Source organism: Streptomyces puniciscabiei, from assembly GCF_006715785.1.
Taxonomy (GTDB): domain Bacteria; phylum Actinomycetota; class Actinomycetes; order Streptomycetales; family Streptomycetaceae; genus Streptomyces; species Streptomyces puniciscabiei.
Window position 1 is genome coordinate 798,772 of record NZ_VFNX01000001.1, and the last position, 56,783, is coordinate 855,554.

General features: G+C 72.9%; 53 protein-coding genes and 3 pseudogenes (1 of these 56 running past the window's edge). 31 read left to right on the plus strand and 25 right to left on the minus strand.

The annotated features are described in order from the left end of the window. Positions 1-235: 235 nt before the first annotated feature. Positions 236-1,090, plus strand: a complete 855-nt coding sequence (locus FB563_RS03650; protein WP_079048982.1) for an alpha/beta fold hydrolase — start codon at positions 236-238, stop codon at positions 1,088-1,090. Further along, positions 1,087-2,349: a cytochrome P450 gene (locus FB563_RS03655; RefSeq protein ID WP_055708696.1), complete on the plus strand. Its 1,263-nt coding sequence runs from the start codon at positions 1,087-1,089 to the stop codon at positions 2,347-2,349. The genes FB563_RS03650 and FB563_RS03655 overlap by 4 nt, the downstream gene beginning before the upstream one ends. Here FB563_RS03655 and FB563_RS03660 read toward each other — a convergent pair. Together FB563_RS03660 and FB563_RS03665 are read right to left on the minus strand one after the other, a co-directional pair. Further along, positions 2,342-3,532: a damage-control phosphatase ARMT1 family protein gene (locus FB563_RS03660; RefSeq protein ID WP_055708701.1), complete on the minus strand. Its 1,191-nt coding sequence runs from the start codon at positions 3,530-3,532 to the stop codon at positions 2,342-2,344. The two genes, FB563_RS03655 and FB563_RS03660, sit on opposite strands and share 8 nt — an antisense overlap. Before the next feature lie 22 nt (positions 3,533-3,554). Continuing rightward, complete coding sequence (locus FB563_RS03665; protein WP_055708697.1) at positions 3,555-4,202, minus strand: ScbR family autoregulator-binding transcription factor; 648 nt, start codon at positions 4,200-4,202, stop codon at positions 3,555-3,557. A gap of 437 nt (positions 4,203-4,639) precedes the next feature. Here FB563_RS03665 and FB563_RS03670 point away from each other — a divergent pair, with 437 nt between their 5' ends. Continuing rightward, positions 4,640-5,494: a lytic polysaccharide monooxygenase auxiliary activity family 9 protein gene (locus FB563_RS03670; RefSeq protein ID WP_055708698.1), complete on the plus strand. Its 855-nt coding sequence runs from the start codon at positions 4,640-4,642 to the stop codon at positions 5,492-5,494. A gap of 30 nt (positions 5,495-5,524) precedes the next feature. Here FB563_RS03670 and FB563_RS03675 read toward each other — a convergent pair whose 3' ends face one another. Next, positions 5,525-6,178: a hypothetical protein gene (locus tag FB563_RS03675; RefSeq protein WP_055708699.1), complete on the minus strand. Its 654-nt coding sequence runs from the start codon at positions 6,176-6,178 to the stop codon at positions 5,525-5,527. Between the two features lie 656 nt (positions 6,179-6,834). Here FB563_RS03675 and FB563_RS03680 point away from each other — a divergent pair. Together FB563_RS03680 and FB563_RS03685 are read left to right on the plus strand one after the other, a co-directional pair. After that, on the plus strand, positions 6,835-7,551 hold the full coding sequence (locus tag FB563_RS03680) for a DUF6230 family protein (protein ID WP_055710173.1): 717 nt from the start codon (positions 6,835-6,837) through the stop codon (positions 7,549-7,551). Positions 7,552-7,556: 5 nt separating this feature from the next. Then, positions 7,557-8,027: a DUF6114 domain-containing protein gene (locus FB563_RS03685; RefSeq protein ID WP_234358072.1), complete on the plus strand. Its 471-nt coding sequence runs from the start codon at positions 7,557-7,559 to the stop codon at positions 8,025-8,027. Between the two features lie 316 nt (positions 8,028-8,343). Here the strand turns inward: FB563_RS03685 and FB563_RS03690 are convergent, their stop codons facing one another. Both FB563_RS03690 and FB563_RS03695 read right to left on the minus strand, forming a co-directional pair. Continuing rightward, positions 8,344-10,884: an HAD-IC family P-type ATPase gene (locus tag FB563_RS03690; protein ID WP_244328999.1), complete on the minus strand. Its 2,541-nt coding sequence runs from the start codon at positions 10,882-10,884 to the stop codon at positions 8,344-8,346. Between the two features lie 16 nt (positions 10,885-10,900). Further along, the gene (locus FB563_RS03695) at positions 10,901-11,269 is read right to left on the minus strand and encodes an ArsR/SmtB family transcription factor (protein ID WP_142218453.1); all 369 of its coding nucleotides are present in this window, start codon (positions 11,267-11,269) and stop codon (positions 10,901-10,903) included. Positions 11,270-11,445: 176 nt separating this feature from the next. Between FB563_RS03695 and FB563_RS03700 the strand changes: the two genes are divergently transcribed. Continuing rightward, positions 11,446-11,901 (plus strand): tellurite resistance TerB family protein, encoded by a 456-nt coding sequence (locus FB563_RS03700; RefSeq protein ID WP_142218454.1) that lies wholly within the window; start codon positions 11,446-11,448, stop codon positions 11,899-11,901. Positions 11,902-11,929: 28 nt separating this feature from the next. Further along, on the plus strand, positions 11,930-12,934 hold the full coding sequence (locus tag FB563_RS03705) for an Lrp/AsnC family transcriptional regulator (protein WP_142218455.1): 1,005 nt from the start codon (positions 11,930-11,932) through the stop codon (positions 12,932-12,934). Between the two features lie 236 nt (positions 12,935-13,170). Here FB563_RS03705 and FB563_RS03710 read toward each other — a convergent pair whose 3' ends face one another. The 8 genes and pseudogenes from FB563_RS03710 to FB563_RS03745 form a co-directional block, all read right to left on the minus strand. After that, entirely contained in the window at positions 13,171-14,565 is a 1,395-nt protein-coding gene (locus FB563_RS03710) for an MFS transporter (protein ID WP_142218456.1), read from the minus strand. A 193-nt stretch (positions 14,566-14,758) separates the two neighbouring features. Then, the gene (locus FB563_RS03715; protein WP_055707940.1) at positions 14,759-15,721 is read right to left on the minus strand and encodes an ABC transporter substrate-binding protein; all 963 of its coding nucleotides are present in this window, start codon (positions 15,719-15,721) and stop codon (positions 14,759-14,761) included. A gap of 129 nt (positions 15,722-15,850) precedes the next feature. After that, positions 15,851-16,519, minus strand: a complete 669-nt coding sequence (locus FB563_RS03720; RefSeq protein WP_055707939.1) for an ABC transporter permease — start codon at positions 16,517-16,519, stop codon at positions 15,851-15,853. Further along, positions 16,516-17,169 (minus strand): ABC transporter permease, encoded by a 654-nt coding sequence (locus FB563_RS03725; protein WP_055707938.1) that lies wholly within the window; start codon positions 17,167-17,169, stop codon positions 16,516-16,518. Before FB563_RS03725 ends, FB563_RS03720 begins: the two co-directional genes overlap by 4 nt. Positions 17,170-17,522: 353 nt before the next feature. After that, a pseudogene (locus FB563_RS03730) lies at positions 17,523-18,644 on the minus strand (ABC transporter ATP-binding protein); the annotation flags it as partial. A gap of 137 nt (positions 18,645-18,781) precedes the next feature. Next, on the minus strand, positions 18,782-19,504 hold the full coding sequence (locus tag FB563_RS03735) for an FAD:protein FMN transferase (protein ID WP_055707937.1): 723 nt from the start codon (positions 19,502-19,504) through the stop codon (positions 18,782-18,784). A gap of 1 nt (position 19,505) precedes the next feature. After that, complete coding sequence (locus FB563_RS03740; RefSeq protein WP_055707936.1) at positions 19,506-19,937, minus strand: FMN-binding protein; 432 nt, start codon at positions 19,935-19,937, stop codon at positions 19,506-19,508. Positions 19,938-19,953: 16 nt separating this feature from the next. Beyond that, the gene (locus FB563_RS03745) at positions 19,954-21,291 is read right to left on the minus strand and encodes a ferredoxin reductase family protein (RefSeq protein WP_055707935.1); all 1,338 of its coding nucleotides are present in this window, start codon (positions 21,289-21,291) and stop codon (positions 19,954-19,956) included. A gap of 174 nt (positions 21,292-21,465) precedes the next feature. On the opposite strand from FB563_RS03745, the pseudogene FB563_RS43870 reads away from it, so the two are divergent. Next, positions 21,466-21,604 (plus strand): annotated as a pseudogene (locus FB563_RS43870) (response regulator); the annotation flags it as partial. Between the two features lie 151 nt (positions 21,605-21,755). Here FB563_RS43870 and FB563_RS03755 read toward each other — a convergent pair. The 6 genes and pseudogenes from FB563_RS03755 to FB563_RS03780 form a co-directional block, all read right to left on the minus strand. Beyond that, positions 21,756-23,090 carry a PP2C family protein-serine/threonine phosphatase gene (locus FB563_RS03755; protein ID WP_234357857.1) on the minus strand — a complete coding sequence of 445 codons (1,335 nt, stop codon included), beginning with the start codon at positions 23,088-23,090 and terminating at the stop codon, positions 21,756-21,758. A 106-nt stretch (positions 23,091-23,196) separates the two neighbouring features. Next, positions 23,197-23,604, minus strand: a complete 408-nt coding sequence (gene msrB, locus FB563_RS03760) for a peptide-methionine (R)-S-oxide reductase MsrB (protein ID WP_055707934.1) — start codon at positions 23,602-23,604, stop codon at positions 23,197-23,199. 14 nt (positions 23,605-23,618) lie between these two features. Beyond that, positions 23,619-25,007 (minus strand): UDP-N-acetylmuramate--L-alanine ligase, encoded by a 1,389-nt coding sequence (gene murC, locus FB563_RS03765; protein ID WP_055707933.1) that lies wholly within the window; start codon positions 25,005-25,007, stop codon positions 23,619-23,621. 40 nt (positions 25,008-25,047) lie between these two features. After that, positions 25,048-25,314, minus strand: a pseudogene (locus tag FB563_RS03770) (helix-turn-helix domain-containing protein); the annotation flags it as partial. Positions 25,315-25,326: 12 nt separating this feature from the next. Next, entirely contained in the window at positions 25,327-25,800 is a 474-nt protein-coding gene (locus tag FB563_RS03775) for an indole-3-glycerol phosphate synthase (RefSeq protein ID WP_199832905.1), read from the minus strand. 130 nt (positions 25,801-25,930) lie between these two features. Beyond that, on the minus strand, positions 25,931-26,809 hold the full coding sequence (locus FB563_RS03780) for a pyrimidine reductase family protein (RefSeq protein WP_142218457.1): 879 nt from the start codon (positions 26,807-26,809) through the stop codon (positions 25,931-25,933). A 37-nt stretch (positions 26,810-26,846) separates the two neighbouring features. Here FB563_RS03780 and zapE point away from each other — a divergent pair, with 37 nt between their 5' ends. From zapE to FB563_RS03830, 10 genes are all read left to right on the plus strand, one after another. After that, positions 26,847-27,950: a cell division protein ZapE gene (gene zapE, locus FB563_RS03785; protein WP_142218458.1), complete on the plus strand. Its 1,104-nt coding sequence runs from the start codon at positions 26,847-26,849 to the stop codon at positions 27,948-27,950. 165 nt (positions 27,951-28,115) lie between these two features. Further along, positions 28,116-28,454: a hypothetical protein gene (locus tag FB563_RS03790; RefSeq protein WP_055710131.1), complete on the plus strand. Its 339-nt coding sequence runs from the start codon at positions 28,116-28,118 to the stop codon at positions 28,452-28,454. 80 nt (positions 28,455-28,534) lie between these two features. Further along, positions 28,535-29,113, plus strand: a complete 579-nt coding sequence (locus tag FB563_RS03795) for a carbonic anhydrase (protein WP_055710130.1) — start codon at positions 28,535-28,537, stop codon at positions 29,111-29,113. 8 nt (positions 29,114-29,121) lie between these two features. Continuing rightward, on the plus strand, positions 29,122-30,606 hold the full coding sequence (locus FB563_RS03800; RefSeq protein WP_055710129.1) for a SulP family inorganic anion transporter: 1,485 nt from the start codon (positions 29,122-29,124) through the stop codon (positions 30,604-30,606). 111 nt (positions 30,607-30,717) lie between these two features. After that, positions 30,718-31,569 (plus strand): slipin family protein, encoded by an 852-nt coding sequence (locus FB563_RS03805; protein ID WP_234358069.1) that lies wholly within the window; start codon positions 30,718-30,720, stop codon positions 31,567-31,569. Positions 31,570-31,579: 10 nt separating this feature from the next. Further along, positions 31,580-32,140, plus strand: a complete 561-nt coding sequence (locus tag FB563_RS03810) for a YbhB/YbcL family Raf kinase inhibitor-like protein (RefSeq protein WP_244329000.1) — start codon at positions 31,580-31,582, stop codon at positions 32,138-32,140. 70 nt (positions 32,141-32,210) lie between these two features. After that, the gene (locus FB563_RS03815; RefSeq protein WP_142218459.1) at positions 32,211-33,068 is read left to right on the plus strand and encodes a PPK2 family polyphosphate kinase; all 858 of its coding nucleotides are present in this window, start codon (positions 32,211-32,213) and stop codon (positions 33,066-33,068) included. Positions 33,069-33,176: 108 nt separating this feature from the next. Continuing rightward, on the plus strand, positions 33,177-33,455 hold the full coding sequence (locus FB563_RS03820) for a hypothetical protein (protein ID WP_142218460.1): 279 nt from the start codon (positions 33,177-33,179) through the stop codon (positions 33,453-33,455). A 233-nt stretch (positions 33,456-33,688) separates the two neighbouring features. Continuing rightward, complete coding sequence (locus FB563_RS03825) at positions 33,689-35,212, plus strand: FAD-dependent oxidoreductase (RefSeq protein WP_142218461.1); 1,524 nt, start codon at positions 33,689-33,691, stop codon at positions 35,210-35,212. A gap of 82 nt (positions 35,213-35,294) precedes the next feature. Then, a complete protein-coding gene (locus FB563_RS03830) occupies positions 35,295-36,152 on the plus strand; it encodes a polysaccharide deacetylase family protein (protein WP_142218462.1) in 858 nt (285 codons plus the stop codon). Between the two features lie 91 nt (positions 36,153-36,243). Here the strand turns inward: FB563_RS03830 and FB563_RS03835 are convergent, their stop codons facing one another. Both FB563_RS03835 and FB563_RS03840 read right to left on the minus strand, forming a co-directional pair. After that, the gene (locus FB563_RS03835; protein WP_055707004.1) at positions 36,244-36,915 is read right to left on the minus strand and encodes a hypothetical protein; all 672 of its coding nucleotides are present in this window, start codon (positions 36,913-36,915) and stop codon (positions 36,244-36,246) included. Continuing rightward, a complete protein-coding gene (locus tag FB563_RS03840; protein ID WP_055707005.1) occupies positions 36,912-37,790 on the minus strand; it encodes an ABC transporter ATP-binding protein in 879 nt (292 codons plus the stop codon). Before FB563_RS03840 ends, FB563_RS03835 begins: the two co-directional genes overlap by 4 nt. Before the next feature lie 53 nt (positions 37,791-37,843). Here FB563_RS03840 and FB563_RS03845 point away from each other — a divergent pair, with 53 nt between their 5' ends. The 5 genes from FB563_RS03845 (at position 37,844) to FB563_RS03865 (ending at position 43,736) form a co-directional block, all read left to right on the plus strand. Then, entirely contained in the window at positions 37,844-38,569 is a 726-nt protein-coding gene (locus FB563_RS03845; protein WP_411573192.1) for an aminoacyl-tRNA hydrolase, read from the plus strand. Between the two features lie 145 nt (positions 38,570-38,714). After that, positions 38,715-40,034 carry an MbnB/TglH/ChrH family RiPP precursor modification enzyme gene (locus FB563_RS03850; RefSeq protein WP_055707007.1) on the plus strand — a complete coding sequence of 440 codons (1,320 nt, stop codon included), beginning with the start codon at positions 38,715-38,717 and terminating at the stop codon, positions 40,032-40,034. 236 nt (positions 40,035-40,270) lie between these two features. After that, positions 40,271-41,044, plus strand: coding sequence for a DUF4142 domain-containing protein (locus FB563_RS03855; RefSeq protein WP_142218463.1), 774 nt, complete (start codon positions 40,271-40,273; stop codon positions 41,042-41,044). A gap of 106 nt (positions 41,045-41,150) precedes the next feature. Then, positions 41,151-41,930 (plus strand): TIGR04222 domain-containing membrane protein, encoded by a 780-nt coding sequence (locus FB563_RS03860; RefSeq protein ID WP_055709747.1) that lies wholly within the window; start codon positions 41,151-41,153, stop codon positions 41,928-41,930. 168 nt (positions 41,931-42,098) lie between these two features. Beyond that, a complete protein-coding gene (locus FB563_RS03865; RefSeq protein ID WP_142218464.1) occupies positions 42,099-43,736 on the plus strand; it encodes an alpha/beta hydrolase in 1,638 nt (545 codons plus the stop codon). A gap of 109 nt (positions 43,737-43,845) precedes the next feature. Here the strand turns inward: FB563_RS03865 and hemQ are convergent, their stop codons facing one another. Continuing rightward, positions 43,846-44,577 carry a hydrogen peroxide-dependent heme synthase gene (gene hemQ, locus FB563_RS03870; RefSeq protein WP_055709804.1) on the minus strand — a complete coding sequence of 244 codons (732 nt, stop codon included), beginning with the start codon at positions 44,575-44,577 and terminating at the stop codon, positions 43,846-43,848. A gap of 5 nt (positions 44,578-44,582) precedes the next feature. Further along, positions 44,583-46,037 (minus strand): protoporphyrinogen oxidase, encoded by a 1,455-nt coding sequence (hemG, locus tag FB563_RS03875; protein ID WP_055709805.1) that lies wholly within the window; start codon positions 46,035-46,037, stop codon positions 44,583-44,585. 179 nt (positions 46,038-46,216) lie between these two features. Between hemG and FB563_RS03880 the strand changes: the two genes are divergently transcribed. Both FB563_RS03880 and FB563_RS03885 read left to right on the plus strand, forming a co-directional pair. Then, positions 46,217-47,185, plus strand: a complete 969-nt coding sequence (locus FB563_RS03880; RefSeq protein ID WP_055709806.1) for a DUF4349 domain-containing protein — start codon at positions 46,217-46,219, stop codon at positions 47,183-47,185. 33 nt (positions 47,186-47,218) lie between these two features. Continuing rightward, positions 47,219-48,607, plus strand: coding sequence for an FAD-dependent oxidoreductase (locus FB563_RS03885; RefSeq protein WP_199833009.1), 1,389 nt, complete (start codon positions 47,219-47,221; stop codon positions 48,605-48,607). Here the strand turns inward: FB563_RS03885 and FB563_RS03890 are convergent. Continuing rightward, positions 48,604-48,873, minus strand: a complete 270-nt coding sequence (locus FB563_RS03890) for a hypothetical protein (protein ID WP_079049084.1) — start codon at positions 48,871-48,873, stop codon at positions 48,604-48,606. The genes FB563_RS03885 and FB563_RS03890 overlap by 4 nt on opposite strands. Before the next feature lie 91 nt (positions 48,874-48,964). Between FB563_RS03890 and FB563_RS03895 the strand changes: the two genes are divergently transcribed. Next, positions 48,965-49,789: a rhomboid family intramembrane serine protease gene (locus FB563_RS03895; protein WP_055709809.1), complete on the plus strand. Its 825-nt coding sequence runs from the start codon at positions 48,965-48,967 to the stop codon at positions 49,787-49,789. A 1-nt stretch (position 49,790) separates the two neighbouring features. On the opposite strand, the gene hemE is transcribed toward FB563_RS03895, so the two are convergent. Beyond that, entirely contained in the window at positions 49,791-50,831 is a 1,041-nt protein-coding gene (gene hemE / locus FB563_RS03900) for a uroporphyrinogen decarboxylase (protein WP_411573226.1), read from the minus strand. 208 nt (positions 50,832-51,039) lie between these two features. On the opposite strand from hemE, the gene FB563_RS03905 reads away from it, so the two are divergent. The 5 genes from FB563_RS03905 to FB563_RS03925 all read left to right on the plus strand — a co-directional run. Then, positions 51,040-51,717, plus strand: coding sequence for a DUF3000 domain-containing protein (locus FB563_RS03905; RefSeq protein ID WP_079049085.1), 678 nt, complete (start codon positions 51,040-51,042; stop codon positions 51,715-51,717). Between the two features lie 280 nt (positions 51,718-51,997). After that, the gene (locus FB563_RS03910; RefSeq protein WP_055709811.1) at positions 51,998-52,654 is read left to right on the plus strand and encodes a response regulator transcription factor; all 657 of its coding nucleotides are present in this window, start codon (positions 51,998-52,000) and stop codon (positions 52,652-52,654) included. A gap of 129 nt (positions 52,655-52,783) precedes the next feature. Next, positions 52,784-54,073, plus strand: a complete 1,290-nt coding sequence (locus tag FB563_RS03915) for a ribonuclease D (protein ID WP_079048781.1) — start codon at positions 52,784-52,786, stop codon at positions 54,071-54,073. A gap of 212 nt (positions 54,074-54,285) precedes the next feature. Further along, positions 54,286-55,503, plus strand: coding sequence for a thiolase family protein (locus FB563_RS03920; protein WP_055706319.1), 1,218 nt, complete (start codon positions 54,286-54,288; stop codon positions 55,501-55,503). Further along, positions 55,500-56,783: the 5' portion of a 3-hydroxyacyl-CoA dehydrogenase NAD-binding domain-containing protein gene (locus tag FB563_RS03925; RefSeq protein ID WP_055706320.1), read on the plus strand. Its footprint extends 846 nt past the window's final position; only the first 1,284 of its 2,130 coding nucleotides appear in the window; the start codon lies at positions 55,500-55,502; its stop codon lies beyond the right edge, outside the window. The genes FB563_RS03920 and FB563_RS03925 overlap by 4 nt, the downstream gene beginning before the upstream one ends.

Sequence of the window (56,783 nt, forward strand, 5' to 3'; positions counted from 1 at the left end):
CCTGTCGTAACGGGCGGTCACCTGCCGGCCGTGGACGGCGGGGTGACCGCGGAGCTCCAGGTCCTGCTCGCCGCGGTGGCCCGCGCCACCGGGCGGATCGGGCTGGTCGCCGGCATCCCGGGGGCGGCGCTGTATGACCCGGTCGTCCCCGGCCGCCGGGCAACACCGCCGGCCCCACCCCTATGCCCCGGTCCGCGCCCTTGCCGTGCCCCGGCGGGCGGGTCACGGTAGGCGCATGACCTCCTTTGTGCTGCCCCATGAGGTGCACGGCGACGGCGCCCACAAGGTGTTCGCCGTGCACGGCTGGTTCGCCGACCGGTCCGCCTACGCCGCCGTCCTGCCGGATCTCGACCGCACCTCCTTCAGTTACGCGCTGGTCGACCTGCGCGGCTACGGCGAGGCCCGGGACGCGGTGGGCGCGTACACGACGGCCGAGGCGGCCGGGGACCTGGTGGAGCTGGCCGACCGGCTGGGCTGGGACCGGTTCTCGGTGCTCGGGCACTCCATGGGCGGCGCGGTGGCTCAACGCCTGGCGGCGCTCGTCCCGCACCGGCTGCGCCGGATGGTCGGTGTCTCCCCGGTGCCGGCCTCGGGAGTGCCGCTGGCCGGCGAGCAGGCCGCGCTGTTCACGGACGCCGCGCACAGGCCGGAGAACCGGCGCGCGATCATCGACCTCACCACCGGGGGCAGGCGTCCCGCCGCCTGGCTGGACCGGATGGTCGCCCGTTCGCTGGAGCGCAGCGACGCGAAGGCGTTCCGGGCCTGGCTGGACTCGTGGGCGGGCGAGGACTTCCACGCCGGTGTCGTGGGCAGCCAGGTGCCCGCCCTGGCCGTGGCCGGTGAGCTGGACCCGGCCCTGTCGCCCGAGGTCATGCGGCAGACCTGGATGTGCTGGTATCCGCGTGCCGAGCTCGTGGCACTGCCGTTCGCCGGCCACTACGCCATGGACGAGTCTCCGCTGGACCTGATCCGCGCGGTCGAGGACTTCCTGCGCGCGGACGCCGAAGACTCCGCGGGCGCCGAAGACTCCGTTGACGCCGATGACTCAGCGGCTGCCGTGGTCCCGGTCGGCGAGAGCGAGCCGGCGTGAGCGTGCGTGAGGCCTCGCCGGTGCCCGACGTGTTCGACCCGCGCCGGTACGCCGTCGGTGTGCCGTACGACGACTACCGCCTGCTGCGCGACCATCACCCGGTCGCCTGGCAGGAGGAGCCGGAGGTGCTCGGCTGGCCGGCCGGGCCGGGCTTCTGGGCGGTGACCCGGCACGAGGACGTCGTCCGGGTGCTGAAGGACGCCATGACGTACTCCTCTCACCTCGGCGCGACCCAGATCCGTGACCCGGACCCGGCGGACCTGCCGTTCATCCGCCGCATGATGCTCAACCAGGACCCGCCGCTGCACGGGCGCTTGCGGCGGCTGGTGAGCCGGGCGTTCACGCCGGGCCGGGTCGACCGGTTCGCGGCCGTCGCCCGGGAGCGGGCACGCACCCTGCTCGCCGGGGCCCTTCAGCAGGCCCGGGAAGGGGACGGCACCGTCGATCTGGTGGCCACTGTCACCGACGAGTACGCCCTGCTGAACCTGGCGGATCTGCTGGGCGTGCCGGAGAGCGACCGGCGGCTGCTGCTGCACTGGACGCAGCGGGTCATCGGCTACCAGGACCCGGACGAGGCCGGTCCTGAGGTGCTGGACGCGACGGGAAAGCCGGTCAATCCGCGGTCACCGGCGATGCTGAAGGACATGTTCGCGTACGCCGGACAGCTGGCCGAGCACAAGCGACGGCATCCTGCCGACGACATCCTGACGACGCTCGCCCACGAGGCGGAACTCGCCGACGGTGAGCTGGAGATGTTCTTCTTCCTGCTGACGGTCGCGGGCAATGACACGGTGCGCAGTGCGGCTCCGGGTGGGCTGCTGGCGCTGTCGGAACACCCGGCGGCGTACGACTCGCTGCGCGCCGGGAAGACGGAACTGTCCACGGCCGTCGAGGAGTTGCTGCGCTGGCATCCTCCCGTGCTGACCTTCCGGCGGACCGCGGTGCGGGACACCGAGCTGGCGGGGCAGCGGATCCGGGCCGGTGACAAGGTCGTGGTCTTCCACGCCTCGGCCAACCGGGACGAGCGGGTCTTCGCCGATCCGTCCCGGCTCGACCTCGCCCGCTCCCCCAACCCGCACGTGTCCTTCGGCGACGGCCCGCACGTATGCCTGGGCGCCCACTTCGCACGGTTGCAGCTACGGCTGTTCCACGAGGAGGTGCTGCGGGCGCTCCCCGCTCCGCGGCCGGCGGCACCGGCCGGGCGGCTTGTGTCGAACTTCATCAACGGCATCAAGTCCCTGCAGATCAAGGTCACTTGACCTCGACCCCGGAGACCTGGATCAGCGCGTGCGTGCCGCTGGTGCGCCAGCTCCCGTGCTCGGCCGCCTCCAGCGCGGCCTCGGCCGGCGCGGACAGGCCGGTGATCACGTCCGACTTCAGGGTGCGCAGCGCGGCGACCGGGCCGGGGAACCAGTCGGTCGTCTCCTGGAAGGGCGTGGTCGGCGGCCAGAGCCGGTCGCCCACCAGACGGCGGTAGTTGAGGTCGCCCTTGAAGACGGTGAGGTCGGCCGCGGCGAACTCGGCGCGCAGGTCGTCCGGCATCTCCGCGTACGGCAGCGGGGCGCAGGAGAAGGGATGGGCGCGCACGGTGAGGCGGCCGTCGGCCATGGCCGACCAGAGCACGCGCGCGTACTCGGCGGCCGCTCCGGACGCGGCCCGCAGCCGGTGGAGCGCGTCGACGACGTCGGCGGTGGTGGCGTCGGAGACGTAGTACGGGTACGGCTTGACGTGCAGCACCGCCCGGGCGGCCCGGCCCTCGGTGAGGAGATGGGCGAGCAGCAGCAGGTCCGGGACGAGTTCGCGGCCGGCGTTGTCGGCGACCAGGACGAGTGTGGCCGCGCTGCCGGGCGGCAGCAGGGACCACAGGGCCGCGCTGTCGTCGGCGACCAGCGCGGGGGCCGGGTCCCGGGCCTCGGCGCCCTCGGCGGAGAGCCGGAAGCCGAGGTCGGCGCGGTTGCCCCACAGCGAGCCGTGCAACAGGGCTCGCGCCCGCTCCTCCTCCGGCAGGCCGGGCAGCGCGTCCAGCGCGGCCAGTTCCCCGTCGGTCTCCGGCGCCTCGAGTTCGGCGCGCTTGAACGGGCGGAAGGGGTCGATGCCCTGCCAGGGCCCGGGTCCGAACCAGCCGACGGCCTCCAGCAGCCGGCGGTAGAAGTAGCTCTCGGCCCACAGCCACGGCACGTCGTACCAGGAGAGCCCGGCACAGCCGGGCAGACCCCACGCCTGCCACCGGTCCCGGTCCGGGGCAGCGGCGGGCAGCGGCTCGACCGTGCCCTCGGTGCAGCTCTTCAGCAGCTCGTCGAGTGCCCGGTGCTGCCCGGGTCCGTACGGGAAGGCGTCCCGCACCCGGCCGATGATGGCGGGATGCCGCTCGGCCAGCACGCTGTGCGGGAACGAGCCGGGTTCGTTGCCGAGGATCACGGGTGCGAACGGGGTGGGGGGCATGTCCGTCACCGTATCGCGTGCCTCAGGCGGTTCGGATCTCCCGCTCCAGCTGCGTGGCGAGCGTGACGTAGCGGGGGCGGCGGTGCACCGGGACCAGGCCCCGGATCAGCAGGTGCCACATCTCGGCGACCCGGCGCGGCAGCCGTCCCGCCGGTTCGAGCGAGCGGCCGGCGACCCGCGTGCCGACGAAGAAGGCGACCAGGGAGTGTGCGACGACGCCGACGTCGAGCTCGCCGTGCACATCGGACTCCCTGACGGCTCCGGTGAACTTACGGGTGGCGAACTCCAGCCACTCGGTGAAGGGATGCCTGAGGGGCGGCCGTACGGCGACGTCGGCGGTGGCGAGGCGGAGCGCGGCGCGCGGCACCGGGTCCTCCACGGCGAGCCGCGCGACCCCGAACGTGGTGCGCATCAGGGCCTCCAGCGAGGAGCAGCCGCGGCTCTCGACCTCGGCGACGACCGCTTTCGCGGCCTTGGCGTTGAGTTCGAGGATGGCGTGGGCGAGGTCCTCCTTGGCGGCGAAGTGGAAGTACAGCGCCCCCTTGGTGACCTTCGCGTGCGTGACGATGTCGCTCAGACTCGTGGACTCGTAGCCTTGCCGGTCGAACAGATCGGCGGCGGCCGTGATGATCGTTGCCCGGGTCTGTTCGGCACGTAACTGCCTCGCCATCCTGGGACCCCTCCTCGCGACTCATATCAACGAACGGGACATGCGGTTTGTTTTTGACCCCCCGCACACGATAACTCACCGAGTGGCAGCGGCGGTTCGGGCGCGGGTCGGCGGGCCCACACGTGTCACCGGTGGATCCGGCGCCGAACAGGCCCCCGGCGGTTCGTGAACGGCGAGATGAGAACGGTTTCCCCCTTCCTTTCCCGGCTGTCGTCGGCAGCCGCGGGGCGGCGGGCCCCCAACCCATGATCGCCACCATACGAGGACGGCCGCCGGCTCCTCAACGGGGCCCCGAATCAGGCGCGAAACGTCCGAACCGGTCGGTGCTTTCACGCCCCCTGACCATCGATCCGCCGGTCCGGGTGAACACACGCAACGCCTCGGCCGTACTGGACCGCGCAGACCCCGTTCCCGCGCCCGTCGAGGAGACATCCCGGATGACCCGGATGACCGCCCGCCCGAGCGTCACGGCGGCCGCCGCCGCGGCCCCGCTCCTGCTCCTGTCGTGGGCGGCGGGGTCTGCCCAGGCACACGGCGCCCCCACGGATCCGGTCAGCCGGGTCTACGCCTGCTCTCCCCGGGGCGGCGACGCCGCGCGTTCGGCGGCCTGCCGTGCGGCGGTCGCGGCGAACGGCACCCCCTTCACCGCGTGGGACAACCTGCGCGTGGCAGGGGTGAACGGCCGTGACCGGCAGGTGATTCCGGACGGCAGACTGTGCAGCGGAGACCTTCCGGCATACCGGGGCCTGGACCTGGCGCGGCGGGACTGGCCGGCGACCCGCCTGACGCCCGGGGCCGCACTGACGATGACGTACGCCTCGACGATCGCGCACGCGGGCACGTTCCGGCTGTACCTGACCAAGCCCGGCTACGACCCGGCGAGACCGCTCAGGTGGTCGGATCTGCCGGAGCGGCCCTTCGCCCAGGTCACCGATCCACCGCTGCGGGACGGGGCGTATCACATCGCCGTGAGACTCCCGCGGGACCGGACGGGGCGTCAGGTTCTTTACACCGTCTGGCAGAACAGCAGCACGCCGGACACCTATTACTCGTGTTCCGACGTGGTCTTTCCGGAGAAGGACGAGAAAAAGGCGGGAGCGGAGGCGGGATCAGGGGCGGGATCAGGGCAGGCGAAGGCCGCGCAGGCGACGTCTCCGGACCCGGCTCCCGCCGCGGGCGGGCAGGTCACCCGGGGCACGGGCCCCTCCGCGCCCATGCTGGCGGGCGGCGCCGCCGCGGTGCTGGTGCTCACCGGGGGCGCCGCCCTCGCAGTGCGTCTGCGACGACGCTGAAGTCTGCGGTTCTGCGGGACAGTCGGCCCCTCAGTTCACGTAGACCGGGGTACCGCCGTCCGTCACGGGCGCGTACTTGGCGGTGAAGTAGCCGTTGGCGAAGCACAGCGACGAACCGGAGGTCTTGGTGAACTGCTGGTTGGTGAAGCTGATGCTGTTGTCGGCGTTGTCGGCCTTCCCGGTCAGCGAGGCCGCCTGGTAGACGCAGGTGATGGAGCCCAGCAGGGTGCGCAGCTTGACCGTGGTCTGGATGGTGGAGCCGCTCGCCGGCGAGACGGTGAGGGTGCCGTCGGAGCCGACCGTCGCCGTGTAGGGCAGGTTGTCGACGGTGATGCTGCTGACACCGAGCACGCCGGTCACGTTGCTGGTGCAGGAGCTGGGGTCGAAGGTGTGCCCGGTGACGGACTCGGTGGCCGTACCGGGGGCGGACGGGTTGCCGGTGACCGTGGCGGTGAACTGGGAGGACGTGCACCTGACGCCGCTGGTGCCGGTCGCGCTGGAGTAGAGCGTGGCGGAGGTGCCGGAGGCCAGCGGCGCGGTGACGGTGTCGCCGGCCGCGACGGCGGTGCCGCCCGCGCTGCCGGTGGTGAGGACGGCGCTGCCGTCGGCGGAGGCGGGGGCGGCGACCGCGAGGGTGAGTGCGGTGGCGGTGCCGGCGAGGGCGAGAAGGGATCGGGTACGCATGCGGGTGCCTCTTTCCTGGGTGGGGTCCGGATGAGGTGGGTGGGGGGTGGCGGATGGGGGGTCGATGGTGCGGGACGGCATGGGATGCCGTAGGGGCGTGGTGCGGTGAGGTGCGCGGTGCCGCCGGCGCAGGACCGTGCGCCTTCTCCGTACGCGACGGTCCGGCGACGGCGGCCGTGCGGGCACCGGCCGAAGGCCCGGGGGTAGACCTTCGGCCGGGCCGGCAGAGGACGGCCGGGCACGACCGGGGGGACGGGGGCCGTGCCGGGCCGCACCGATGTGAACGGTTTCTGTCGTCCGAGGTGAGCGGTCGGCGTGAGAGGCCGGGAAACGCATCCGGTGCCGCTCGGCGGATCCGGCGCCACGGATCCGTGAAAGCAGGGGAAGTTGTAGACCTGATCAACCGTCAACGTCAAGTCCTACAAGGGCAGTTGCAACCGGCGATCGCAGCTCGCGCACATCCGGCACGCTTTTTTCACATCCGCCTTGACCCTCCGAAGTAACCGGCGGTAACTTCCTCGAAGGCTACTGCCGCGTAACGAGAAAGCCCTTGCTCCGCCGGGGTGCGGGGAGGCGTACGCGACAGTCGCTGTCCGCGCCAGGACACCGCGCCACTGAAGCCCGACCCGCATTGATGCATGCCCATGGGAGCAGACATGGCCTCGTCCCCGGACGTCCCGTCCGTCGGCAACACCCCCGAGAACCCGGGAAACGGTTCGCCCTCCGAAACTCCTGAAACGCCCGAAACACCGCAGGCGGCCGTCACCGCCGCGGGCGGCGAGAGACGGGGCCGGGTCCGGGCCCGGCGGGCCGCGGTGATGGCGGTACCCGCCACCCTCCTCGCAGCCGGTCTCGCGGTGCTCACCGCCCAGGGAGCGCTGGGCGTGCAGTTCGCGATCTCCGGCATGCCGTTCACGGTCACCGCGACGGAACTGAACGGAACCGGTTTCGAGCAGTTCGGCGGCCTCGACAACATGGCGGACGGCAGCCCGAACGCCGGTGACACCGGGGGGCAGGAGCTCGTGGTGACCTCCGCCATCAAGAACGCCACGCTCACCAAGCTGTGCCAGAGCGTCGACCTCGGCGGCACCAACCTGCTCATCACGGCGGGCGGCGGCGCGGACAAGGTGCAGGCAACGGACCTGACCACCGACTCCACCGAGCTGTCCGGCGACGCCGCGTTCAACAACATCGAGATCGGCAACGACGCCAGCACGCTGACCAAGGCGGGCGTGAAGGGCCCGATCGGTGTGTTCAGCCAGCAGGCCGACACCGTGCGCATCGCCAACCTACGGCAGACCAACTACGCGACGACAGCTGGTGTGTTCAAGCTGCCGGGCCTCAAGCTCCGTTTCAGCGGCTCGGGTTGCTGATCGCGGTGGCCGACCGTCCACGCCCGGGAGCGCGGGCCGCCTTCCGTGGCTGGCGGGCCCGCCGGCCGTTCTGGGGCGGGCTGCTGCTCGCGCTGGCCGGCGGCGAGATCCTGCTCACCGAGAAGGCCTCGCTGAAGGTCGTGATGCACATCGGCATGCAGGGGGCGGCCGGCTACCTGCTGCCGACCCTGATGGCACTGCTGGGCCTGCTGATCCTGTTCAACCCGGCGCAGCGGCTCTTCTACTCCATCACCGGCGTCCTGCTCTCCCTGGGCACCTGGGTCACGTCCAACCTGGGCGGCTTCTTCATCGGCCTCCTGCTGGGCGTCACCGGCAGCTGCCTCGCCTTCGGCTGGCTCCCCGACCAGGAGCCGCGCCTCAGCCGCCGTAAACGCCGTAGGCAGGCGAAGGCGGCGGCACGGGCACGGGCCGAGGGCATCAAGAGTCCGCAGGGGACGAAGGGCCTGGCCGCCTGACGGCACCGGAGGGCGGGCGCGGGTGTCGGCCCGCCGCGTGCGGATCCAGGCAAACCGACGGCCGTCTCCGCCGGTTGCCCGATCAGGCACCGACCACGCGAGCCGCTCCCCCGCTGGGCCCGCGCTCACGGGTGGCTCGGCGGACGCCGCGCGCCCGGTGCTCAACCCCCGCTCACCAGCGGGGCCCGGTGGACACCGCACGATCCCGTCACCCGGCCCCCGCTCCGGGCTCCCCCGGACGCCGCGCCGTCTGCGGGGCCGTACGCTCACCCGCCGACGCGCCGGCCTCGCTCACGGGGCACGACCTGCGACGGCTTCACGACACGGACCCCTCCGGCCGCCGCCGCGCGGGGTGCTTCGTGGTCATGGTGAGGGCCATGGCGTACAGGCCGAGGACGGCGGCCAGCAGCAGGTGGTACGGGGCGGGCAGGGCGGTCATGCCGAGCGCGGCGCCCAGCGGGCTGGGCGGTAGGGCGATCCCCACGGCGGCGAGGAAGGCGGCGGCCCAGCCGACCGGTCCCGACCATCCGCCCCGCGCAAGGCGCCGCCCGTCGCGCAGGAGCAGCATGACCAGCGCCTGGGTGAGCAGGTTCTCGGTGAACCAGGCGGAGTGGAAGACGGCCTCGTCGTGCAGCGCGTCGGGGCCGTTCAGGGCGAGCGTGAGGACGCCGAAGGTGGCGAGGTCGGCGAAGGCGTTGAGGACGCCGAAGCCGGTGATGAACCGCAGGAAGGCGGCCGGCCGCAGCACGGTCGGCCGACGCAGCTCGCTCGGGGCCGGGCGGTCGTGGGCGAAGGCGAGCTGGGCGGCGTCGAAGCACAGGTTCTGCGCGAGCACCTGCACGGGGAGCATCGGCAGGAAGGGCAGCAGCAGTCCGGCCGCGAGCATGGCGAGGACGTTGCCCAGGTTGGAGGAGAGGGTCACCCGCAGATAGGCGGCGATGTTGGCGCTGCTGCGGCGGCCGGCGGTGACGGCGTGTCCGATGGCGGTGAGGTCCTTCTCGCCCAGCACGACGTCCGCGCTCTCCCGCGCCACCGCCACGGCGCCGCGCGGCGCGATCCCGACGTCGGCGGCGAGCAGCGCGGCCACGTCGTTGACGCCGTCCCCGAGGAAGCCGACGGTGTGCCCGGCGGCCCGCAGCCCGGCGACGACACGGGCCTTGTCCTCGGGGGTGCACCGGGCGACGACCGTGGTGGTCCCGCCGGCCCGGCCCGGGCCGTCCCCCTCGCCGGTCCGGGCGGTGCGCACCTCCCCCGGCTCCAGCCCGGCCTCCCGGCAGACACGTGCCGCGGTCGCCGGGTGGTCGCCGGTGAGGATGTGGACGCCGACGCCGAGGGCGGCGAGGGTGCGCAGGGACTCGGCGGCGCCCGGGGCGAGTTCGTCGCGGAAGGTGACCAGGCCTCGGAAGGTGAGTCCGCGTTCGTCGGCGGGGGTGTACGGGCGGATGCGGGCGGGTCGTTCGGCGGTGGCGACGGCCAGCACCCGCTGCCCGGTCTCCGCCTCGCGTGCGGCGAGCGCGAGCAGCCGCTGCCGCTCGGCGTCCGGCAGCGCGCAGCGCGCCAGGACGTCCTCGGCGGCTCCCTTGGTGATCAGCAGGTGGTGGCCGAACCGGCCGGCGACGACGGCGGTCGCGAGCCGCCGGCCGGGCGCGACGGGCAGCGCGGCGAGCCCGTCGTACTCCTCACCCACTGCCCCGGCGACGTCGAGCAGCGCCTCGTCCAGGGCGTCGGGGGCGGGCAGTTCGGCGAGGTGCAGGGTCCACCAGGCGCCGGCGGCCGCCCAGCGCAGCACCTCCGGATCGTCCCGGCCGTCGGGCCCGAGGGAGCGGGCGGCGACCGGCCGGTCCTGGGTGAGGGTGCCGGTCTTGTCCACGCACAATACGTCGATCGCGCCGAGGTCGTGCAGCGCGGGCAGCCGCCGTACGACGACCCGGCGGGTGCGGGCCAGCAGCGCGGCACTCCGGGCGAGGCACGTGGTGACGATCACCGGGAGCATCTCGGGGGTGAGCCCGACGGCCACGGACACGACGAACGGCAGCGTCTGCAGGCCCCGGCCGCGCAGCGCCGCGCCCGCCATGAGCACGAGCGGCGGGGTGAGCAGCATGAACCGGACCAGCACCCGGGCGATGCCGTGCACGGACCGGTCGAAGGCGCTGGGCTCGCGCGGCTCCGGCGTACGCTGCGCGGCCGCGAACCGGGTGCGCGCCCCGGTGGCCACGACGACCGCGGTGGCGCTGCCCGCGACGACCGCGCTGCCCTGGAAGCACAGCATGGACTCGCCGAGCGGCTCCGGCGGTTCGGCGGCGGCCTTGGCCACGGGCGCGGACTCGCCGGTGAGCGCGGCCTCGGACACGGTGAGACCGCGGGCGCGCAGCAGCCGTACGTCGGCCGGGACGAGGTCGCCCGGGCCGAGCCGTACGACGTCACCGGGCACCAGGTCGGCCAACGGGACCTCGTGGGCGCGCGGGGCGGCGGCGTCGTCGGTGCGGCGCAGCACGGTGGCCGTACCGGCGACGAGTTCGCGCAAGGAGGCGAGCGAGCGGTCGGCGCGGCGCTCGCCGGCCGCGCGCAGCGCGCAGCTGACGGCCACCAGGGCGAGGATCACCGTGGCGGTGCCCCAGGAGGCGACGAACGCCGACACCAGGCCGAGGGTGAGGAGGACGGCGGTGAACGGGTCGCGCAGGCCGCGCAGACAGCGCCGGAGCGCGGAGGGGGTACGCGGGCGGGGCGGGGCGTTCTCGCCGTGGGTGGCGAGCCGGGCGGCGGCCTCGGCGTCGGTGAGTCCGCGCGGGCCGGTGTCGAGGCGGCGCAGCACCTGGAGCGACGTGCCGCTCGCGCTGCCGGTCCCGGGTCCGCCCACCGGACCCGTCGAGGCCTCAGAGGCCACGGAGGCGGCGGGCGGGGGCCGGGACGGCCGCGGCCCGTTCGGCGAGCCGGCCGACGAGGAGGCGTACGACGTCGACGACGGCGGCCTGTCCGGCGGCGTCCACGAAGTACACCTGACGGCGGCCCTCGCGACGGGAGCGGACCAGCCCGGCGAGCTTCAGCTTGGTCAGGTGCTGGCTGACGGCGGGCAGCGCGCCGCCGACCCGCTCGGCCAGCCCGGTGACATCGCTCTCCCCCTGGATCAGCGCCCAGACGATGTGCAGCCGGGCGGGCGAGGCGAGCAGCCCGAAGGCGGCGGCCGCCTCGGCGAGCACCTCGGCGGAGGGGTCCTGGTAGCCGGTGCCGGGCGCTGTCGCCACTGTCGCCTTCCCTCCGCGTCGTCCTGTGTGCCGTCTGTTCCGTCCGTGTGCGGCAATTCAGTCTAGGCGGCGGGAACTTCCCGGCGAGCCCCGGAGTTTCCACGGTGCTGCAGAAGTCTTCGCCGGTGTGCCGGGGAGCGCCCGGGCGTGGATCGCGAGTGATACGAGGAGTGCGCATGGCACTGTGGGACCGCGTCAAGGAATCGGCGACGCAGATGCAGACCCAGTTGGTGGCGAAGAAGAACGACCTGAAGAGCGGCGCGTTCCGCGATGCGAGCATGGCGATGTGCGCGCTCGTCGCGGCCGCGGACGGGAGCGTGGATCCGTCGGAGCGCCAGCGGGTGGCCCAGCTCATCGCCACGAACGAGGTGTTGCAGAACTTCCCGGCGGACGACCTCAGGCGCCGCTTCGAGGAGAACCTGAACAAGCTGACGACGGACTTCGCCTTCGGCAAGGTGAGCGTGCTGCAGGAGATCGCCAAGGCGAAGAAGAAGCCGGCCGAGGCGCGGGCCGTGATACAGATCGGCATCGTGATCGGCGGCGCGGACGGCGACTTCGACAAGACGGAGCAGGCCGTGGTGCGCGAGGCCTGCTACACGCTGGACCTGCCGCCGCACGAGTTCGACCTCTGAGCCCGTCGGGCCACGCGAGGACGGGGGCATGCTCGACGACCTCGACCGTGCTCTCATCCACGCCCTGCATCTGGACGGCCGGGCGCCGTTCAGCGGGATCGCGGAGGTCCTCGGTGTCTCGGCACAGACCGTGGCCCGCCGCTACCGCCGGCTGCGCCACGAGGCCGGGCTGCGCGTGGTGGGCCTCGCCGACCCGCACCGGGCGGGCCGCGCGCAGTGGCTGGTCCGGCTGACGGCGACGGCACGCTCGGCACAGGACATCGCCGGGGCGCTGGTACGGCGGCCGGACACGTCCTGGGTGAAGCTGACGTCGGGGGGCACCGAGATCACCGCGGTGATCCACGCCCCTGCAGAGGACGCCTCGCCCGGCCCCCTCCTGCTGCACGACGTCCCGCGCACCGGCGGCATCACGGCCGTCTCCGCGCACTGCCTGCTGCACACCTACCTGGGCGGTCCCGCCAACTGGCGACGCAGCGCCCAGGCCCTCGACGAGGAGCAGCAGGCCGCCCTGCGGTACCGGGAGAGCGCCGAGGGGGTTCGGGAACCGGGGCCCGAGGACGCGGAGTTGCTGGCCGCGCTGGAGCGGGACGGGCGCGCCGGGCAGGGCGAGCTGGCCCGGGCGACCGGCTGGTCGCCCACGACCGTGGCCCGGCGGCTGGCCGAACTGCGCGCGTCGGGCGCGCTGTTCTTCGACGTGGAGGTGGACGCCGCGCTCTTCGGCGTGCGTACCCGGGCCCTGCTGTGGCTGTCGGTGCGGCCGGCCGACCTGGAGCAGGTCGCGCTCGCCCTGGCCGGCCATGACGAGCTGGCGTTCGTGGCCGCGACCACCGGCCGCACGAATCTGGTCGCGCAGGCGCTGTGCCGCGATCCGGCCGACCTGCACCGGTATCTGACGCGGCGGCTGGGTGCGCTGCGGGAGATCGACGCGCTGGAGACGAGCCCGGTGCTGCGTACGTTCAAGGCGGCGAGTCCGGTGCTGACGGATCTGGAAAGGGTGCGGCGTCTCCACACGCCCACCCGGCGGGGCGGTTGAGACCGTGCGCGACTGGGCGTGCGGTGTGGCCGGTCGCGCCCACGCGGCGGAGCCGTATGTCGATCCAGCCCCGCGCCCCATCGGGGCGCTTCCCGCCGCAGTCTGCGGGCAGTCGTGCCGCTGGGGCGACGGGGCCCCCGGTCGAGCGAAGCCGAGAGTGGGGGAGGGTGGGCGCAGGCGGCACCCCGCGAGCGCGGCCAAGCCAGACCCACCCCGCCCAGCCCGGCACCAGGTGCCTAGGAAGCTCCCTCCGCCGCCCCCACCGACCCGCTCGCCACCCAGGCCACGCCCAGCAGCCCCACCGCCACCCAGCACGCCGCCTGGGGTGCACCCGAGCCCGTTCCCGCCAGGTAGGTGCTGCCGAGGACCGCCACTCCCAGGGTGGCCCCCAGCTGCTGTACCGCGTTGAGCAGTCCGGCCGCCGAGCCGATCTCCTGCGGACGCAGGGGGTGCAGGGCGAGGGTGAAGAAGGCGGGGGTGAACAGGCCTGCGCCGAGGCCGACGAGGGCGAGGGCCGGGAGCAGGGCGACCGGGTAGTGGCCCGGCGTGGTCGTGCGGTACGCGGCCACGGCGGCGAGCAGTCCGGTCAGCAGCAGCCCGAGCCCGTACGGCATGACCCGGCGTCCGTGCCGCCGTACCAGCCGTGAACCCGTCCACCAGGAGGCGAGGGCAAGACCGGCGGACCACGGCAGCAGGCTCAGTCCGGACGCCAGCACGCCGGTGCCCGTGTCGAGCTGGAGCTGAAGGACGACCACGACGGTGAGGCCGTTGGTCACCGCGAAGAAGGCCGTGGAGGTGACGAGGGCGGCCGGGAAGCCGCGGTGGGTGAACAGACCGGGCTCCAGCAGCGGACGGGCCGTGCGCCGCTGGTGCCGGGCGAAGCCGGCGAGCACGAGGAGTCCGGTGCCGAGCAACACCCAGTCGTATGCGCCCAGTTGGCTGAAGTCGCCGCCGATCAGCGGGTACACCAGGAGCCCGGTGCCGAGTGCGGCCAGGGCGGTGCCGGGCCAGTCGAGGGCCGGGCGGTGCGGGGCACGGTTCTCCGGCAGGTTCCGGGCGAGGGCCAGCACCAGCGCGGCCACCGGCACGTTCACCAGGAACGCGGACCGCCAGGACGAGCCGAACAGGTCGGCGTGGGTCAGTACACCGCCGAGGACGGGCCCGCAGACGGCGGCGAGGCCCATCACCGGTCCGATGCTGCCCAGCGCCTTCGCGGTCTCCTCCCCCGAGAACATCGCCTTGATCAGCCCGATGGTCTGCGGAATGATCAGCGCCGCCGCTGCGCCCTGCACCGCCCGGAAGGCGATGAGCAGCCCGGGCGACGGCGCCAGTGCGCAGGCCACGGACGCCGCCGTGAACAGCGTGACGCCGAGGACGAACATGCGGCGCCGGCCGGCGATGTCCCCGAGCCGTCCGCCGGTGATGAGCAGCACCGCGAACGGCAGGGTGTAGGCGGCGCCGAACCACTGGACGTCCGAGACCGGCCCGCCCAGGTCGGCGTGGACGGCGGGCGCGGCCACCTGTACGACGGTCGCGTCCAGCAGGTTCATCGCCTCACCGAGCAGCAGGGCGGCCAGGCCGGGCCACCGCCTGCGGTAGGGGGTGGCGACAGCCACGTGTGCTGTGGTCATGGGTCTTCCACTGTTCCTCTCGCGCTCACTGCGGGGGCCGGGACCGGCCCCGGGCCAGCGTGCGGGAGCGCGCGAGACGGGCTCCATCAGGAACGGTGTGGATGCGGATTTCTTCCATCGGCCACGCTGATCCTGCAGAAATACGACGCGGGTGCTCCCGGTCTCCCGGGGGCACCCGCGTCGGTGACGGCCGTCAGGCGAGGCCGGCGGTCTTCAGCCAGGCCCGGGCCACGTCCAGCGGGTCCTTGCCCTGGACCTGTACCTGGGTGTCCAGGTCCAGCAGGGTCGCGGTGTCGAGCTTGGCCGAGACCGCGTCGAGCGCGTCCACGCCCTTCTGGGACAGGGCGCCCTTGTGGACGAGCGGCTGGACGTTCTCGAAGCCGAAGAGGTTCTTCGGGTCCTGCAGGACGACGAACTTCTCCTTCGAGATGGTGGGGTCCGTGGTGAAGATGTCCGCGGCCTGCACGGCGTTCTTCTGCAGGGCGGCCTGGGTGAGCGGGCCGCCCGCGTCGAGCGCCTTGAACGACTTGAACTGAAGGCCGTAGACCGACTTCAGGCCCACCAGCCCCTGCTGCCGGGTCTGGAACTCCGGCGAGGCGCCGATGACCAGGTCCTTCGCGATGTCCTTCAGGTCGGCGACGGTCGACTTCTCGGTGAGGTGGTACTTCTTCGCAGTGGCCGCGTTGAGCGTCACCGAGTCCTTCGACTGCGCCGCCGCGGGCTTCAGCAGGGTCAGCTCGGAGCCCAGCTTGGCCTCGATGGCCGTCGTCGTGGCCTCGGCCGTCGTCGGCCTGGCCTTCGGGTCGAGGTAGGCCAGCAGCGCGCCGTTGTACTCGGGCAGCACCTTGATGGCGCCGTTCTTGATCAGCCCGTAGGTGGTCTCGCGGCTGCCGATGTTCGGCTTGTAACCGACCTTGATTCCCTTGGCCTTGAGGGCCTCGCCGTAGATGTCGGCGAGCAGGGTGCTCTCGGGGAAGTTGTTGGATCCGACGACCACGGTGTCGCCGCTCGCCTGGCTGTCCGTCAGCGGGTTGCCGCCGGACTTGCCGCCGTTGGAGGAACAGCCCGCCAGCAGGGCCGTCGCCGCCGCGAGGGCGACCACCGCCGCGCCTCGGTTCCTCCGGATGGACCTGCTGATGCGGTTGATGGAAGTCACCCGCCGATCCAATCCAGCCGGTTCTCGGTCAGTCAAGTGCCGCGAATCTCCGATTCGACTCGATCTGCGGGCACTTGTGAGCATCGAGCACCTGCCTTGTAACGGATTCTTGATGAACGGAAACAAACGTCAGCCGCTCCGTCGTACCCCCGGCGAGACCGTGATGCGGGAGGCCGCCCAGAACAACGCGAGGGTGACCAGGGCGAGCCCGGCGACCAGGGTGGCGCCGCCGACGACCTTCTCGTAGTCCCGCTGGTAGAGACCGTCGATGATGTAGCGGCCGAGTCCGCCGAGGCTGACGTACGCGGCGATGGTGGCGGTGGAGACGATCTGGATGGCCGCGGTGCGCAGACCGCTCAGGACGAGGGGCAGCGCGACCGGCAGCTCGACCTGGAACAGCACCCTGGCCTCGGGCATGCCCATGCCCCGGGCGGCGTCCACGGGCGAGGGGTCGACGGAGCGGATCGCCTCGTAGGTGGTGACCAGGATGGGCGGTACGGCGAGCACGACCAGCGGGATCATCACCGGCACCAGCCCGAATCCGATCCAGATGAACATCAGGACCAGCAGACCGAAGCTGGGCAGCGCCCGGCCCGCCGTGGCGATCAGGGCGAGGGCGTTGCCGCCGCGGCCGTAGTGGCCGGTGACCAGGCCGACGGGCAGTCCGATCAGGGCGGCGAGCAGCAGTGCTTCCAGGGAGTACTTGACGTGCTCGGCGAGCCGGGTGGGGATGCCGTCGTAGCCGTGCCAGTGGGCGCTGTCGCTGAAGAAGGCGTGCGCGAAGTTCAGGACGTTCACCGGGTGGCACCCTTCCTCGGCATCCAGGGGGTGAGCAGGCGGCGCAGCAGCACCAGCAGCGCGTCGGCGAGGATGCCCAGCAGCGCCGTCGTCAGGACCGAGTTCACGGCCAGGGCGGGCCGGTGGTAGGTGGTGGCGTCGTTGAGCATGTTGCCGAGCGCGCCCTGGTTACCGATGAGCATGCCGACGCTGACCAGGGAGAAGCTGGAGACGACCGCCACCCTCAGGCCCGCGATGATCGCGGGTGCGGCGATGGGCAACTGGACCTGGAGATAGCGGCGTACGGGGCCGAAGCCCATGGCCTGCGCGGCGGCCAGGGTCTCCTGCGGCACCGAGCGGACGCCGTCCACGATCCCCGGCACCAGCACCACCAGGCTGTAGACCGCGAGCGGGATCATCACCGTGGTCTCGCTCTGCCCGAAGTAGTCGATGAGTACGACGAAGAAGGCCAGCGACGGGATGGAGTAGAGCACGGTGGTGACGCCGAGGACGGGCGGGTAGACCCAGCGGAAGCGCACACAGAGCTGGGCCACGGGCAGCGCCACGAGCAGCGCGGCCAGCACCGGAAGCAGTCCCTCGCGCACATGCAGCCCGACGAGCCCGAGGTAGCTGTGCTGGAGGTCGCTCGGGAGGTCGAAGAAGCCGTTCATGGCGTGGCCTTGAGGTCGGCACCGCCGGTGGCCTGACCGTCGCCGGCATCGGCGCCGTCGGCCGGCCGGCCCTCTACAGGTCCGGGGCCGTCAGGTGCCTGGTCCCCCACACCGTCGGCACCATCCACGCACTGGCCCCTCGCACCGTCGGCACCATCCACGGACTGGTCATCTGCGGCATCGGCGCGGGCGTCTGGCCGGCCATCCCCGACATCGGCACCGCCAAGTGCCTGCCCATCCACACCCCCCGCACCATCCGCACCGTCCCCGCCCTGGTCATCCGCGGCGTCGGCGGCGTCGATGGCCTGGTGGTTGGCACCGTCCGCACCGTCCGCACGGTCCGCGGCCCGGTCCTGCTCGGTGGCAGACGCCGTCGCGGCCCGGCTGTGGGCGGTGCGGATGGCCTCGCCGATGACCTGCTGGGAGACGACGCCCACGGCGCGTCCCTCGTCGTCCACCGCGACGGCCCAGCCGGTCGGCGAGAGCACCGCCCCGTCGAGCGCGGTGCGCAGCGAGTCCTTGCCGGGCACGAAGGGCCGCCCGTGGTCGAGGAGCCGCTCCCGGTCGACGGCCCCGGCGGTGAGCCGGTCCGGCTCGCTCCAGCCGAGCGGCCTGCCGTCGGCATCGGTGACGAGGAGGTGGGGGGCGTCGGCGCGGGAGGCGATCTCGTCGGCGCCGGCGTCGATGCCCACGATCGGCGCGGTCTGCAGCTCCAGGCCGGCGGACGGGAAGAAGGACAGCCGGCGGATGCCGCGGTCGGCACCGAGGAAGTCCTCCACGAAGGCGTCGGCGGGCGCGCTGAGCAGTTCGGCGGGCGGAGCGAACTGGGCGAGCCGGCCGCCGGTGCGCAGGACGGCGACCATCGTGCCGAGCTTGATCGCCTCGTCGATGTCGTGCGTGACGAAGACGATGGTCTTGCCCAGCTCGTCCTGGATGCGCAGCAGTTCGTCCTGCAGCCCCTTGCGCACCACGGGGTCGACGGCGGAGAACGGCTCGTCCATCAGCAGCACCGGCGGGTCGGCGGCGAGCGCCCTGGCCACGCCGACGCGCTGCTGCTGGCCGCCGGAGAGCTGGTACGGGTACCGCTTGGCGAGCGCGGCGTCGAGCCCCACCCGCTCCATCAGCTCGGCGGCTCGCGCGCGGGCCTTCCGCTTGCTCCAGCCGAGCAGCCGGGGCACGGTGGCGATGTTGTCGAGAATGGTGCGGTGCTGGAAGAGCCCGGCGTTCTGGATGACGTAACCCATCGAGCGGCGCAGGGTGTTGACCGGCTGCCGGCGGATGTCGGTGCCGTCGAGGAGGATGCTGCCCTCGGTGGGCTCCACCATCCGGTTGATCATCCGCAGGGTCGTCGTCTTGCCGCAGCCGGAGGGCCCGACGAGGACGGTGATCGCGCGGTCCGGTATCTCGAGCGACAGCCGGTCGACCGCGACCGTGCCGTCCGGATACCGCTTCGTGACTGACTCTATGCGTATCAAAACGCCGAATGCCCTTCGGGTCTGGCGGACTTCCGCCTGCTTTCGGCCACGGTCGTCGCTGCGCAGCCCGTTGCGGGGAGAGTCTAGACCGCGAGTGTTTCAGCATCCTGTCGCGCGAGTGGCCCCCGTCACCGGCGTCAGGCCGCCACCGGCAGGCCCGGGGTGCGCAGCACGCTGCGCGCGGCATCGACCGCGAACACCTCGCAGCGGGGGCGGGCGGCGGCCCAGGCCGGCCCGTCGGCGCCCAGCGCGAAGGCGGCCGTGGCGGTCGCGTCCGCCTCGGTCAGGGTCGGGGCCACCACGGTGAGGCTGAGCAGCCCCGTCGCGGGGCGTCCCGTGCGGCCGTCGAGGATGTGGTCACCGCGCTCGTACCGCCCGGAGGTGGCCACGGCCGCGTCGGTGACCGCCAGCACGGCACAGAGCCGGTCGGCCTGTTCCGGGTGTCGTATCCCGACCCGCCACGGCCCGCCGGAGACCACCACGTCACCGCCGGCGTTGAGGCAGAACCGCCGTGCCCCGGCCGCCGCCAGCAGCCCGGCCGCCCGCTGCACGGACCAGCCCTTGACCACCGCGCAGGGATCGAAGGCCCGGCCGGGCAGCCGCACGTCGAAGGCACCGCCGGTCGCGGCCCGGTACCGCTCGCACAGGCGGAGGACCTCCCTGAGATCCGCGCTCGGCTCACCGTCCGCCGGCTCCCCGCGCCCGTAGCGGGACACCTCGCTGTCGGGCTTGAACGGACTGAAACGGGCGTCCACTTGGCGCAGCCAGGCGAAGACCTCGTCCGCCGCCGCGCCGAAGTCGCCCTCGTCGTCGATCCGCAGCGAGACGGGGAAGCCCATGACGTGCTCGACACGCCGCACGTCACGTCCCCTTGGCGTCGATCGCGGCCTGGAGGGACTCCTTGTACCCCTGGCTCGTGATCGTGGCCCCGGACACCGAGTCGATGTGGGCGCTCTGCGCCTTGAGCGTCTCCGCGACCAGCTCCGGCACCGCCCACCGGGTCTGCGGATGGTGGGGTGCCTGGAGCATCCGTACGGCGGCGATCCGGTCGCCCCGGAAGGTCACCTCCACCTGGAAGACACCCTTCGTGGTGCTCACCGCGGTGCCCTGCACGACCCGCGACGAGGACGCGGCGGAGGAGGACGCGGCGGGCGAGGAGGCCGCGGCGGACGGCATGGCGGTCGGGGTCGACGCCGGCTGGGCGGTGTCGACGGTCCCGGTCGAGGGATGGTATCGCCACACCGGTATCAGGCCGGCGACGGTCAGCACGAAGACGGGAATGGCTCGCTTCACGGTCGGTCGCCCTCTCTCAGCCCGCGAGGCTGAAGCGCTCGAAGTGGATCTGCCGTTTGGGCACGCCCAGGTCGGCCAGGCTGCGCAGCACGGCGGTCATCATCCCGGGCGGCCCGCACAGGAAGACGTCCCGCTCCGCGATGTCGGGCACGAGACGTGCCAGTTCGCGGGGGGCGAGCTTGTCGGGGAGGACCGGTCCGGTCACCAGGTGGAGCTCGGCGCCCTTGGTGAGGGCGAGCTCGCACAGCTCGTCGTACAGGACGGCGTCGCGGTCGGTGGTCACCCGGTAGATGACCACGGCGTGGCCCTGGAGCTCCTCCAGCAGCGCCCGGATGGGCGTGACACCGACGCCGCCGGCGATCAGCACGGACTCCGGGCGGGTGCGGTGGAGTGTGGTGAAGGCGCCGTAGGGGCCCTCGGCGAAGACGCGGGTGCCGGGCTTGAGGTGCCGCAGGGCGGCGCTGCCGTCGCCGGACGCCTTCGCGGTGAGGCGCAGGGTGCGGCCGTCGGGGGCGGCGGACAGGGAGAAGGGGTTGGCCTGCCACCAGCGGTCCCGGGTGAGGAACCGCCAGAGGAAGAACTGGCCGGCCCGCGCGGGCAGCCGGTCCAGGTGGCGGCCGGTGACGTAGACGGAGACGACGTCGTCGGACTCGGGGACGACCGCCGACACCCGCAGCCGATGCCGCAGGTTCCGCCACAGCGGCAGCACCAGCCGGCCCAGGACGACCGAGCCGAGGGCGACGCCCCACAGCGTGTACCAGTACGTCCGCGCGGCGGGCGAGGAGGTGAAGGTGGTACCGGCCGCGACCTGGTGGGTGAAGGCGAGGACCACGGCGGCGTAGGTGTACAGGTGGATGAAGTGCCAGGTCTCGTAGGCGAGTCGGCGGCGTGCCCAGCGGGCCGAGACGGCGCCGGCCACGACGATCAGCGCGAGCGCGACGACGGCGCGCAGCACGCCCTCGACGGTCTCGGCGAGGTTCACCAGCTGGCTCACCGGGTCCATCGAGGACGCCTGGGCGTAGCCGAAGGTGATGAAGACCGCATGCGTGAGCAGGGTCCACAGGATGCCGAAGCCGGTCCGGCGGTGCCACGAGGTCAGCCGGTCCATGCCGATCCGGCGGTCCAGCCAGGGCAGCCGGGCCACCAGCAGCAGTTGGAAGGCCATCAGGAGGGCGCCGTACAGGCCGGCGAGGCGGCCCAGCACGATCAGCGCGTTGGACGCGAATCCGGCCTGGACGAAGAACCGGGCCACCACGGCCGCGTTGACGGCCAGCAGCAGGTACAGGCCGGTACGGGCCACGGCGCGGGGCCGAATGGTCGTGGGGGGTGCGGGACGGGTCTGGAGGGTCGTCACGGACGCGGCTCCTTGATCGGGTCCTGGATGACGAGCTTCGCCCGGCAACGCTGTCGTTTTTCCTGTCGGACGACTTTCACTTGAGTATCGATGTGGCCCGTGGGGACCGGCAGCTCGGAGGGGTCCGGACGGGTGGCGCAGGATGGGCGGGTGCAGAAAGTACGACTGCTGGTGGTGGACGACGACCCGCCGATCGCCGACCTGGTGGCCACGGTCGCCCGCTACGAGGGCTGGGAGGCGGTCACCGCGTACTGGGGGGAGGAGGCGCCGGCCCGGGCCGCCGAGTTCGGGCCGGACATCGTCGTCCTGGAGGCGCACCGGGGGGGAGCCCGCGGCTGGAGCGGGAGTGCGGTGCGACGATATTTACGGTCGGGCTGCCAACCTGAAGGGGCGCGGGGAACTGCGCGAGCGACCACCACGGACGAGCACCCGGCAGACCACCCGCACCCCCTACGCCGAGCCCCCTATCGGCTGAGCGGCCGGCAGGCGAGCGCGGCGACGTCGTCCTCCGCATGCTCCGCGTCCAGCCGCCGCAGGATGATGTCCAGCACGTCGTCCAGCCCCTCCCCGCCGGGAAACCGCACCGCGGCCAGCCGCTCCAGAGACCGGTCGATGTCCTCGCCGCGCCGCTCCACCAGCCCGTCGGTGAACAGCACCAGCGTCTCCCCCGCGGCCAGCGGATACGTGGCCGACTCATAGCCGCCGAGTCCGGTGCCCAGCGGCGGCCCGACCGGCACCGGCACCATCGCGGCCTCGCCGCCGGAGGTGATGCGCACGGGCGGCAGATGCCCGGCGCTGGCCAGCGTGACCTGGTGGCGCCCCGGGTCGACGCGGGCGAGCAGGCAGGTGGCGGGCCTGAGGTCCGCCTCCCGGGAGGCGATGTCGTCCATCTGCCGCAGCACCCGGTGCGGGGGCAGGTCCGCGGAGGCGATGTAGCGCAGGGAGGAGCGGTAGACGTTCATGTCGACGGCGGCCTCCAGGCCGTGCCCCATGACGTCGCCGACGACCAGCAGGGTCCGCCCGAAGTGCAGCCGTACGGTCTCGCACCAGTCACCGCCGACCAGCACGCCGCCGCCGGCGGGCAGATAGCGGACGGCGATGTCGAGGTTGGGGTGCGGGCGACCGGGCTCGGAGAGCAGGGCGCGCTGCAGGTCCCCAGCGGTGCGGTTGACGCTCGCGTGAGCGCGGGCGTGCCGGATGTGGGAGGCGGCGCGCTCGGCGAGGAGGCTGAGCAGCTCGGCCTCCGCGCGGCTCAGGGGCTGCCCGGAGCGGGCCCACACCAGGACACCGTACGTCTCCTCGCCGCCGGTCAGCGGGGCGCACAGCGCGATCCGGGTCCGGGGGGCGCCCGGGTACTCCAGCCAGGGCTCCGGCTGTGCGCCGAGGGCCGGTGTCCCGGCCTCGCGGGCCACCGCGGTGGCCCACCGGGCGTCGGGCAGCGCGTCGGCGTCCCCGGTGATCGCCTCGTATCCGGAGACGGTCTGGCCGGTGCGGCGTATCACGGCGGCCGTGCCACCGGCCAGCCGTACGGCGAGCCGGGTCAGCTCCGCGCAGGTCGTGCCCTCGTCGAGGGTCGTCCCTATCCCGGCCAGCGCCTCCCGCAGCACGCTCAGCCCCGCGCCGCCGGCCGCCAGGGCATCGGCACCCGACACGCCGTCCGCCGCCTCCGCGGAGCCCGCGACGGCAGCGAAGTCCCCGGCCTCCGGGGGCGTCACCGCCTCGTGCCCGCCTTCGTCCGCACGGTGGCGGCCGCCGTCGGCGGGCACGGGCCTGCGACGGGACTGAATCCAGCGCGCCACACCCAACACCCTCACAGAGTCTCAAACCGGAGCAAGCGGGGCACCGGCCTCTTCCGTCCCAGCGCCCCCGACAGCCCCGGGCCGCTGTCGATCGTTCGAGGCGGGCTCAGTCCTCGGCGGGCGCCAGCCGCAGGGAGATGGAGTTGATGCAGTACCGCTGGTCGGTCGGGGTCGGGTACCCCTCCCCCTCGAAGACGTGCCCGAGATGGGAGCCGCAGCGGGCACAGCGCACCTCGGTGCGGACCATCCCGTGCGACCGGTCCTCGACCAGTTCGACGGCGTCGGTGTCCTTCGGGTCGTAGAAGGACGGCCAGCCGCAGTGCGACGCGAACTTGGTGTCCGAGGTGAACAGTTCGGCGCCGCAGGCGCGGCAGGAGTAGACGCCCTTGGTCTTGGTGTCGGTGTACTCACCGGTGAAGGCAGGCTCGGTGGCGGCCTGCCGCAGCACCGCGTACTCGGCCGGTGTCAGCTCCGCGCGCCACTGCTCGTCCGGCTTCTCGACGTCGTACGACATGAGCCTCAGCCCCTTTACTGCGACAGGCGGTCCAGGATGAGCGGGCCCAGGTCGGTCACGTCGCCCGCGCCCATGGTGAGAACGAGATCGCCGGGCTTCGCCATTCCCGCGATCACCTCGGGGATCCGGGCCTTGTCGTGCACGGCGGTGACGTCGGCACCGGCGGCGCGCGCGGCCTCGATGATCAGCTCGCTGGTCACGCCCGGGATCGGGTCCTCACGGGCCGGGTAGATGTCGAGGACGGCCGAGGCGTCGGCGAGCGCCAGCGACTGCCCCATCTCCTTGCCGAGCTCCTGGGTGCGGGAGAACAGGTGCGGCTGGAAGACGACGAGGATGCGGGAGTCACCGGCGGCGGCGCGCATGGCCTCCAGGTCGGCGGTCATCTCGGTGGGGTGGTGGGCGTAGGAGTCGATGACCTGCACCCCGGCGGCCTCGCCCTTGAGCTGCAGGCGCCGCTTGACGCCGGTGTAGGCGGCGAGCGCGGGCGCGAGCCCGTCGGCCGGGATGCCGAGGGCGGCCCCGGCGGTGAGCGCGGCGACGGCGTTGAGGGCGTAGTGGCGGCCGGGCACGGAGACCGTGAAGGTCAGCTCCTGCCCGTCGAGGACCACGGTGACCCGGCTCTTCAGCCCCTGGGGGACGATCGACAGCACGCGCACGTCGGCGTCCTCGGCCTCGCCGTACGTCACCGTCCGCACCGACCCCGCGAGCCGCCGGGTCAGCTCCCGCGCGCCCTCGTGGTCGGCGGAGATCACCAGGGTGCCGCCAGGGACGATCTTCCCGGCGAAGGTCTCGAAGGACTCGTAGATCTCGTCCATCGAGGCGTAGTTGGCGTGGTGGTCGAGTTCGACGTTGAGGACGATGGCGACCTCGGGCGCGTACGTGTGGAAGCTGCGGTCCGATTCGTCCGCCTCGGCGACGAAGACCTCGCCCTCGCCGTGCAGCGCGTTGGAGCCGGGCGCGTCCAGGTCGCCGCCGATGGCGTACGACGGGTTCAGACCCAGCTCGGTGAGGGAGACGGCCAGCATCGAGGTGGTCGTGGTCTTGCCGTGGGTACCGGCCACCGCGATCGGGCGCAGCCCCTCCATCAGCGCGGCGAGCGCGTCGGAGCGGTGCACCACCGGGATGCCCAGCTCGGCGGCGCGGGCCAGCTCGGGGTTGTCCTGGCGGATCGCCGAGGACACGACGACACAGCTCGCGTCGTCGGCGAGGTGCTCGGCGGCGTGCCCGATGTGCACGGTGGCACCGAGGGCCCGCAGCGCCTCGGCGGTCGCCGACTCCTTGGCGTCACTGCCGGCCACCTTCGCCCCGCGCTGTGCGAGGATCTTGGCGATTCCCGACATCCCGGCGCCGCCGATGCCGATGAAGTGCGGTCGGTCCATGGCGGCAGGAAGGCCGGGTGCCATGTGGTTCTCCCCAAGTTTCCGGTACGACGCTGAGCGGGCCCTAGCCTATGCGCTCGGGCGCCGGGGCCCGTGCAAGGGGCGGGCCGGCCCTGCGGTGGAGGGGGCGGCGCAGCGTCGTGGCCGTGCGCATGCCGGTGGCCGTGGCGTTGGCCTCCACGCGGGTGTCGGTGGTCCCCAGCAGTTCCTGGGCGCGGCGGACCCGCTGGTCGGCAGCCATCGCAGCGGGGCGGTGCCGGTCACGGGCCCTGCAGCGGCGGCTGAGGTTGCACGCGCTCCTGCTCGCCCGGCGGGCCGGCTCCTCGGCCGTGTGGGCGAAGCCCTATGCCTTGCTGTGCGAGAACAGCTTCAGCACCGGCACCCCCACCTTGTGCCGGGCCCGGGAGGCCCAGTCCCGGTGGAAGAACTCCTCCACGTAGTGGGGGTCGGTGAGCACGATCACCTCGTCCGCGTCCACCTCGGCGACCAGGGACTTCAGCGCTTCGAGGGGGTGGTCCTCCACCAGCTGCCCCGCGGCCTGGCTCCCGGAGGCCCGCAGCGCCTGCACCGACACGTCCAGGGCCTGCTGTCCGACGCTTCGGGCGTCCTCCCCCTCGGGCGTCTCGTGTTCGCGGACCGCCTCGTCGAGTTCGCCGAGCGCGATGTCGTCGATGGCCCGCAGCAGGCGGTCCGCCTGGTCGCCGCGCGGCTGGAGGAGCACGTGGAACGCGACCGGCTCGTCTCCGTGCAAGGTGGTGACGAACTCCACGTCGGCGGACGTCAGAGCCTTCTCGATCATCAGAACGCTGGTGAACACCGAACGCCTCTTCTCCTCCGTGGGCCGGACAAGGCCCCTGCGGAAACCATCCTGCCCGTGATCGCACGAGTTCTGCCGGTACCCAAGTCTGCCCTGCGGGAGCTAAACGGAACGGCACATTCCGCTGATTTCAGGACCGGCGGTAGCGGCCGAACAGGAATCCGGCGTCCTCCAGGAGGGACACGAGCTCGAACCGGTGCGGCACGGCGACCGGCGGTCCCCCGGCGATGCGCTGCGCGTCGCCCGCGGTGAGCATGGGCGACAGGGTCAGGCACAGCTCGTCCAGCACCTCGGCGGCGACCAGCTGGCCGAGCAGCCGGGGACCGCCCTCGGTGAGCAGCCGGGTGTGGCCGAGGCCGGCCAGGGCACGCACCGCCCGTGCGGGGTCGACACCGCCGCCCTCACCGGCGATCACCACCTTGGCGCCGGCCTTCTCGGCCGCGGCGACACGGTCGGGGGCGGCCGCGGATCCGGTGAGCACCAGGGTGGGCACCAGGGGCGAGGTGAACAGCGGGAGCGAGAAGTCCAGGTCCAGGCTCGCGCTGACGACCGCGATCGCCGGCGCCGGGCCCTGTCCGGCGGCCTCCCGCGCCTCGGCGAACTCCGCACGCGCGCGTGCGGGGCGGTACCCCTCCTGGCGCACCGTTTCCGCGCCCACCACGATCACGTCCGCGAGCGCCCGCAGCGTGCCGAAGATCCGCATGTCGGCGGCGCTGGAGATGGGCTGGGAGCGCCCCTCGTGCTGGGCGGCCCCGTCGAGCGTGGACACCATGTTGGCCCGCAGCCACGGCCGCGGGGCGCCGGGCGGCTCCGGGTAGGCGTAGGCGGCGGCCAGCTCATCGAGACTCCACTCACGGTCGACGTGGGCGTCGTGGTCGACATGGCCGCCGGTACCACCGGGCCCATGGGCCACCAAAGTCCCGGCAACCCCCCTCGCCCCCTCCCTCTCGGCCACCCCGCCGGAGGCCTGGGCTGCTGTTTCGTCGGTCACAGGGAACAGGCGTCGCATGTCGTGCAGTGTGACACGGCGCTTAGCATGGATAACCGTGTCGTCCTCCACCACCGCCCCCGGATCCAGCCCTCTGACCGAAGCGGGCCCGCTGTCCCTGTGCGCCCGCGAGCCGCACGTCCCCGCGGACCGGCTGGTCGCCGAGATGGTGCCGCCCCCACGCTTCGACTCGGTCCGCTTCTCGACGTACATACCGGACCCGAACCAGCCCAGCCAGACCGAGGCCGTGCGGGTGCTCGAGGGCTTCGCGGGCGGGCTCGGCGGGGCGCACGCCTCCGGCGCCGGCCGGCGCGGCTTCCTCGGCCTCGGCAGGGCCAGGGCGCCCAAGGTCCCGGCCGGCCCTCGCGGGGTCTACCTGGACGGCGGCTACGGCGTCGGCAAGACCCATCTGCTCGCCTCCCTGTGGCACGCCACCCCGGCCGAGCCCGCACTGAAGGCGTTCGGCACCTTCGTGGAGCTGACCAACCTGGTCGGCGCCCTCGGCTTCCAGCAGACCGTGCAGACCCTCTCCGGGCACCGCCTGCTGTGCATCGACGAGTTCGAGCTGGACGACCCGGGCGACACGGTCCTCGTGTCGACCCTGCTCGGCAAGCTGGTCGAGGCGGGCGTGGCGCTCGCCGCCACCTCCAACACGCTGCCGGGCAAGCTGGGCGAGGGCCGGTTCGCCGCCGCCGACTTCCTGCGCGAGATCCAGGGCCTGTCGGCCCACTTCCGCACCCTGCGCATCGACGGCGAGGACTACCGCCACCGCGGCCTGCCCGAGGCACCGCGGCCCTTCACCGACGAAGAGGTGACGAAGGCGGCCTACGCCACCGTGGGCGCCTCGCTGGACGACTTCCCGCATCTGCTGGCGCACCTGGCCAAGGTGCACCCGAGCCGCTACGGCGCGCTGACCGACGGGGTGAAGGCGGTGTGCCTCACCGATGTGGCACCGGTGCCGGACCAGTCGACGGCGCTGCGGCTCGTGGTGCTCGCGGACCGCCTCTACGACCGCGAGGTCCCGGTGCTGGCCTCGGGGCTGCCGTTCGACAGGCTGTTCAGCGAGGAGATGCTGAACGGCGGCTACCGCAAGAAGTACTTCCGCGCGATATCCCGGCTCACCGCGCTCGCGCGCGACGCGAAGGGGCTCGTCGGCTCGTAGTCAGGGGCCGGATCCAGCCACGCGAACGGCACTTTTCACGCTCTCTTGCGCTCTTAACGCGCAGTTAACCCTGCAAAGGACTTTGCAGGGTTAATCTGTTTCTTGACCATCCATTGACCAGTGTTTGGTGCACGCGAGAGACGTGAAACGAGGGAGGGAGGGTGCATGTTCCGAGGTACGACGGCCCGGACCGTGCTCGCCTCCCTCGCCGTCGTCCTGCTCGCCCTGCTCTTCTCCGCATCCCCGGAAACCTTCACACCTGCGCACACGCTCAGTGAAGCAACGGCCAAGGCCGAGACCGGAACCACGCCGTCCGAACAGCCGGTGGGCGACCAGGCGGACGTGTTCCGCGGCTGCGCCTCCCGCCGCGCGCGGCAGCACCCCCTCATACCCGGCCGGGCAGCCGGCGCCGGCCCCTCACCCATGCCCGGCACCGCGCACGTCCCGGCCACCGGAGCCTCCAGAGCCCACACCCCGGCAGCGCTTCAGGTCTTCCGCTGCTGACAGGCGCTCAACTCCCCCCCCCACAACTGTTGTTCAAGTCCGACGCGCCCGTGCAGGCGCGCCAGGAGGAACCCACACATATGCAGCCCCTCATCGACAACGCCCGTACCTTCGGACAGCGCCCTGAGGAGTTCGCCGAGCTCGCCGAAGGCCAGTCCCCGCAGGTGCTGTTCATCACCTGCTCCGATTCCCGGGTCGTCCCGGCCCTGATCACGGGCGCGCGCCCCGGCCAGCTCTTCGAGCTGCGCACCGCGGGCAACATCGTCCCGCCCCACACCTCGCAGCACCCCACCAGCGAGGCCGCCACCATCGAGTACGCCGTGGAGGTGCTCGGCGTCCGCGACATCGTGGTCTGCGGCCACTCGCACTGCGGTGCCGTCGGCGCGCTGGTGCGCGGCGACGACCTGACCGCCGTACCCGCCGTGCGCGACTGGCTCGCCCACGCCACCCCGCGTCCGGCCGGCCAGGCCGAGGACCCGGAGGTCGCCGAGGGCGTGCAGGCCCATGTGCTGACCCAGCTGCTGCGGCTGCGCTCGTACCCGTGTGTCGAACGCAGACTGACGGAGGGTCAACTCGCCCTGCACGCCTGGTACTACGAGGTGCACACCGGCGCCGTACGGGTGCACCGCCCGCAGACCGACACCTTCGAGTCCCTGTGAGCGCGCCGATGACCAGCAAGAACCTCATATCCCGGTTCCCTTGTCTGCGGCAGGACTTCGCCGCTTCCCTCGTCGTCTTCCTGGTCGCGCTGCCGCTGTGCGTGGGCGTGGCCGTCGCCTCCGGGGTTCCGGCCGAACTCGGCCTGGTCACCGGCATCGTGGGCGGGCTCGTCACCGGGCTGATGCGCGGCAGCAGCCTGCAGGTGTCGGGTCCGGCGGCCGGACTGACCGTGCTCGTCTTCGAGGCGGTCAAGGAGTTCGGGCTGCCGGCACTCGGCGTGATCGTGCTCGCCACCGGGCTCCTCCAGGTGGCGATGGGCCTGCTGAAGCTGGGCCGCTACTTCCGCGCCATCTCGGTCTCGGTCGTCGAGGGCATGCTGGCCGGAATCGGACTGGTGCTCATCGCCGGGCAGTTGTACCCGGCGCTGGCCGCCAAGGCCCCCGACTCCGGCCTCGGCAAGATCGCCGGGCTGCCGGGGGCGTTCCTGGACGCCCTCGGCGACGGCAGGGCGGTGGCCTCGCTCGCCGTGTGCGCGGGCACGATCGCGGTGCTGCTGCTGTGGAGGCACGTCCCGGCGAAGGTCCGCACGCTGCCCGGCCCGCTGGCCGCGGTCGGCCTCGCCACGGTGGCCGCGTTCGCGCTGGACCTGCCGGTGGCCACGGTGGAGGTGCACGGTCTGCTGGGCTCGGTCCAGCCGCCGCCGCTGAGCGCGTTCGGCGAGCTGGCGGGCGTGGGGCTGCTCGGCACGATCGTGGCCTTCACGCTGATCGCCTCCGCCGAGTCGCTGTTCAGCGCGGCCGCCGTGGACCGACTGCACTCCGGGCCGCGCACCGCGTACGACAAGGAGCTGCTCGCGCAGGGTGCCGGCAACACGGTGTGCGGGCTGCTGGGCGCGCTGCCGATGACCGCGGTGATCGTGCGCAGCGCGGCCAACGTCCAGGCGGGCGCCCGCACCAAGGCCTCCCGCGTGCTGCACGGCGTGTGGCTGCTGCTGTTCGCCGCGCTGCTGCCGGGCGTGCTCGCCCACATCCCGGTCCCGGCGCTCGCCGGCATCCTGATCCACTCCGGTGCCAAGCTGGTCCCGGTCCGTGCGCTGGCCGTGCTGTGGCGCGAGCACCGGGGCGAGGCGCTGATCCTGGCCGTGACGGCGGTGTCGATCGTGGCGGTCAGCATGTTCGAGGGCGTGCTGATCGGCCTGGCGCTGGCGGTGGTCAAAACGGCCTGGCAGGCCTCGCACATCAAGCTGGAGGTCATCGACAAGGGCGCGGGCCCGGTCGACGCCCACCTGACGGGCAACGCGACCTTCCTGCGGCTGCCGAAGATCCTGGACAGCCTGGAGTCGCTGCCCCAGGACCGCCCGGTCCGCCTGGACCTGTCCGGCCTGCACCACCTGGACCACGCCTGCCGTACGGCGTTGGAGAACTGGGCCGAGCGGCACAGCGCGGTGGGGACGGAGCCGGTGAGGCTGATGGCTCCCGCGCCGGCGGGCTGAGGCAGCTCCGGTCGGCCGAGTCGGGAGGTACCCCCTCCGACTCGGTCGGCCCCGAAGTGGCATATCGTTACAGCAGCGGACAAAAACGGGCCTCTTGGTGAGGAGGTCACCATGGTCCAGGAACTGCTGGGAGCGATCGCCGCGGCGGGCTGCGCCGGTCTGGTGTACCTGGCGATGGCGGCCCGCGTGGTCAAGCAGTACGAACGGGGCGTGCTGTTCCGCCTCGGGCGCGTCGCGGGTGACGTACGGCCGCCGGGCCTGACGCTGATCATCCCCTTCGTGGACCGGCTGCAGAAGGTCAACATGCAGATCGTGACGCTGCCGGTACCCGCCCAGGAGGGCATCACCCGGGACAACGTCACCGTCCGCGTGGACGCGGTCGTCTACTTCCGGGTGGTCGACGCGGAGAGCGCGCTGGTGCGGGTGGAGGACTACAAGTTCGCGGTCTCGCAGATGGCCCAGACCTCCCTCCGGTCGATCATCGGCAAGAGCGACCTGGACGATCTTCTCTCCAACCGCGAGAAGCTCAACCAGGGCCTGGAACTGATGATCGACAGCCCCGCCGTCGGCTGGGGCGTCCAGGTCGACCGCGTCGAGATCAAGGACGTCTCGCTGCCGGACACGATGAAGCGGTCCATGGCCCGCCAGGCCGAGGCGGACCGGGAACGCCGGGCCCGGATCATCAACGCGGACGCCGAGTACCAGGCCTCCAAGAAGCTGGCCGAGGCCGCCCAGCAGATGGCCGACACCCCCGCCGCCCTCCAGCTGCGGCTGCTGCAGACCGTGATGGCGGTGTCCGCCGAGAAGAACTCCACACTGGTCCTGCCCATCCCGGTGGAGCTGCTGCACTTCCTGGAGCGGGGCAACCGGCAGGCCGCGCCGGACGGCGACGGGGAGCTCCGCCTGGAGAGCGGCGACCGGCAGACCGCGCCGAACGACGACAAGGAGCTCCGGTCCGGATAGCGTGCCGGGCATGCGCAGGAGCTGGGTGATCGCCGTGGCCGCGATGGCCGTGACGGCGGGCTGCGGGGGCGGCGGGCCGGCTGCCGCCCCCTCCCCGACGGCCCCCTCCCCGACCGCCGTCCACCGGCTGACCGTCAGCAGTACGGCCTTCCCCGACGGCGGCACCATCCCCCGCCGGAACACCTGCGACGGCGCCGACGTCTCGCCTCCGCTCACTCTCGGCGCCGTACCCGCGCACACGGCCTCGCTGGCCCTGCTGCTGCGGGATTCCGACGCCGCGCACGGCACGTTCACCCACTGGCTGGTGTGGAACATTGCCGCGCACACCACGCGACTGGCGGCGGGCGAGCATCCGCGGGGCGCGACCGAGGGCCGCAACGACTTCGGGAGGACGGGGTACGGCGGGCCCTGTCCGCCGCGTGGGGACCGGCCGCATCGCTATGTCCTCACGGTGTACGCCGTCGACCGGCGGGTCTCGCTGGGCGCCGGGGCCACGCCGGCCGGTCTGCTGCGGGCGCTTTCCGGGCACACGCTTGCTGTGGGCACGGTGACGGGCCGGTACGGACGCTGAGTCGTTCGGCTGCGGCAGCGTCGCGAGGCGCCCGAACGCCATCCGGACATCAGGAACCAAAGGGGCGTCCGTGACCAGGAAAAGCGCCAAGGACCTGCGGGAACTGCTCCGTCTCCCGCCCGGTGAGCCCGTCGAGCTGTCCGCCTGCGACACCCGGGCCACCCCCGGTGCCCCCGGTGGGAAACGGGCGACCAAGGAGGACACCGAGCGCACGGGGAAGCGGCTGGCCCGGCTGCAGGAGCGGCTGTGGGCGGCGAGTACGGCGGGGGACCGGCGGCGGGTGCTGGTGGTACTGCAGGGCATGGACACCAGCGGCAAGGGCGGCACGGTCAAGCACGTCATCGGCCAGCTCAACCCGGCGGGCTGCCGGATCCAGGCCTTCAAGGCGCCCACGGAGGAGGAGCGGCGGCACGACTTCCTGTGGCGGGTGCGTCCGGCCCTGCCCCGGCCGGGCGAGATCGGCATCTTCGATCGCTCGCACTACGAGGACGTCCTCATCGCCCGCGTCCGGCACCTCGCCCGGCCCGCCGAGATCGGCAGCCGCTACGGCCTCGTCAACGACTTCGAGCGGTCCCTCGCCGAGGACGGCGTGACCCTCGTCAAGTGCTTCCTCCACATCTCCCGGGACGAGCAGAGACGCCGGCTGCTACGCCGTCTGGACCGCCCGGACAAGCACTGGAAGTTCGATCCCGGCGACATCGACGAGCGCGCGCTGTGGCCCGCCTACCAGGAGGCGTACCAGCTGGCCCTGGAGCGCTGCGCGGCGCCGTACGCACCCTGGTACCTGATCCCGGCGGACCGCAAGTGGTACCGGAACTGGGCGATCAGCCGCCTGCTGCTGGAGCACCTGCAGGAGCTGGACCCGCAGTACCCGGCAGGCGACTTCGAGGTGGCTCAGTGCCGGGAACGGCTGCTGAAGGGCGACTGAAAACCGGCGCGTCGCTGCCCGATACGGGATATTTTCACACTAATCTCCGTGACTGTAAGCGGTCGATCCATTACGCACCGCATCCACACTCACACCCATGGAGATGACATGCGCAGACTTCGCAAGGCCGCCGTCCTGCTCGCGGCGCTCGGCAGCGTGAGCCTCCTGCCCGCCGGCACCGCGTACGCCGGCGGGCACGACGACGAGGGCAAGGTCTTGCAGAGCTCCAACTGCAAGGACCACGACCTGAACCTCGACGTCCTGGGCGAGGTCGGCATCCTCAACGGCCTGCTGGGCAACGGGCTCAACGGCGAGGGCGACCCGGGCGCCCAGGGCACCCACATCGGCTCGACCATGGGCTGCAACAACAGCGCCGGCGGCAGGTAACAGGCCGGTTCGGACCCCATGCCGGCGGGCAGCGGTGGCAGGCCGGTCTTCCGGTGGGCCGGCCGCCCTACCCACCGCCGGCATGGAAGGCGTGGCGACCTCACGCGCGCACGGGCACGCAGCATGGCGAGACCGTCAGCGCGCGTGAGGTCGCCGCGCCCGTGCACCACCCCGCCCCCCACGGCGCCGCGCCCGCACGGTGAGCGGCGCGCCCGGGCGGGTACCCGGCGGCCATGCACAAGCAGCGGCACGTCACCGACTCGTACTGGCTCCGGACCGCACCGGGGCCGTCCCGTCCCGCGCTGAGCGAGGACCTGGACGTGGAGGTGGCCGTCGTCGGCGCGGGCATCGCCGGGCTGAGCACCGCGCACGAACTGGCCCGGGCCGGGCTGCGGGTGGCGGTGCTGGAGGCCGGACGGGCGGCGGCCGGGGTCACCGGCTGTACCACGGCCAAACTGACCGCCCAGCACACCCTGGTCTACGACCGGCTGCGGCGCACCCGCGGCCCCGAGGGGGCCCGGCTGTACGCGCGCTCCCAGTCGGAGGCGATCGAGCACGCGGCGGCGCTCGTGGACGAGCTGGGCATCGACTGCGACTGGGAGACCCGGGACGCGTACACGTATGTGCGCGACCGGGCGCGCGTGGACGAGCTGCGGGCGGAGGCGGAGGCGGCGCGGGACGCGGGACTGCCGGCCTCGTTCACCACGGAGACCGGACTGCCGTTCCCGGTGGCGGGCGCGGTCCGGGTGACCGGGCAGGCGCAGTTCCACCCGGTCAGGTACCTGCGGGCGATCACCGAGGACCTCGTGGCGCGCGGCGGGCTGCTGTACGAGGGGACACGGGTCGTCGGGCTGCAGGAGGGCGGAGAGCCCTGCCGGCTGACCACCGAGTCGGGCCACACGGTCAGCGCCCGGGACGTCGTGATCGCCACCCACTACCCGGTGTTCGACCGGGCACTGCTGTTCGCCCGGCTGTCGCCGCGCCGCGAGCTGGTGGTGGCGGGCCCGCTGGGCGCGGGCCCGGACCCGGAGGGCATGTACATCACCCCGGAGGAGAACACCCGCTCGGTGCGCACCGCGCCGTACGGCACGGACGGGCAGCGGCTGCTGATCGTCACCGGGGAGCACTTCACGCCGGGCACCGGCGACGTACCGGCCGGCTTCGACGGCCTCGCCGACTGGGCCGAGGAGCACTTCCCCGGTGTGGCCCTGGACCACGCCTGGGCCACCCAGGACAACGACTCCACCGACACCGTGCCGCTGGTCGGGCCCTTCCACCCGGCCGCCCGGCACACCTGGGTCGCCACCGGTTTCGGCGGCTGGGGACTGAGCGGCGGGATCATGGCCGGGCTGCTGCTGACCGCGCTGATCACCGGGCGGGACTGCGCCTGGCGCGAGCTGTACGACCCGCGGCGGCTGAAGTCGGTGGTGCGCGAGGCGCCGTCGCTGTTGAAGACGCAGGCGGAGGTGGCCCGGCACTTCGTCGGCGACCGCCTGAAACCACCTGGCTCGGTGGACGACCTGGCGCCCGGCGACGGCGCGGTGGTCCGTGCGGCCGGCGGCCGGCTCGCGGTGCACCGGGACGAGGAGGGCGCCCTGCACGCGGTCTCGGCCCGCTGCACCCACCTGGGCTGTCTGGTCGCCTTCAACCGGGCCGAACGCGCCTGGGAATGCCCCTGCCACGGCTCACGCTTCGACGTCGACGGCGCGGTGATCCAGGGGCCGGCGGTACGGCCGCTGGAGCAGCGGGAGATCTGAGGGCCACCACGCGGGTGACCGCGGCACCGCGCCACGCGGGTATATCGCCATACAAGCGGACATCCAGCCCTACGTTCATACGGTGACCCCACGAGTACGCCGTATCACCGCCGTCTGTGTTCTGGGCGCGGCTCTCGCCGCCTGTGGCGGCGCGGGCTCCACGGGCAGTGCCCGTCCGGCCCCCGCCGAGCGCTCCCCCGTCTCCGCCTCCCCGTCCGCCTCGCGTCCGCCCGTACTGGCGCCCGGCCCCGGCGGCCTGACCCCGGTCTTCGAGCACGGCCCGCGCACCCTGGGCAGGACGGTCGCGCTGACCTTCGACGCCGACATGACCGCCGACCAGGGGCCCCGCGCCGCCGCCGGCGAGCACTTCGACAACCCGGGCCTCATCGGCACCCTGCACGCGCTGAAGGTGCCGGCGACGATCTTCATGACCGGCCGCTGGGCCGACGAGTACCCGACCGAGGCCCGCAGCCTCGGCCACGACCCGCAGTTCGAGGTCGCCAACCACTCCTACAGCCACTACGCGTTCACGGGCGACTGCTACGGCCTGCCGACCGTCGGCGCCGGCAGGATGCGCTCGGAGGTGGAACGGGCGTACGCCTCCCTGCGCAAGGCGGGTGTGCCGCATCCGCTGCCGTACTTCCGCTTCCCCGGCGGCTGTTACGACCGGCGGGCGCTGCGCGCCCTCAGCGGGCTCGGGGTGACCGCGGTGCAGTGGGACGTGGTGAGCGGCGACGCGTTCGCCACCGACGCCGCCGCCGTCACCAAGCAGGTGCTGGACGGGGTCAAGCCCGGCTCGGTGGTCGTCATGCACTGCACCCGCAGCGCCGCCCCGACCACCGAACGGGTCGTCCGCGCGGTCGTGCCGCAGCTGCGGGGGCGCGGCTACCGGTTCGTGAAGGTCTCCGAGCTGATCGGCGAGACCGGCGGACACCGCTGACGGCCGACGGTCCGCCGTACGCGATGGCGGTCCCCCCGCTCGAGCGAAGCCGAGAGCGGGGGGGAGGCTGGAGGGGCAGCGCACCGCCTGCTCAGGGTGACCGGCGGGAGGCGAGCCGGGCGGCCACGGCGAAGGCCGCGGCCGTGAGCAGGGCCGCGGCGGCCGGCGGCAGCACCGGCAGCGGGACGCGGCCGGTCTGCGAACCGGTGACCAGGCCGCTGACCGCGGCCTGCGCCGGGGAGCCGGTGACCACCACCGCCAGCAGCGCGCCCAGCAGCATCGCGGGTACGGCGCGGCCGGTGGAGCGCAGCAGCGGCCGGTTGGTGAGCGCGCCGACGGCCGCGCCGAGCAGCGCGCAGGTGAGCACGGCCGGCAGCGCGGCCGCGGCGGCCCCCAGCGGGGCCACACGGACCCGGTGGCCGTTGCTCGCCGGGTCGCTGATCAGCGTCACCACCACGGTCGCCACCACTCCGAGCGTCACCGACGCGAGCAGTGCCGTCAGCAGACAGGCCAGGTGCGCCCGGGCGGGGCCGCGCGCGGCGGCGGCACAGGCCCGGGCCGCGTCCGGCTCGCCGGTGACACAGATCCGCACCAGCCAGGCGGCCACCGGGAGCAGACCGGCGGCCGTGTAGCCGAGCGAGTCGAGTACCGGCTGGCCGCCCTGCACACCGATCCCGAGGAACGCGGCGTACAGGATCACCGGCGGCAGCCAGCGCTGGGAGCGCACCAGCAGGTCGGCCTGGTAGCGCAGGAGTGCGGTCATGGGCGGCTTCCGGGGGTCGGTACGGGATCGTCCGGGGGCGGGGTGACGCTCACGACGTGCCAGGACGGGCGGGCCGTGAGCAGGGCGCGCAGGACGACGTCGGAGTGGGAGGCGGGTACGGCGAGGCGGTAGCGGCCGGGAGCGGTCTCCTCGGCCAAGGCGGCGGGCGGGGCGGCTTCGGGCGGCAGCCGCGCCCCTGCCGGGCCGCGCACGGTGACCAGGGTGAGCGCTCCGCCCGGTGAACTGCCGCTGCCGGTACGGCACTTGAGACCGCCGTCGAGCACGGTGTACGTCGCGTCCGGTGCCCCGGCCAGCCGGCGTGGGTCGTGGTCCACGAACACCACGGCGCCCCCTGCGGCGGTGCGCTCGGCCACCGCCCGCTCCAGCTCCTCCCGCGCCGCCGCGTCCAGCCCCGTCCAGGCCTCGTCCAGCACCAGCAGCTCCGGTTCTGCGAGCAGGGCCTGCGCCACCGCCACCTTCTGGCTGCCGCCCTTGGACAGCCGGGCCATGGGCGTACCGGCGTACGCCGCAGCGCCGAAGCGCTCCAGCCAGGTGGCCGCGGCCTGTACGGCGGCCCTGCGGCCGAGGCCGTGGACGGCGCCGAGGCGGGTCAGATAACCGAGGGCCGTGAAGGGAAGCGCCGAGGGGAAACGCTCCGGTACGTACGCCGTGCGGGGGCGGCCGGTGACACGGCCCTCCGTCGGTGCGTCCAGGCGGGCGAGGAGGCGGAGCAGAGTGGACTTTCCGGTGCCGTTCGCCCCTTCTATGCGGGTGAGGGTTCCGGGGGTGAGGGTGAGGTCGACGCCTCTCAACACCCAGGGTCCGCGCAGGCCGTAGCGGCGGCCCACCCCTGCCAGCCGTAGATCACGTCGCATGGAGGCATTGTGGCGCTGCGTCGACACTGCCCACCCCCTTAAGGTTGGCTCGTGTGAGCCAGAGTCTGACGTCCCCCGGAGACAGTCCCTTCCAGCCCTTCCAGGCCGAGCGCAACCCGCGCGACGCGGCACCCCAGTTCGTGCTGCCCCTCGTCGTGCGGATCGAGAAGAGCGCGCCGCCCGCCCGCACCGACGCGCTGGAGACGGCCGCGCGGGCGGTGCTGGTGCTGCTGGGGGACGAACGGGCGCACGGGGACGGCGCGTGGGCCGAGGCGGTGCGGAGCTGGGAGGACGCGCGGATCCGCAAGGTCGTCCGGCGGGCCAGGGGCGCCGAGTGGCGGCGGGCCGAGGCGCTGCCGGGGATCACGGTGACCGGCAAGTCCGTGGAGGTACGGGTGTTCCCGCCGGTTCCGCTCGACGGCTGGCCCAAGGACCTGGCCAAGCTCCAGGTGTCCGGCACCGAGCTGGACGACCCCGAGCCGCCCGTCCCCGCCGGGCCGGCCCAGCCGGTGCTGTGGCTGAACCCCGGGCTGGAGATGTCGGCCGGGAAGGCCATGGCGCAGGCGGGGCACGGTGCCCAGCTGGCCTGGTGGGCGCTGTCCGACACGGAGCGCGGCGCCTGGCGGGACGCGGGCTACGCCCTGGCCGTCCGTACGGCCGACCCCGCCGACTGGGCCCGGCTGACCGGCAGCGGGCTGCCGGTCGTCCGCGACGCCGGTTTCACGGAGATCGCACCGGGCAGCTGCACGGTCGTCGCCGACCACCCGGCGCTGCGCTAGACGACAGGGCCCAGGAGCTGCGGGGCCGTGGCCCCGGGTGCGGGCACCTGGCCGAAGCTCAAATATTGCTCTGAACACGACAGAGCGGGGATTCGGGGCCCAGCGCGTGGGCGATACCTCCGTCATTCGCACGAGGGGAGGGGCCATGCGACGACTGGGCACGGGCATCGGCTGGCGGCCGGAGATCGCGGACGCCGTGGAGCGCATGCCGGGCATCGACTGGGTGGAGGTCGTGGCGGAGAACGTCTGCCCCGGCCACCTTCCCGCGTCGCTGCTGCGGCTGCGCGAGCGCGGCGTGACCGTGATCCCGCACGGCGTCTCGCTCGGCCTCGGCGGCGCCGACCGCCCCGACGAGGCCCGGCTGGCGGCGCTGGCGGAGCGCGCCGAGGCCCTCGGTTCCCCGCTGGTCACCGAGCACATCGCGTTCGTCCGCGCGGGCGGCCCGCTCACCGCCTCCCCGCGGCTGGAGGCCGGGCACCTGCTGCCGGTGCCGCGCACCAGGGACGCCCTGGACGTGCTCTGCGAGAACGTCCGCATCGCCCAGGACGCCCTTCCCGTGCCGCTGGCCCTCGAGAACATCGCCGCGCTGTTCTCCTGGCCGGGCGAGGAGCTGACCGAGGGGGAATTCCTGTCCGAGCTGGTCGAGCGCACCGGCGTCCGGCTGCTGATCGACGTGGCCAACCTGCACACCAACCACGTCAACCGGGGCGAGGACCCGGCCGAGGCGCTGGCCGCGCTGCCCGTGGAGGCGATCGCCTACGTCCATGTCGCGGGCGGCTTCGAGCGGGACGGCGTCTGGCACGACAGCCACGCCCACCCCGTGCCACGCCCGGTCCTCGACATCCTGACCGGCCTCGCCGCCCGCACCGCACCGCCCGGCGTCCTTCTGGAACGGGACGAGAACTTTCCCGAACCGGCCGAGCTGGAGCGGGAGTTGACGATGATCCGGGACGCGGTGGCGGCTGGGCGTGCGCGGGCCGACGAGAGTGCGGCACCCGGTGCCCCCGGTGGCTCGGCGGGCGGCGGTGTCGCCGTCCTGGCGCGGCCCGCGGTCCGCACGCGGGAGCGGCTCGCGGTCGCCCAGGCCGCCGTACTGTCCTCGCTGGTGGCCGGTACGCCGGTGCCCGAGGGGTTCGACCGGGTGCGGCTGGCCGTGCAGGCACGGGCGCTCGCCGCCAAGCGGGCGGACGTAGTGGCGAAGGTCGCACCCGAGCTGCCGGCCATCCTCGGCGACGGGTACCGGACGGCGTTCCTGGAGTACGCGCGGGTACGGCCGATGAGCGGGGGCTACCGACGGGACGCGCTGGACTTCGCCGGATACCTGCTGCGGTCGGGACAACCCGAGGACCCGGCTGCCCGCCGACAGCTCCAGGAGTGGTGGCTGGACCGCGCGGGTCCGGCCCCCAGGTCCGCAAGGCGATTGGCTCGTACTGCGCGCAGGGTGTTCTCGCGGCACTCGGGGTGAACCGGCTGCCCGTCGACGACGACGGCGCCGAGCGCCCGGTCAGGGCTGCGGGGCCGTGTCGATACGCGGCTCCGCCCCGTGGGCGCGACCAGCCCCGGCGTACCCACGGCCACCGACGCTCCGTAGCCCCGTCACGCCCATGCGTAGCCAGCCGAAATCCCGAACGGAGCCGAGTAATATGCCGCCCGCACCCCACCCCCCTGCACACTCGCGTGCGGTGCGCTACAGGAGGCGTCATGCGACCCCGACCCCCGATCAAGGGCCGAGGCATATTCAGCGGCACGGGCCTCGTCATCGCGGCCCTCGCGGCGACCGCGGCGGCGCTGCTCTGCCCGCTCTGGTTCTACGCCGACCGCCCGAGCCCGGCGTCCGGTGCGACCGTCCTGAGCGCCGAGACCGTGACGACCCCCTACGGCCCCCTGTCCGCGCAGGACCGGGACTTCATCACCAAGGTGCGGCTGGCCGGGCTCTGGGAGCTGCCGGCCGGCGAGCTGGCGGAGCGGAAGGGCACCACGGCGGCCGTCCGCACGGCGGGCCAGCACCTGGTCGACGGGCACACCTCGCTGGACGCCCATGTGCGCACCGTCGCCGCCCAGCTCGGCGTACCCCTGCCGAACGAGCCGAACGCACAGCAGCGGCAGTGGCTCGACACCCTGAGGACCGCGCAGGGACAGGACTTCGACCGGCAGTTCGCGGGCCTCGTCCGGCTGGCCCACGGCCGGGTGTTCGCCCTGGTCGCCGAGGTCCGGGCCGGCACCCAGAACTCCCTGGTACGCGACCTCGCCGACGACGCGAACGCGACCGTCCTGGACCACATCAGGGTGCTGGAGGCGACGGGATACGTCGACTTCGCCGCGCTCGCGCGAGACCTGGCCGCCTCCCCCACCCCCGTACCGACCCCGCCCGCGGTCGACCCCGGCGCGGCCGTGCCGGTCACCCCCTCGCCGGCCGAGTCGTACTCCATGCCGCCCGCCACCACCAGCCCGCCGCCGGTGACGAGCGGGTCCTGACACCCTGACCTGGGCGGGGAAACGGAACGTCACAGACCTCTAACACTGTGTCCATATGGTGAACAGGGCATGGCGTTCACCCAGGACTCTGGCATAGAAACACGTCATGTTCTGGGTCCTTCTCCTGCTCCTGGCCTGGGCTTTCGCCGGTACGGCGTGCACCCGGCTGTGCCTGGCGGCCGTCCGCGCGGCAGCCCTGGACGCGGATGCCGCGACGGCGGACCGGGAGCACGATCTGACGCTGTACGAGGCGGCCTTCCTCTCCGGCGGCCCGGCCCGGGTCGCCGATGTGACGATGGTCTCCATGGCCCGCCAGCGGCGCCTGCTGCTCGCGCACACCGGCTGGGCCACGGTGGTGGACCCCGAGGGCCGCGACGAGATGGAGCGGTCCGTCATAGGGGCCATAGGTCCCCAGGGGCAGTCGCGCATCGCCCCCGCGCGGGCCCGGGCGGCCGGCGCCGAGGCGGTACGGCGGCTCGCCGACCGGCTGGTGCGTGCCGGTCTCGCCGTCCCCGACGGCGCCGGCGCGACCGTGGGCGCCGCGGTCCGCCAGGTGCGCGCCGCCGCGGCGGCCGTGGCGGCGCTCGGGGTGAGCGCGCTGCTGCTGCCCATCCAGACCGGCACGCCCCGGCTCCTGGTCGGGCTCTGGTTCGCGCTGCCCCTCGCCCTGTCGCTGAGCTGCCTGGCCATCGCCCGGTTCGAGGTGCATCCGTACTCGCGCTGGGCCTCGCCGGCCGGGCAGCGGCTGCTGGGCGCGCTGGTGCGCAGGCCCGCCGGTGACGAGCGGTCGTTCCTGACCTCGGTCGCCGTACGCGGGGTCCGCGCGATCGGCGAGCCGCAGCTGCGCGCCGCCTTCACCCACCGCGACCAGCCCTGGCGGGAATGAGGGCGCCCGCGACGTCCCCTACGGGGGCGGCGAGGGGCGCATAGGGGGCATTGGCGGCGACACCGGCCGGATGGTGCTTGCCTTCACCGACCGCCAAACGAAATATCCCTTCTGTTGTCGCCGGGGCGTGGCCGCCGTGCCCTCGCCGCCGCACCGAAGGGATACGCGATGAGAGCTGCCGCCCTGTACTCGGCCGCCGGATCCTTGCTCCTGACCACTCTGGCCTTCGCCCCGGCGGGCGGTGCGGCCGGGGCGCCCGCCGTCCCCGGCACAGCCGAGCTGCGCGGCACCGAGGTGGCCGTGTCCCGCGCCCGGGCGGCCGGCATCGACTTCGGTGCGTGTGCGACCGCCGACGTGCCGAAGGCGCCGAGGGGGCTGCGGTGCGGCACGGTGACCGTCCCCCTCGACTACGCCCACCCGGACGGCACGCAGATCAAACTGACCGTCAGCCGGATGCCGGCGACGCAGAAGGACCCCCGCAACAGCAAGCGGAAGGTCCCCCGGCAGGGCGCCCTCGTCTACAACCCGGGCGGCCCGGGCGCCTCCAGCATGCTGTTCCCGCTGCTCGGCGCGCTCCCGCAGTGGCAGCGGATCGCCTCCGCCTACGACCTGGTCGGCTACTCCCCGCGCGGCGTGGGCCGCTCCGCGCCGCTGTCCTGCGAGGACCCGCAGCGCTTCGTCAAGGGGCCCACCGCGTCGCCGGCGCACCCCTCGGAGGGGTACAAGCGGCAGCGCATCGCCCAGGCGAAGGCGTACGCCCGCGGCTGCTCCCGGCGCGCCGGGAGCAGGCTGCGCTTCTACACCTCGCTGAACAACGCCCGGGACCTGGACGTGCTGCGGGCCGCGCTGGGCGAGGACCGGCTGACCTTCATGGGGGCGTCGTACGGCACCTACTTCGGCGCGCTGTACGCGACGATGTTCCCCTCGCACGTACGGCGCATGGTGCTGGACTCGGCGGTGGACCCCGCCCCGGAGAAGATCTGGTACCGGAACAACCTCGACCAGTCGGCGGCGTTCGAGGAGCGCTGGGCGGACTTCCGGGACTGGATCGCCCGCCACAACGACGTGTACAAGCTCGGTGACACCCCCGAGAAGGTGCAGCGCAGCTACGACACCGCCCGGGAGCGGCTGGCCGGGAAGGCGGCCGGCGAGAAGGTCGGTCCGGGCCAGCTGCAGAGCGCGTTCCTGCAGGCCGGGTACAGCGACACCTACTGGCCGAGCCGGGCCGCGGCTCTGTCGGCCTATCTGCACGGCGATCCGAAGCAACTGGTCCGGCTGGCCGCACCGGACGCGGCGGAGGCCGCGGAGGACGAGAACCTCAACGCGGTCTACACGGCCGTGGAGTGCAACGACGCGCCCTGGCCGACGGACTGGAAGGTCTGGGACCGGGACAACACCCGGCTTGCCCGGCTGGCACCGTTCGAGACCTGGGACAACGCGTGGATGAACCTGCCCTGCGCGTACTGGCGGGCTCCCCGGCAGCAGCCGCTGGACGTGCGCACGGGGCAGGGCGAACTGCCGACGGTGCTGATCCTGGCGGCCGAGCGGGACGCGGCGACGCCGTACCCGGGCGCGCTGGAGATGAACCGGCGGCTGGCGGGCTCGGCCCTGGTGACCGAGCGGGACGCGGGGACGCACGGGATCGGGGGCGGGCCCAACGTGTGCGTCAACGGGCACCTCGAGGCGTATCTGCTGGAGGGCCGGGTTTCCGGGCGGCGCGCTTCGTGCGCGCCGCACCGGTTGCCTCCGGCGGTCGGGCCGGGGAAAGAGACCAAGCGAGGCTCTCTGAAGAGTGGCCGGCGCTGAGTGCCCCTAATGGGGTGCCGCGTTGCCCCGTCGGGGGGCTGCGGGTCCGTTGTGGCTGATCGCGCAGTTCCCCGCGCCCCTTTCGGGGCGCTGCCCCTCAGGGAACTGGTCAGGCCAGGCCTGCCACCAGGTCCCCGATGTCCTTGCGGCGGCCCGTGAAGAACGGGATCTCCTCGCGGACGTGCCGGCGGGCCTCGGAGCCGCGCAGGTGGCGCATGAGGTCGACGATGCGGTGGAGCTCGTCGGCCTCGAAGGCCAGGATCCACTCGTAGTCGCCGAGGGAGAACGAGGCGACCGTGTTGGCGCGCACGTCCGGGTAGCCGCGGGCCATCTTGCCGTGGTCGGCGAGCATGCGGCGGCGGTCCTCGTCGGGCAGCAGGTACCAGTCGTAGGAGCGCACGAACGGGTAGACGCTGACGTAGTTGCGGGGCGTCTCGTCGGCGAGGAAGGCCGGGATGTGCGAGCGGTTGAACTCGGCCGGGCGGTGCAGCGCCATGTTCGACCAGACCGGCTCCAGCGCGCGGCCGAGCTTCGTACGGCGGAAGAGGTTGTACGCCTCCTGCAGCTGGTCGCTGGTCTCGGCGTGCCACCAGATCATCAGGTCGGCGTCGGCGCGCAGACCGGAGACGTCGTAGGTGCCGCGGATCGTCACGTCCTTGGCGGCGAGCTGGTCGAACAGTTCCTGGACCTCGTCGGCGTAACCCGCGCGGTCCTCCGGCAGCACGTCCTTGAGCTTGAAGACCGACCAGAGGGTGTAGCGGATGACCTCGTTGAGGTCCTTGGCCAGCTTGCCCTTGTTCGGGATCCTGCCGGACTCGGTGGTGGGGGCGTCGTCACTCATGGTCCCTATTCTCCCGCTCCGCCGTGGAGGCTCTGCACCGGGTTGGCCGTGAGCTCCCGGACTGCGCTCAGGTCGCCGCCGAGCTGGTCGACGGCCGCGTACGCGCTCGCGATGCACGCCGGGATGCCGACGCCGTCGTACTGCGCGCCGCACACCGCGAGGCCCGGCAGCTTGGCGACATGCTCGCGGATGCGGGCCACGCGCGCCTGATGCCCGACCGGGTACTGCGGCAGGCCGTCGGTCCAGCGGGTGACCCGGGTCTGCAGGGGCACGGCGTCCAGACCGGTGGCCTCCCGCAGGTCGCGCCGGGAGATCTCGACCAGGGCGGCGTCGTCCCGCTGGAGGATCTCCGTCTCACCGTGGCGGCCCACGGAGGTGCGCAGCACGACCACGTCCGGGTCCTCCTCGGCGATCCAGCCCCACTTGTGCGAGGCGAACGTGGACGCCTTGATGGTGCGGCCGTCGACGGGCGGGACCAGGAAGCCGCTGCCCTCGGGGAGACGCGCGTCCGCGCGGCGGTAGGCGAGGGTGACCAGCGCCATCGAGGCGTACTCGACGGCGGCCAGCTCGGCGGCGGCCTCCGGGGACTCGGCGCGCAGCAGCCGTGCGGCGGCCGGGGCGGGTACGGCGACGATCACCGCATCGGCGCTCAACACGCGGTCCCCGGCGGTGATCCGCCAGCCGCCGGAGGCCTCGCGGCGCAGCTCGGTGACCGGCGTGCCGGTCAGGATCTCGCCGCCGCGTGCCCGGACGGTGCCGGCGACCGCGAGCGGCAGGGTGCCGACGCCGCCCTCGATGCCCATGAAGACCGGGCCGGTCTGCTGGTTCGCGGCCGCCCTGGCCTGGATCTCGCGGACTCCCTCCGTGAGGGAGGTGTGGGTGCGGGCGGCCTGGAAGAGCTGGGGGACGGCCGAGCGCATCGAGATGCGGTAGGCGTCGCCCGCGTACACGCCGCCGAGCAGGGGCTCGACCAGTCGGTCGACCACCTCGCGGCCGAGGCGCGCGGCCACGAACTCCCCCACGGCCACATCGTCGCCGATCTCGGTGCGCGGCAGGTCGGCGTCGCGCTCGATACGGGCCACACCCTCGTCGGAGAGCACGCCGGAGAGCGCGGCGGCGGTGCCGGGGACGCCCATCACATGGCCCTTGGGCATGGGGCGCAGGGCGCCGCGGGTCCAGATCGAGGCGGTCGCGGTGGCCGGTGGCTGGAGCCGCTCGGCCAGGCCCACCTCGCGGGCGAGAGCCACGGCCTCGGGGCGGCGGGCGAGCATCGACTCGGCGCCCAGGTCGACCCGCACGCCCGCGATCTCGCCGGGCAGCAGCTTGCCGCCGACCCGGTCCGCGGCCTCCAGCACGGTCACGCGGGTGCCGCGCCCGAGCAGCCGGTGGGCGGCGGCCAGCCCGGCGACACCGGCTCCGATGACGACGACATGCCCGGTACACGTACCCGTTGCGTTCATGTCCCCCACTCTCTCAGACCCCCCTGACACTCCCGCCGGGGCCCGGGGCCACCGCGCCGGCGGCCCGTTGTCCGCGCCGAGTCCGGACCGTGACCGCTCCGGAACCGCACGGCACCAACGTTTCGGCGCCCCCCGGCGTCGAAGGAGCGTCATCGCTGTCGGCCACGGGGGTACCGCCCATGCGCACATCACGTTCCGCACGACCCGCACGCCCGGTCCGGGCCCTGGCGGGGATCCTGCTCGCCGTATCCCTCGCCCTCGCCGGGTGCAGCAGTGCCGGTGACTCCGGCAGCGGCGCCTCGGCGAAGGGCGCGGCGAAGGGCGCCGACGCGGCCGCCGGACCGGGCACGGCCGACAGCACGAAGCCGGCTCCGAAGACTCCCCGGCTCGCCCAGAGCGCGATCATCCGCACGGCGTCCCTCACCCTCCAGGTGAAGGACGTCCCCAAGGCCCTGGACCAGGCCCGGACCACCGCGGAGGACGCGGGCGGTTACGTCGGCAGGGAGAGCACGGGCCGGGACGCCGACGGCCATGAGCACACCCAGGTGGTGCTGCGCGTGCCGAGCGCGCGGTACGACACCGTGCTGGCCGGGCTCCAGGGCACGGGCAGGCTGATCGACCGCACGGCCAAGGCCGAGGACGTCACCGACCAGGTCGTCGACGTGGACAGCCGGGTCAAGTCGCAACGAGCCAGCGTGGACCGGATCCGCGCACTGATGGACCGGGCGACCAGGCTGAGCGATGTCGTCGCGCTGGAAGGCGAGTTGAGCACCCGTCAGGCCGACCTGGAGTCGCTGCTGGCCCAGCAGGCGTCCCTGAAGGACCGCACGAGCTTCGCCACCATCACGCTGTCGCTGTCCGAGACGCCGGTGAGGAAGGCGGCCGGTGACCACTCCCCCGGCGTCGTCGACGCCCTGTCGGGCGGCTGGCACGTGTTCGTGACCATCCTGCGCTGGATCGTCCTTGCGCTCGGCGCCGCCCTGCCGTTCCTGGCGTGCGCGGCCCTGGTGACGTTGCTGTGGCTGCGGGTCGTACGGCCGCGGCTGCCGCGCCGGGCGGAGCCCGCGCCCGCGATGACCACGCTGGGCCCGCTGCCGTCGGCCCGCCCGGCGCCGGAACCCTCCGAGGAGCGGCCGGAGAGGGACTGAAATGCCCACGCCCCGTAGCGTGTTCCCATGAGCATGGGCGACGTACGGGGCGGGACGGAACGACTGGTCGTGATCGGCGGTGACGCCGCGGGCATGTCCGCGGCGTCACAGGCACGCCGGCTGAAGGGGCCCGGAGAGCTGGAGATCGTGGCCTTCGAACGCGGCCACTTCACCTCCTTCTCGGCGTGCGGCATCCCGTACTGGGTGGGCGGCGACGTCCCCGAACGCGACGCCCTGATCGCCCGTGCCCCCGAGGAGCACCGGGCGCGCGGGATCGATCTGCGGCTGCGCACCGAGGTCACGGAGATCGACGTGGCCGGACAGCGGGTACGCGCGCGTGACGTCGATTCCGGTGCCGAGTCCTGGACGTCGTACGACCGGCTCGTCATCGCGACCGGCGCCCGCCCGGTCCGCCCCGACCTGCCCGGCGCGGACGCCCCCGGGGTGCACGGCGTGCAGACCCTGGACGACGGCCAGGCCCTGCTGGACACGCTGGCACGCACGCGTGGCCGCCGTGCGGTGGTCGTCGGCGCCGGCTACATCGGCGTGGAGATGGCGGAGGCGCTGATCAACCGCGGTTTCGAGGTGACGGTCGTCAACCGCGGCAGGGAGCCGATGTCGACGCTCGACCCGGACATGGGCCGCCTGGTGCACCGGGCCATGGAGGGCCTCGGCATCACCATGGTCAACGACGCCGAGGTCACCAAGATCCTCACCGGAGACGACGGCCGGGCCTGCGCGGTGGCCACGGAGGACGCCGAGTACCCGGCGGACGTGGTGGTCCTCGGCATCGGGGTCCGCCCCGAGACCGCTCTCGCCGAGGCCGCGGGGCTCCCCCTCGGCGCCCATGGCGGCCTGCTCACCGACCTCGCGATGCGGGTGCGCGGCCACGGGAACATCTGGGCGGGCGGCGACTGTGTGGAGGTGCTGAACCTGGTCTCCGGCCAGGACCAGTACGTCCCGCTGGGCACTCACGCCAACAAGCACGGCCAGGTCATCGGCACCAACGCCGGCGGCGGTTACGCCACGTTCCCGGGTGTGGTCGGCACGGCGGTCAGCAAGGTGTGCGACCTGGAGATCGCCCGCACCGGTCTGCGCGAGAAGGACGCCGACCGGGTGGGCCTGCGGTACGAGACGGTCACCATCGAGTCCACCAGCCGCGCCGGCTACTACCCCGGCGCCTCCCCGATGACGGTCAAGATGCTCGCCGAACGCCGTACGGGCCGGCTGCTCGGCGTCCAGATCGTCGGCAGGGAGGGCGCGGCCAAGCGGGTCGACATCGCCGCGGTGGCGCTGACCGCGCGGATGACGGTGGAACAGATGACGGCCCTGGACCTGGGCTACGCCCCGCCTTTCTCACCGGTGTGGGACCCGGTCCTGGTGGCGGCGAGAAAGGCGACGGCGAAGGTACGCGTTTCCTAGGCCGTTCCGCTGATGCGTGGCAGAGCGGAGACCGCGGCCGGTGGTTGCTCCCCGGCGGGTTTCGCGTGTGTCGCCGTCGGACGGGTGGACCGCAGCCGGTAGCTCACCGCTTCGTCCAGCGTCACGGGCCGCTGCATCTGCGAGGCGAGCCGCCCCGCTTCCTGGCCGAGGCGTGCGACGTCCTCCCAGGGGAGGCGTACGGTCAGAGAGATCTCCGCCTCGCCGTCGGGCAGAGCGTGCATCGGAGGAGTCATTCGTTCACTCATCGCCTGTCCTCACGTCGGTTGAGAACAGATACGCAGACCCGCCCGGCGCCGTTCACCGATTCGCCCGGCGCATCCCGGGCACTACTTCTGTGTGGTCATACCCGTCCATGACGTGAACCCGGTGCGCCGCACCCCCTGGGTGACGTACGCCCTCATCGCCGCGAACGTCCTGGTGTTCGTCGGCATGCCCGGCACAGCAGGTTCCGTGGCCGGCGGCAGCGACCTGGCGCAGCTGTGCCATCTGCAGGCCTTCATGGACCACTACGCGGCGGTGCCCAGGGAGCTGATCCACCATCAGATGCCGGGGCTGGTCCCGACGGGCGGCGTCGGTGTGGGCCCGCGCGGCCCGGGCTGCGTGGTGGCGCCGCCGAGCTACGACAAGTCGCCGCCGCTGTCGGTCCTCACGGCGATGTTCCTGCACGGCAGCTGGCTGCACCTGCTCGGCAACATGCTCTTCCTGCTGATCTTCGGCAACAACGTCGAGGACCGGATGGGCCACATCCGCTTCCTCCTCTTCTACGTCGTCTGCGGTTACGCGGCCGGATACGGTTTCGCGCTGCTCAACGACACCTCGGGCGACCCGCTGATCGGCGCGTCCGGCGCGATCGCGGGGGTGCTCGGCGCCTACATCGTGCTGTGGCCGAGGGCGCGGGTGTGGGTCCTCGTGCCGTTCCTGGTCTTCCTGCCGCTCCGGCTGCCCGCCTGGCTGGTGCTGGGCCTCTGGTTCGCGCTGCAGGCGGTGTACTCGTCCGGGCACGCGGTCACCGGCGCGGGCACCGTGGCGTACGCGGCGCACGTGGTCGGCTTCCTGGCCGGCATGCTGCTCGCCTGGCCGCTCAAGCCCGGCACGCCGCCCCCGCCGGAGCCGCGCGGCCTGCTGTTCGGCAGGCGGGCGCGGCCCCGTTACACGTGGTGAGTCAGCGTGCGGTGGCGGTGTGGACGTAGTCCGCGAGCCGGGTCAGCGCGTCCGGGTCGGTGTTCGGCATGACGCCGTGGCCGAGGTTGAAGACATGGCCCTCCAGGCCGGCGGCCGCGTCCAGCACCTCGCGGGTCCGGGCCTCGACGGTGTCCTTGTCGGTGAACAGGACCGTCGGGTCGAGGTTGCCCTGGAGCGCCTTGCCGGGGCCGACGCGGCGCTGCGCCTCGTCCAGCGGGACGCGCCAGTCGACACCGACGACGTCCGCGCCGGCCTCGCCCATGAGCTTCAGCAGTTCACCGGAGCCGACACCGAAGTGGATGCGCGGGACGCCGTAGCCGGAGACGGCCTCGAAGACCTTCGCGGAGGCGGGCATGACCGAGCGCCGGTAGTCCGCCGGGGCGAGGGCGCCGACCCAGGAGTCGAACAGCTGGACCGCGCTCGCGCCGGCCTCGATCTGCACCTTCAGGAAGGCGGCCGTGAGGTCGGCGAGGCGGTCCAGCAGGTCGGCCCACAGCTCGGGGTCGCCGTACATCATCGCCTTGGCGTTCTCGAACGTGCGCGAGGGACCGCCCTCGACCAGGTAGCTCGCGAGGGTGAAAGGCGCGCCCGCGAAACCGATCAGCGGGGTGCTGCCCAGCTCCTTGGTCAGCAGGCCGATCGCCTCGGTGACGTAGGGGACGTCCTCGGGGGTGAGGTCGCGCAGCCGGGCCAGGTCGGCGCGGGTGCGGATGGGGTCGTCGACGACCGGGCCGACGCCCGGCTTGATGTCGAGGCCGAGGCCGATCGCCTTCAGCGGGACGACGATGTCGCTGTAGTAGATCGCCGCGTCCACGTGGTGCCGGCGCACCGGCTGCAGCGTGATCTCGGTGACCAGCTCGGGCCGCGTGCAGGACTCCAGCATCGGGATGCCCTCGCGCACCTTGAGGTACTCGGGCAGGGAGCGGCCGGCCTGGCGCATGAACCACACCGGGGTGTGCGGCACGGGTTCGCGCCTGCACGCCTTGAGGAAGGCGCTGTCGTACGTCGCTGTCGGCTGCATGCTGGTGTTGGCGGTCACGGGCCCAGTTTCGCATGCCACGGGATCGGCTCTCGCCCGGTGTCACGGTCGCCGCGGGGCGGGGCCGCCGGGCCGCGGTGCCGGCGCGGTCCGGGCAAGCCCTCGGGCGCCTCCGCACGGCGCGACTGCCCGCGTCCACCTGCTGTGTCTTGCCCTGCACAAAGCCGCGCTTCCCCTTACTCTTCCCGGCATGGCTGCGGCTCACGGACGAATGTCGGACAGCGCTGACGGAATGGACGACGTGAAGGACACCGAGGAGGCGGACCGGCACTCCGGTGATCCGGGCCCGCCGGCGTTCCGGGCCGCGGTCGACGCCCTGCGCAGCAGCCGGCTGCGGCCGCAGGTCGAGGTGGAGCCCACGCCGGCCCCGCAGCGGCTCGCTCCGTACGCGTACGCGCTGGAGGCCGTGGTGGTCGACGGCGAGCAGGAGCTGGCCGACGGACGACTGGTGCTGCTGCACGACCCGGCGGGCCACGACGCCTGGCAGGGGACCTTCCGGCTGGTGACGCTGGTGCGCGCGGAGCTGGAGGCGGAGATGGCCACCGATCCGCTGCTGCCCGAGGTGTGCTGGTCGTGGCTGACCGGGGCGCTGCAGGCGCGCGGGCTCGGCTACGGCGAGCCGAGCGGGACGATCACGCGCGCGAGCTCGCACTACTTCGGCGGGCTGGCCGAGCGGCCGGCGGCCTCGCAGATCGAGATCCGGGCGTCCTGGACGCCCCGCGAGGGTCTCGGCGGAGTGCCGGACACGGCGTCCCACCTGGCCTCCTGGTGCGATCTGCTGGCCCAGGTCGCCGGGCTGCCGCCGGCCGGTCCGGGCGATGCCTCGGTGGTGACGCTGCCGCAGCGCAGGGGCCCGCAGTCACGGTGACCGAAGCGGTCGTACCGGCGGTTTCATCCGCATGGGCGCCTTATTGACCATCTCTTTGTCGATACGGCCACTTTCCGACCCCGAATGGCATCCGCTCGAACCGATTCGATCTTCGGATGATCGATCGCGTGTCCGAATTGCACAGATTGTTACTCACTAGATCGTGATCATTCTCTAAAGGCGGACGAGTTTGCTGCCGAAGACGACTGTGACCTTGAAAGCACGGTTCGTCCCGGCTTCCTCCCCAAAGCCGGCCCCGTCCCCCCACCCAGGAGGCCTGGTGTCCGTTCTCCTCGAGCAGCCCGCAAGCCTGGTCGCCTACCGCCCGAACAAGCCGACCGCCATGGTGGTCGTGGCCGACCCGCGCGTCCGTTCCACCGTCACCCGCCATCTGTGGGCCCTCGGAGTGCGCGATGTCATCGAGGCCTCGTCCATCGCGGAGGCTCGTCCCCGCATCGGCAACCCGCGCGACATCTGCGTCGCCGACGTCCACCTGCCCGACGGCTCGGGCCTGACCCTGCTGTCCGAGACCCGCGCCGCGGGCTGGCCCAACGGGCTGGCGCTGTCCGCCGCCGACGACATCGGCGCGGTGCGCAACGCCCTGGCCGGCGGGGTCAAGGGGTACGTCGTCACCGGCACCCGCACCAACCTCGGCCTGCCCACCCGGCCCGGCGCCGCTCCCCTCGGCGCCGCCCGGATGCACCGCCGCCCCCCGGGTGCCCCGAGCCACCCGGGCGGCTACCGCGAGCTGTCCGGCCGCGAGGTGGAGGTGCTGCGGCTGGTCGCGGAGGGCCAGTCGAACAAGGCGATCGGCGTCTCCATGGGCCTGTCCGCCCTGACCGTCAAGAGCCACCTCGCCCGCATCGCGCGCAAGCTGGGCACGGGCGACCGGGCCGGCATGGTGGCCGTGGCCCTGCGCACGGGGATCATCCACTGAGCCGGCCGGCGAACGGTTCACTCGCGTGAACCGCAGCTTTCACCGACCTGACTGGTTTACGACCCTCCGGCGCCCGTCGACGGAACGTTCCGTCGACGGGCGCCGTCGACACACGGATACCCTTGACAGGTGACCGACGCCCAAGACACCGCAGCAGACAGCACCCGGCGCATCTGCGGAGGCACCCCTCCGGACGACGCCGGATCTTCTGTGATGGGGGCGCCGACACCGCTGCTCGAACCCCGCGAGGGCATTCCGCCCGTCGTCGCCGACGCCGGCACGCTCGCCGAGGTTGTCGCCGCCTTCGCCGCGGGCTCCGGCCCGGTCGCCGTCGACGCCGAGCGCGCCTCCGGCTACCGCTACGGCCAGCGCGCCTACCTGGTGCAGCTGCGCCGGGAGGGCGCCGGAACCGCGCTGATCGACCCCGTGGCCTGCCCCGACCTGTCCAAGCTCGGCGAGGCCCTGTCCGGCGTCGAATGGGTGCTGCACGCCGCCACGCAGGACCTGCCCTGCCTGCGCGAAATAGGTATGGTGCCGACCCGGCTGTTCGACACCGAGCTGGCCGGCCGGCTCGCCGGGTTCCCCCGCGTCGGACTCGGCGCCATGGTCGAGAACGTGCTCGGCTTCGTCCTGGAGAAGGGCCACTCCGCCGTCGACTGGTCGACCCGGCCGCTGCCCGAGCCGTGGCTCCGGTACGCCGCGCTCGACGTGGAACTCCTCGTCGACCTGCGCGACGCCCTGGAGAAGGAGCTGGACCGGCAGGGCAAGCTGGAGTGGGCCCTGCAGGAGTTCGACGCCATCGCCACCGCGCCACCGGCCGAGCCGAGGAAGGACCCGTGGCGTCGTACGTCCGGGATGCACAAGGTGCGCAGGCGCCGGCAGCTCGGTGTCGTACGGGAGCTGTGGGAGATGCGGGACCGGATCGCGCAGAAGCGGGACGTGTCGCCGGGCAAGGTGCTCAGTGACGCCGCCATCGTGGAGGCGGCGCTCGCTCTTCCGGCAGGCGTCCACGCGCTCGCGGCGCTGAACGGGTTCGGGCACCGGATGGGGCGGCGTCAGCTGGAGCAGTGGCAGGCGGCGGTCGACCGGGCCAAGGCCCTGCCGGAGGCCGCGCTGCCGCAGCCGGGTCAGCCGGTGACGGGTCCCCCGCCGCCGCGGGCCTGGGCCGACAAGGATCCCGCCGCCGCGGCGCGGCTGTCCGCGGCGCGGGCGGGGGTCACCGCGCTTGCCGAGCGGCTCAACATGCCCCAGGAGAACGTGGTGTCGCCGGACACCGTGCGGCGCATCTGCTGGGAGCCGCCGAAGGTCGTGGACACCGGGTCCGTGGAGCGTGCCCTCGCGGGGTACGGCGCGCGCGCGTGGCAGGTGGAACTGGTGACGCCGGTACTGGTGAGTGCGCTGTCGGCGACGGGGGACTGAGCCAGGGAGGTCGAGATCGCGCCAAGATCCGGCACCTTCCGGCAGCCGGGATCGCCGCCAGGCCGATCCGGTACGACGGCTCCACCCACGGTGTGACGTTCACCGCTCCACCGGGCAGGACTGTGCAGCTACGTTACTCATAAGTAGCATGGGGCCTGAGCGCGCGCTCAGCGCAACGCAGCAGTGCCATCCCGCACAGGAGGAGAGCCATCGTGCCTCGTACCGTCAGGGACGTCGTCTTCGTCGACGGCGTCCGCACCCCGTTCGGCAAGGCGGGCCCGAAGGGCATCTACCACGAGACCCGCGCCGACGACCTTGTCGTGAAGGCGATCCGGGAGCTGCTGCGCCGCAACCCCGGCCTGGACCCGAAGAAGATCGACGAGGTCGCCATCGCCGCGACCACGCAGATCGGTGACCAGGGTCTGACCCTGGGCCGTACGGCCGGCATCCTCGCGGGTCTGCCGCAGTCCGTGCCCGGCTACTCGATCGACCGCATGTGCGCCGGCGCCCTGACCGCCGTGACGACCACCGCCGGTTCGATCGCGTTCGGCGCCTACGACGCCGTCATCGCCGGTGGCGTGGAGCACATGGGCCGCCACCCGATGGGCGAGGGCGTGGACCCGAACCCGCGGTTCGTCTCCGAGAAGCTGGTCGACGAGTCGGCCCTGTTCATGGGCATGACCGCGGAGAACCTGCACGACCGCTACCCGCAGATCACCAAGCTGCGTGCCGACGAATACGCGGTGCGCTCGCAGGAGAAGGCCGCCAAGGCGTACGCCAACGGCAAGATCCAGCAGGACCTGGTGCCGATCTCGGTGCGCCGCACCAACGCGGAGGCCGGGGAGACGGGCTGGGGCCTGGTCACCGCCGACGAGCCGATGCGCCCGGGCACCACCCTGGAGAACCTGTCCGGCCTGAAGACCCCGTTCCGTGTGCACGGCCGGGTCACCGCCGGCAACGCGGCCGGTCTGAACGACGGCGCCACCGCCTCGATCATCGCTTCCGAGGACTTCGCCCGCGAGAACGGCCTGCCGGTCAAGATGCGCCTCGTCTCCTACGCCTTCGCGGGCGTGGAGCCGGAGGTCATGGGTTACGGCCCGATCCCGGCGACCGAGAAGGCGCTCGCCAAGGCGGGTCTGTCCATCTCCGACATCGGCCTGTTCGAGATCAACGAGGCCTTCGCCGTCCAGGTCCTGGCCTTCCTCGACCACTACGGCATCGCGGACGACGACGAGCGCGTCAACCAGTACGGCGGCGCCATCGCCTTCGGTCACCCGCTGGCCTCCTCCGGCGTCCGCCTGATGACCCAGCTGGCCCGCCAGTTCGAGGAGCAGCCGCACGTCCGCTACGGCCTGACCACCATGTGCGTCGGCTTCGGCATGGGCGCGACGGTCATCTGGGAGAACCCGCACTTCGAGGGGGACAAGTGAGCACCACCGCCGAGCTTCTGAAGCAGGCCTCCGAACTGTTCCCGGACGAGGTCGTCACCAGTGCGCACGTACGCCACTTCGACCTGCCGTCCGGCGCGGGCCGCTTCGCGCTGATCACGCTGGACAACGGCTTCGACCACACCAAGCCGACCACCTTCGGCCCCGGCTCGCTGGCGAACCTGAACGCCGCCATCGACCAGGTCGAGAAGGAGGCGGCGGACGGCGAGATCGTCGGCGTCGGCATCACCGGCAAGCCGTTCATCTTCGCGGTCGGCGCCGACCTCAAGGGCGTGGAGATCCTCAAGGAGCACGAGCACGCGCTGGCCATCGGCAAGGGCGGCCACGACGTCTTCAAGCGCCTGTCCCAGCTGGCCGTGCCGACCTTCGCCTACTACAACGGCGCGGCGATGGGCGGTGGCGTCGAGGTCGGTCTGCACTGCACCTACCGGACCGTCTCCAAGGCGATCCCGGCGTTCTCGCTGCCCGAGGTCTTCCTCGGCCTGGTTCCCGGCTGGGGCGGCTGCACCCTGCTGCCGAACCTGATCGGCGCCGACAAGGCCGTCTCGGTCGTCATCGAGAACTCGCTGAACCAGAACAAGCAGCTCAAGGGCAAGCAGGTCTTCGAGCTGGGCATCGCCGACGCGCTCTTCGAGGGCGCGGACTTCCTGGAGCAGTCGCTGATCTGGACCGCGCAGGTCCTCAAGGGCGACATCGAGGTCGAGCGCCCGGTGATCGACCGTGGCGAGGCCTGGGACCAGGCGGTCGCCAAGGGCCGCTTCATCGCGGACTCCAAGGTGCACGGCGCGGCCCCGGCCGCCTACCGCGCCCTCGACATCATCGCGGCCGCCAAGAACGGCGACCTGCAGCAGGGCTACGACGCCGAGGACCAGGCCCTCGCCGACCTGATCATGGGTGGCGAACTGCGCGCCGGTATCTACGCGTTCAACCTCGTCCAGAAGCGCGGCAAGCGTCCCGCCGGCGCCCCGGACAAGAGCCTGGCCCGCCCGGTCACCAAGGTCGGTGTCGTCGGCGCCGGTCTGATGGCCTCGCAGCTCGCGCTGCTCTTCCTGCGCCGCCTGGAGGTGCCGGTCGTGCTGACCGACATCGACCAGGAGCGCGTCGACAAGGGTGTGGGCTACGTCCACGCCGAGATCGACAAGCTGCTCGGCAAGGGCCGCATCAACCAGGACAAGGCCAACCGCCTCAAGGCGCTGGTGACCGGTGTCCTGGACAAGGCGGAGGGCTTCTCGGACGCCGACTTCGTCATCGAAGCGGTCTTC

Excerpts from the sequence above, each read along its gene's own strand:
- FB563_RS03700 (WP_142218454.1), top strand. The coding sequence starts at position 11,446 with ATGGCACTGTGGGACCGCGTCAAGGAATCGGCGACGCAGATGCAGACC.
- FB563_RS03805 (WP_234358069.1), top strand. The coding sequence starts at position 30,718 with ATGGTCCAGGAACTGCTGGGAGCGATCGCCGCGGCGGGCTGCGCCGGT.
- FB563_RS03670 (WP_055708698.1), top strand. The coding sequence starts at position 4,640 with ATGACCCGGATGACCGCCCGCCCGAGCGTCACGGCGGCCGCCGCCGCG.
- FB563_RS03890 (WP_079049084.1), bottom strand. The coding sequence starts at position 48,873 with ATGAGTGAACGAATGACTCCTCCGATGCACGCTCTGCCCGACGGCGAG.
- FB563_RS03800 (WP_055710129.1), top strand. The coding sequence starts at position 29,122 with ATGACCAGCAAGAACCTCATATCCCGGTTCCCTTGTCTGCGGCAGGAC.
- FB563_RS03795 (WP_055710130.1), top strand. The coding sequence starts at position 28,535 with ATGCAGCCCCTCATCGACAACGCCCGTACCTTCGGACAGCGCCCTGAG.
- FB563_RS03820 (WP_142218460.1), top strand. The coding sequence starts at position 33,177 with ATGCGCAGACTTCGCAAGGCCGCCGTCCTGCTCGCGGCGCTCGGCAGC.
- FB563_RS03880 (WP_055709806.1), top strand. The coding sequence starts at position 46,217 with ATGCGCACATCACGTTCCGCACGACCCGCACGCCCGGTCCGGGCCCTG.
- hemE (WP_411573226.1), bottom strand. The coding sequence starts at position 50,831 with ATGCAGCCGACAGCGACGTACGACAGCGCCTTCCTCAAGGCGTGCAGG.
- FB563_RS03725 (WP_055707938.1), bottom strand. The coding sequence starts at position 17,169 with ATGAACGGCTTCTTCGACCTCCCGAGCGACCTCCAGCACAGCTACCTC.
- murC (WP_055707933.1), bottom strand. The coding sequence starts at position 25,007 with ATGGCACCCGGCCTTCCTGCCGCCATGGACCGACCGCACTTCATCGGC.
- FB563_RS03650 (WP_079048982.1), top strand. The coding sequence starts at position 236 with ATGACCTCCTTTGTGCTGCCCCATGAGGTGCACGGCGACGGCGCCCAC.
- FB563_RS03810 (WP_244329000.1), top strand. The coding sequence starts at position 31,580 with ATGCGCAGGAGCTGGGTGATCGCCGTGGCCGCGATGGCCGTGACGGCG.
- FB563_RS03860 (WP_055709747.1), top strand. The coding sequence starts at position 41,151 with ATGTTCTGGGTCCTTCTCCTGCTCCTGGCCTGGGCTTTCGCCGGTACG.
- FB563_RS03780 (WP_142218457.1), bottom strand. The coding sequence starts at position 26,809 with ATGCGACGCCTGTTCCCTGTGACCGACGAAACAGCAGCCCAGGCCTCC.
- FB563_RS03885 (WP_199833009.1), top strand. The coding sequence starts at position 47,219 with ATGGGCGACGTACGGGGCGGGACGGAACGACTGGTCGTGATCGGCGGT.
- FB563_RS03665 (WP_055708697.1), bottom strand. The coding sequence starts at position 4,202 with ATGGCGAGGCAGTTACGTGCCGAACAGACCCGGGCAACGATCATCACG.
- msrB (WP_055707934.1), bottom strand. The coding sequence starts at position 23,604 with ATGTCGTACGACGTCGAGAAGCCGGACGAGCAGTGGCGCGCGGAGCTG.
- FB563_RS03825 (WP_142218461.1), top strand. The coding sequence starts at position 33,689 with ATGCACAAGCAGCGGCACGTCACCGACTCGTACTGGCTCCGGACCGCA.
- FB563_RS03660 (WP_055708701.1), bottom strand. The coding sequence starts at position 3,532 with ATGCCCCCCACCCCGTTCGCACCCGTGATCCTCGGCAACGAACCCGGC.
- FB563_RS03865 (WP_142218464.1), top strand. The coding sequence starts at position 42,099 with ATGAGAGCTGCCGCCCTGTACTCGGCCGCCGGATCCTTGCTCCTGACC.
- FB563_RS03790 (WP_055710131.1), top strand. The coding sequence starts at position 28,116 with ATGTTCCGAGGTACGACGGCCCGGACCGTGCTCGCCTCCCTCGCCGTC.
- FB563_RS03675 (WP_055708699.1), bottom strand. The coding sequence starts at position 6,178 with ATGCGTACCCGATCCCTTCTCGCCCTCGCCGGCACCGCCACCGCACTC.
- hemG (WP_055709805.1), bottom strand. The coding sequence starts at position 46,037 with ATGAACGCAACGGGTACGTGTACCGGGCATGTCGTCGTCATCGGAGCC.
- hemQ (WP_055709804.1), bottom strand. The coding sequence starts at position 44,577 with ATGAGTGACGACGCCCCCACCACCGAGTCCGGCAGGATCCCGAACAAG.
- FB563_RS03835 (WP_055707004.1), bottom strand. The coding sequence starts at position 36,915 with ATGACCGCACTCCTGCGCTACCAGGCCGACCTGCTGGTGCGCTCCCAG.
- FB563_RS03710 (WP_142218456.1), bottom strand. The coding sequence starts at position 14,565 with ATGACCACAGCACACGTGGCTGTCGCCACCCCCTACCGCAGGCGGTGG.
- FB563_RS03840 (WP_055707005.1), bottom strand. The coding sequence starts at position 37,790 with ATGCGACGTGATCTACGGCTGGCAGGGGTGGGCCGCCGCTACGGCCTG.
- FB563_RS03850 (WP_055707007.1), top strand. The coding sequence starts at position 38,715 with ATGCGACGACTGGGCACGGGCATCGGCTGGCGGCCGGAGATCGCGGAC.
- FB563_RS03855 (WP_142218463.1), top strand. The coding sequence starts at position 40,271 with ATGCGACCCCGACCCCCGATCAAGGGCCGAGGCATATTCAGCGGCACG.
- FB563_RS03705 (WP_142218455.1), top strand. The coding sequence starts at position 11,930 with ATGCTCGACGACCTCGACCGTGCTCTCATCCACGCCCTGCATCTGGAC.
- FB563_RS03905 (WP_079049085.1), top strand. The coding sequence starts at position 51,040 with ATGGCTGCGGCTCACGGACGAATGTCGGACAGCGCTGACGGAATGGAC.
- FB563_RS03680 (WP_055710173.1), top strand. The coding sequence starts at position 6,835 with ATGGCCTCGTCCCCGGACGTCCCGTCCGTCGGCAACACCCCCGAGAAC.